Origin of the sequence: Pseudoalteromonas sp. PA2MD11, from assembly GCF_017808125.1 — a bacterium.
In the GTDB taxonomy this organism is placed as follows: domain Bacteria; phylum Pseudomonadota; class Gammaproteobacteria; order Enterobacterales; family Alteromonadaceae; genus Pseudoalteromonas; species Pseudoalteromonas simplex.
The window spans coordinates 331,356-389,026 of sequence record NZ_JADKNF010000001.1; the positions used below are offsets into that span (position 1 = coordinate 331,356).

General features: G+C 40.9%; 58 protein-coding genes and 1 tRNA gene (2 of these 59 cut by a window edge). 26 read left to right on the forward strand and 33 right to left on the reverse strand.

From position 1 onward, the window contains the following. Positions 1 to 582, reverse strand: the 5' portion of a protein-coding gene (ggt, locus tag ISP07_RS01420; RefSeq protein WP_138601590.1) for a gamma-glutamyltransferase. The gene continues 1,077 nt to the left of window position 1, outside the view; 582 of the gene's 1,659 nt are visible here — the first part of the coding sequence; its start codon is at positions 580 to 582; its stop codon lies off the left edge, out of view. Between the two features lie 76 nt (positions 583 to 658). Further along, positions 659 to 1,204, reverse strand: a complete 546-nt coding sequence (locus ISP07_RS01425; protein WP_138601588.1) for a GNAT family N-acetyltransferase — start codon at positions 1,202 to 1,204, stop codon at positions 659 to 661. A gap of 49 nt (positions 1,205 to 1,253) precedes the next feature. On the opposite strand from ISP07_RS01425, the gene ISP07_RS01430 reads away from it, so the two are divergent. Further along, positions 1,254 to 1,622, forward strand: a complete 369-nt coding sequence (locus tag ISP07_RS01430; RefSeq protein WP_138601586.1) for a hypothetical protein — start codon at positions 1,254 to 1,256, stop codon at positions 1,620 to 1,622. Between the two features lie 41 nt (positions 1,623 to 1,663). Here the strand turns inward: ISP07_RS01430 and ISP07_RS01435 are convergent, their stop codons facing one another. Continuing rightward, positions 1,664 to 3,886 carry a TonB-dependent receptor gene (locus ISP07_RS01435; protein WP_138601584.1) on the reverse strand — a complete coding sequence of 741 codons (2,223 nt, stop codon included), beginning with the start codon at positions 3,884 to 3,886 and terminating at the stop codon, positions 1,664 to 1,666. 387 nt (positions 3,887 to 4,273) lie between these two features. Here ISP07_RS01435 and ISP07_RS01440 point away from each other — a divergent pair, with 387 nt between their 5' ends. Continuing rightward, positions 4,274 to 5,116 carry a VOC family protein gene (locus ISP07_RS01440; RefSeq protein WP_228290473.1) on the forward strand — a complete coding sequence of 281 codons (843 nt, stop codon included), beginning with the start codon at positions 4,274 to 4,276 and terminating at the stop codon, positions 5,114 to 5,116. Then, positions 5,116 to 5,268 (forward strand): hypothetical protein, encoded by a 153-nt coding sequence (locus tag ISP07_RS01445; protein WP_171041491.1) that lies wholly within the window; start codon positions 5,116 to 5,118, stop codon positions 5,266 to 5,268. The genes ISP07_RS01440 and ISP07_RS01445 overlap by 1 nt, the downstream gene beginning before the upstream one ends. A gap of 42 nt (positions 5,269 to 5,310) precedes the next feature. On the opposite strand, the gene ISP07_RS01450 is transcribed toward ISP07_RS01445, so the two are convergent. The 8 genes from ISP07_RS01450 to rlmE all read right to left on the reverse strand — a co-directional run bounded on the left by ISP07_RS01450 (position 5,311) and on the right by rlmE (position 12,726). Beyond that, entirely contained in the window at positions 5,311 to 6,255 is a 945-nt protein-coding gene (locus tag ISP07_RS01450) for a general glycosylation pathway protein (RefSeq protein ID WP_138601582.1), read from the reverse strand. Between the two features lie 197 nt (positions 6,256 to 6,452). Continuing rightward, positions 6,453 to 6,537 (reverse strand) — tRNA-Leu (locus ISP07_RS01455). Between the two features lie 76 nt (positions 6,538 to 6,613). After that, positions 6,614 to 6,961 carry a preprotein translocase subunit SecG gene (gene secG, locus ISP07_RS01460; protein WP_054551698.1) on the reverse strand — a complete coding sequence of 116 codons (348 nt, stop codon included), beginning with the start codon at positions 6,959 to 6,961 and terminating at the stop codon, positions 6,614 to 6,616. 1 nt (position 6,962) lies between these two features. After that, positions 6,963 to 7,712, reverse strand: a complete 750-nt coding sequence (gene tpiA, locus ISP07_RS01465; RefSeq protein WP_054551699.1) for a triose-phosphate isomerase — start codon at positions 7,710 to 7,712, stop codon at positions 6,963 to 6,965. Between the two features lie 69 nt (positions 7,713 to 7,781). Continuing rightward, positions 7,782 to 9,137 (reverse strand): phosphoglucosamine mutase, encoded by a 1,356-nt coding sequence (gene glmM / locus ISP07_RS01470; RefSeq protein ID WP_138601580.1) that lies wholly within the window; start codon positions 9,135 to 9,137, stop codon positions 7,782 to 7,784. After that, positions 9,130 to 9,978 (reverse strand): dihydropteroate synthase, encoded by an 849-nt coding sequence (folP, locus tag ISP07_RS01475; protein ID WP_209326561.1) that lies wholly within the window; start codon positions 9,976 to 9,978, stop codon positions 9,130 to 9,132. The genes glmM and folP overlap by 8 nt, the downstream gene beginning before the upstream one ends. Positions 9,979 to 10,092: 114 nt before the next feature. Next, entirely contained in the window at positions 10,093 to 12,030 is a 1,938-nt protein-coding gene (ftsH, locus tag ISP07_RS01480) for an ATP-dependent zinc metalloprotease FtsH (protein ID WP_054551702.1), read from the reverse strand. 66 nt (positions 12,031 to 12,096) lie between these two features. Beyond that, positions 12,097 to 12,726 carry a 23S rRNA (uridine(2552)-2'-O)-methyltransferase RlmE gene (gene rlmE / locus ISP07_RS01485; protein ID WP_054551703.1) on the reverse strand — a complete coding sequence of 210 codons (630 nt, stop codon included), beginning with the start codon at positions 12,724 to 12,726 and terminating at the stop codon, positions 12,097 to 12,099. Positions 12,727 to 12,815: 89 nt separating this feature from the next. Here rlmE and yhbY point away from each other — a divergent pair, with 89 nt between their 5' ends. Further along, a complete protein-coding gene (gene yhbY / locus ISP07_RS01490) occupies positions 12,816 to 13,112 on the forward strand; it encodes a ribosome assembly RNA-binding protein YhbY (protein WP_054551950.1) in 297 nt (98 codons plus the stop codon). A 106-nt stretch (positions 13,113 to 13,218) separates the two neighbouring features. Here the strand turns inward: yhbY and ISP07_RS01495 are convergent, their stop codons facing one another. Then, a complete protein-coding gene (locus ISP07_RS01495; protein ID WP_209326562.1) occupies positions 13,219 to 14,367 on the reverse strand; it encodes a serine hydrolase domain-containing protein in 1,149 nt (382 codons plus the stop codon). A 115-nt stretch (positions 14,368 to 14,482) separates the two neighbouring features. Between ISP07_RS01495 and ISP07_RS01500 the strand changes: the two genes are divergently transcribed. The 6 genes from ISP07_RS01500 to ISP07_RS01525 all read left to right on the forward strand — a co-directional run bounded on the left by ISP07_RS01500 (position 14,483) and on the right by ISP07_RS01525 (position 20,220). Beyond that, positions 14,483 to 15,289, forward strand: coding sequence for a hypothetical protein (locus tag ISP07_RS01500; protein WP_209326563.1), 807 nt, complete (start codon positions 14,483 to 14,485; stop codon positions 15,287 to 15,289). 163 nt (positions 15,290 to 15,452) lie between these two features. Next, positions 15,453 to 16,292 carry a MipA/OmpV family protein gene (locus ISP07_RS01505; RefSeq protein WP_166338989.1) on the forward strand — a complete coding sequence of 280 codons (840 nt, stop codon included), beginning with the start codon at positions 15,453 to 15,455 and terminating at the stop codon, positions 16,290 to 16,292. Next, positions 16,282 to 16,671, forward strand: coding sequence for a DUF3019 domain-containing protein (locus ISP07_RS01510; protein WP_138601568.1), 390 nt, complete (start codon positions 16,282 to 16,284; stop codon positions 16,669 to 16,671). Before ISP07_RS01505 ends, ISP07_RS01510 begins: the two co-directional genes overlap by 11 nt. A 13-nt stretch (positions 16,672 to 16,684) precedes the next feature. After that, entirely contained in the window at positions 16,685 to 17,392 is a 708-nt protein-coding gene (locus tag ISP07_RS01515) for a response regulator transcription factor (protein ID WP_054551708.1), read from the forward strand. Between the two features lie 12 nt (positions 17,393 to 17,404). Further along, positions 17,405 to 18,694 (forward strand): ATP-binding protein, encoded by a 1,290-nt coding sequence (locus ISP07_RS01520; protein WP_209326564.1) that lies wholly within the window; start codon positions 17,405 to 17,407, stop codon positions 18,692 to 18,694. Between the two features lie 173 nt (positions 18,695 to 18,867). Continuing rightward, positions 18,868 to 20,220, forward strand: a complete 1,353-nt coding sequence (locus ISP07_RS01525; RefSeq protein ID WP_209326565.1) for a sodium-dependent transporter — start codon at positions 18,868 to 18,870, stop codon at positions 20,218 to 20,220. 31 nt (positions 20,221 to 20,251) lie between these two features. On the opposite strand, the gene ISP07_RS01530 is transcribed toward ISP07_RS01525, so the two are convergent. Both ISP07_RS01530 and ISP07_RS01535 read right to left on the reverse strand, forming a co-directional pair. Next, positions 20,252 to 20,689: a GNAT family N-acetyltransferase gene (locus ISP07_RS01530; protein ID WP_209326566.1), complete on the reverse strand. Its 438-nt coding sequence runs from the start codon at positions 20,687 to 20,689 to the stop codon at positions 20,252 to 20,254. A 65-nt stretch (positions 20,690 to 20,754) separates the two neighbouring features. Beyond that, positions 20,755 to 21,498 (reverse strand): sporulation protein, encoded by a 744-nt coding sequence (locus ISP07_RS01535; protein ID WP_054551711.1) that lies wholly within the window; start codon positions 21,496 to 21,498, stop codon positions 20,755 to 20,757. A 221-nt stretch (positions 21,499 to 21,719) separates the two neighbouring features. On the opposite strand from ISP07_RS01535, the gene ISP07_RS01540 reads away from it, so the two are divergent. The 3 genes from ISP07_RS01540 to ISP07_RS01550 all read left to right on the forward strand — a co-directional run bounded on the left by ISP07_RS01540 (position 21,720) and on the right by ISP07_RS01550 (position 24,199). Next, positions 21,720 to 23,291, forward strand: a complete 1,572-nt coding sequence (locus ISP07_RS01540) for a cation:proton antiporter family protein (RefSeq protein ID WP_054551712.1) — start codon at positions 21,720 to 21,722, stop codon at positions 23,289 to 23,291. A gap of 269 nt (positions 23,292 to 23,560) precedes the next feature. Next, on the forward strand, positions 23,561 to 23,842 hold the full coding sequence (locus ISP07_RS01545; protein WP_054551713.1) for a hypothetical protein: 282 nt from the start codon (positions 23,561 to 23,563) through the stop codon (positions 23,840 to 23,842). Between the two features lie 138 nt (positions 23,843 to 23,980). Beyond that, on the forward strand, positions 23,981 to 24,199 hold the full coding sequence (locus ISP07_RS01550) for a DUF3820 family protein (protein WP_054551714.1): 219 nt from the start codon (positions 23,981 to 23,983) through the stop codon (positions 24,197 to 24,199). Positions 24,200 to 24,307: 108 nt separating this feature from the next. Here the strand turns inward: ISP07_RS01550 and ISP07_RS01555 are convergent, their stop codons facing one another. The 6 genes from ISP07_RS01555 to ilvY form a co-directional block, all read right to left on the reverse strand. Then, a complete protein-coding gene (locus ISP07_RS01555; RefSeq protein ID WP_209326567.1) occupies positions 24,308 to 25,555 on the reverse strand; it encodes an ATP-binding protein in 1,248 nt (415 codons plus the stop codon). A 6-nt stretch (positions 25,556 to 25,561) separates the two neighbouring features. Beyond that, entirely contained in the window at positions 25,562 to 26,254 is a 693-nt protein-coding gene (locus tag ISP07_RS01560) for a response regulator (protein WP_054551952.1), read from the reverse strand. Positions 26,255 to 26,268: 14 nt separating this feature from the next. Further along, complete coding sequence (locus ISP07_RS01565) at positions 26,269 to 26,655, reverse strand: DUF3019 domain-containing protein (protein WP_054551716.1); 387 nt, start codon at positions 26,653 to 26,655, stop codon at positions 26,269 to 26,271. A 1-nt stretch (position 26,656) separates the two neighbouring features. Beyond that, complete coding sequence (locus tag ISP07_RS01570) at positions 26,657 to 27,436, reverse strand: MipA/OmpV family protein (protein ID WP_209326709.1); 780 nt, start codon at positions 27,434 to 27,436, stop codon at positions 26,657 to 26,659. 225 nt (positions 27,437 to 27,661) lie between these two features. Beyond that, positions 27,662 to 28,711 carry a GGDEF domain-containing protein gene (locus tag ISP07_RS01575; protein WP_209326568.1) on the reverse strand — a complete coding sequence of 350 codons (1,050 nt, stop codon included), beginning with the start codon at positions 28,709 to 28,711 and terminating at the stop codon, positions 27,662 to 27,664. A gap of 179 nt (positions 28,712 to 28,890) precedes the next feature. Continuing rightward, on the reverse strand, positions 28,891 to 29,793 hold the full coding sequence (gene ilvY, locus ISP07_RS01580) for an HTH-type transcriptional activator IlvY (RefSeq protein WP_054551718.1): 903 nt from the start codon (positions 29,791 to 29,793) through the stop codon (positions 28,891 to 28,893). 146 nt (positions 29,794 to 29,939) lie between these two features. On the opposite strand from ilvY, the gene ilvC reads away from it, so the two are divergent. The 4 genes from ilvC (at position 29,940) to ISP07_RS01600 (ending at position 35,592) form a co-directional block, all read left to right on the forward strand. Continuing rightward, positions 29,940 to 31,412 carry a ketol-acid reductoisomerase gene (gene ilvC, locus ISP07_RS01585; protein WP_209326569.1) on the forward strand — a complete coding sequence of 491 codons (1,473 nt, stop codon included), beginning with the start codon at positions 29,940 to 29,942 and terminating at the stop codon, positions 31,410 to 31,412. 144 nt (positions 31,413 to 31,556) lie between these two features. Next, entirely contained in the window at positions 31,557 to 33,470 is a 1,914-nt protein-coding gene (locus ISP07_RS01590; protein WP_166339001.1) for a methyl-accepting chemotaxis protein, read from the forward strand. Between the two features lie 84 nt (positions 33,471 to 33,554). After that, entirely contained in the window at positions 33,555 to 34,739 is a 1,185-nt protein-coding gene (locus ISP07_RS01595; RefSeq protein ID WP_209326570.1) for a tetratricopeptide repeat protein, read from the forward strand. After that, a complete protein-coding gene (locus tag ISP07_RS01600) occupies positions 34,726 to 35,592 on the forward strand; it encodes a M28 family peptidase (protein WP_209326571.1) in 867 nt (288 codons plus the stop codon). Before ISP07_RS01595 ends, ISP07_RS01600 begins: the two co-directional genes overlap by 14 nt. On the opposite strand, the gene ISP07_RS01605 is transcribed toward ISP07_RS01600, so the two are convergent. Then, entirely contained in the window at positions 35,593 to 35,910 is a 318-nt protein-coding gene (locus tag ISP07_RS01605; RefSeq protein ID WP_054551723.1) for a GIY-YIG nuclease family protein, read from the reverse strand. A 117-nt stretch (positions 35,911 to 36,027) separates the two neighbouring features. Here ISP07_RS01605 and ISP07_RS01610 point away from each other — a divergent pair, with 117 nt between their 5' ends. After that, a complete protein-coding gene (locus tag ISP07_RS01610) occupies positions 36,028 to 36,390 on the forward strand; it encodes an outer membrane protein assembly factor BamE (protein ID WP_054551724.1) in 363 nt (120 codons plus the stop codon). Between the two features lie 41 nt (positions 36,391 to 36,431). Here ISP07_RS01610 and ISP07_RS01615 read toward each other — a convergent pair whose 3' ends face one another. Together ISP07_RS01615 and ISP07_RS01620 are read right to left on the reverse strand one after the other, a co-directional pair. Next, the gene (locus ISP07_RS01615; RefSeq protein ID WP_138601550.1) at positions 36,432 to 36,758 is read right to left on the reverse strand and encodes an RnfH family protein; all 327 of its coding nucleotides are present in this window, start codon (positions 36,756 to 36,758) and stop codon (positions 36,432 to 36,434) included. After that, a complete protein-coding gene (locus ISP07_RS01620) occupies positions 36,755 to 37,195 on the reverse strand; it encodes a type II toxin-antitoxin system RatA family toxin (RefSeq protein ID WP_054551726.1) in 441 nt (146 codons plus the stop codon). The genes ISP07_RS01615 and ISP07_RS01620 overlap by 4 nt, the downstream gene beginning before the upstream one ends. Before the next feature lie 133 nt (positions 37,196 to 37,328). Here ISP07_RS01620 and smpB point away from each other — a divergent pair, with 133 nt between their 5' ends. Next, positions 37,329 to 37,808 (forward strand): SsrA-binding protein SmpB, encoded by a 480-nt coding sequence (smpB, locus tag ISP07_RS01625; RefSeq protein ID WP_054551727.1) that lies wholly within the window; start codon positions 37,329 to 37,331, stop codon positions 37,806 to 37,808. 265 nt (positions 37,809 to 38,073) lie between these two features. Next, positions 38,074 to 40,599 (forward strand): TonB-dependent receptor, encoded by a 2,526-nt coding sequence (locus tag ISP07_RS01630; RefSeq protein ID WP_228290492.1) that lies wholly within the window; start codon positions 38,074 to 38,076, stop codon positions 40,597 to 40,599. A gap of 68 nt (positions 40,600 to 40,667) precedes the next feature. Here ISP07_RS01630 and ISP07_RS01635 read toward each other — a convergent pair whose 3' ends face one another. Beyond that, positions 40,668 to 41,273, reverse strand: a complete 606-nt coding sequence (locus ISP07_RS01635; protein WP_054551729.1) for a peroxiredoxin C — start codon at positions 41,271 to 41,273, stop codon at positions 40,668 to 40,670. A 279-nt stretch (positions 41,274 to 41,552) separates the two neighbouring features. Here ISP07_RS01635 and ISP07_RS01640 point away from each other — a divergent pair, with 279 nt between their 5' ends. Beyond that, entirely contained in the window at positions 41,553 to 42,434 is an 882-nt protein-coding gene (locus ISP07_RS01640) for an NAD-dependent epimerase/dehydratase family protein (RefSeq protein WP_209326573.1), read from the forward strand. 54 nt (positions 42,435 to 42,488) lie between these two features. Here the strand turns inward: ISP07_RS01640 and fadR are convergent, their stop codons facing one another. Further along, entirely contained in the window at positions 42,489 to 43,202 is a 714-nt protein-coding gene (gene fadR / locus ISP07_RS01645) for a fatty acid metabolism transcriptional regulator FadR (RefSeq protein ID WP_054561887.1), read from the reverse strand. Positions 43,203 to 43,434: 232 nt separating this feature from the next. On the opposite strand from fadR, the gene nhaB reads away from it, so the two are divergent. Then, entirely contained in the window at positions 43,435 to 45,015 is a 1,581-nt protein-coding gene (gene nhaB / locus ISP07_RS01650) for a sodium/proton antiporter NhaB (RefSeq protein ID WP_209326574.1), read from the forward strand. Between the two features lie 89 nt (positions 45,016 to 45,104). Here nhaB and tyrA read toward each other — a convergent pair whose 3' ends face one another. The 6 genes from tyrA to ffh form a co-directional block, all read right to left on the reverse strand. After that, a complete protein-coding gene (tyrA, locus tag ISP07_RS01655) occupies positions 45,105 to 46,238 on the reverse strand; it encodes a bifunctional chorismate mutase/prephenate dehydrogenase (protein WP_138601546.1) in 1,134 nt (377 codons plus the stop codon). A gap of 268 nt (positions 46,239 to 46,506) precedes the next feature. Further along, on the reverse strand, positions 46,507 to 46,866 hold the full coding sequence (gene rplS, locus ISP07_RS01660; RefSeq protein WP_054551733.1) for a 50S ribosomal protein L19: 360 nt from the start codon (positions 46,864 to 46,866) through the stop codon (positions 46,507 to 46,509). A gap of 33 nt (positions 46,867 to 46,899) precedes the next feature. Then, positions 46,900 to 47,667, reverse strand: coding sequence for a tRNA (guanosine(37)-N1)-methyltransferase TrmD (gene trmD / locus ISP07_RS01665; RefSeq protein WP_054551734.1), 768 nt, complete (start codon positions 47,665 to 47,667; stop codon positions 46,900 to 46,902). Continuing rightward, a complete protein-coding gene (rimM, locus tag ISP07_RS01670) occupies positions 47,667 to 48,200 on the reverse strand; it encodes a ribosome maturation factor RimM (RefSeq protein WP_209326575.1) in 534 nt (177 codons plus the stop codon). The genes trmD and rimM overlap by 1 nt, the downstream gene beginning before the upstream one ends. A gap of 17 nt (positions 48,201 to 48,217) precedes the next feature. After that, complete coding sequence (gene rpsP, locus ISP07_RS01675) at positions 48,218 to 48,466, reverse strand: 30S ribosomal protein S16 (protein ID WP_054551736.1); 249 nt, start codon at positions 48,464 to 48,466, stop codon at positions 48,218 to 48,220. 240 nt (positions 48,467 to 48,706) lie between these two features. After that, positions 48,707 to 50,083 (reverse strand): signal recognition particle protein, encoded by a 1,377-nt coding sequence (ffh, locus tag ISP07_RS01680; protein WP_209326576.1) that lies wholly within the window; start codon positions 50,081 to 50,083, stop codon positions 48,707 to 48,709. A gap of 243 nt (positions 50,084 to 50,326) precedes the next feature. Between ffh and ISP07_RS01685 the strand changes: the two genes are divergently transcribed. The 3 genes from ISP07_RS01685 to ISP07_RS01695 all read left to right on the forward strand — a co-directional run bounded on the left by ISP07_RS01685 (position 50,327) and on the right by ISP07_RS01695 (position 53,464). Next, positions 50,327 to 51,130 (forward strand): cytochrome C assembly family protein, encoded by an 804-nt coding sequence (locus ISP07_RS01685; protein ID WP_054551738.1) that lies wholly within the window; start codon positions 50,327 to 50,329, stop codon positions 51,128 to 51,130. Positions 51,131 to 51,191: 61 nt separating this feature from the next. Next, entirely contained in the window at positions 51,192 to 52,460 is a 1,269-nt protein-coding gene (locus tag ISP07_RS01690) for an HlyC/CorC family transporter (protein ID WP_130051057.1), read from the forward strand. A gap of 164 nt (positions 52,461 to 52,624) precedes the next feature. Then, the gene (locus ISP07_RS01695; protein WP_138601540.1) at positions 52,625 to 53,464 is read left to right on the forward strand and encodes a mechanosensitive ion channel family protein; all 840 of its coding nucleotides are present in this window, start codon (positions 52,625 to 52,627) and stop codon (positions 53,462 to 53,464) included. A gap of 44 nt (positions 53,465 to 53,508) precedes the next feature. Here ISP07_RS01695 and ISP07_RS01700 read toward each other — a convergent pair whose 3' ends face one another. Both ISP07_RS01700 and gshA read right to left on the reverse strand, forming a co-directional pair. Further along, entirely contained in the window at positions 53,509 to 54,117 is a 609-nt protein-coding gene (locus tag ISP07_RS01700) for a hypothetical protein (protein ID WP_054551741.1), read from the reverse strand. Between the two features lie 136 nt (positions 54,118 to 54,253). Continuing rightward, positions 54,254 to 55,828 (reverse strand): glutamate--cysteine ligase, encoded by a 1,575-nt coding sequence (gene gshA, locus ISP07_RS01705; RefSeq protein ID WP_209326577.1) that lies wholly within the window; start codon positions 55,826 to 55,828, stop codon positions 54,254 to 54,256. A 386-nt stretch (positions 55,829 to 56,214) separates the two neighbouring features. Between gshA and ISP07_RS01710 the strand changes: the two genes are divergently transcribed. Next, positions 56,215 to 57,671, forward strand: partial view of a methyl-accepting chemotaxis protein gene (locus ISP07_RS01710; RefSeq protein ID WP_209326578.1) — the 5' portion only. Its footprint extends 91 nt past the window's final position; only the first 1,457 of its 1,548 coding nucleotides appear in the window; the start codon lies at positions 56,215 to 56,217; the stop codon falls past the right edge of the window.

A 57,671-nucleotide genomic window follows, 5' to 3' on the forward strand; every position in this document is an offset into this window, starting at 1 on the left:
TGCTTTGGCATCGGCAAAGTAATCAGCAAAGTTAATGTTCACCGACTTTTTGGCCATTCGCGCAATGTAACGCTCGATACTCGCAGCTAACTTAGGGTGCACAATAAAGCCCTGTTCAGCTAATTTAACTGCAGGTTCTAGCAGAGTCTTCCACTCTAAGCTGCCGTACTTTTGATGGGCAAGCCACATACCAGCAACACTGCCCGGAACACCACTTGCGTGAATACCATACACAGACATGTTATCAATAACATCGCCTTTATCATCAAGGTACATATCGCGATGAGCTGCAGCAGGGGCTGTTTCGCGGTAATCAATAAAATCACCTTTGCCATCTTTTTGGATCAGCATAAACCCGCCACCACCAATGTTACCGGCTTCAGGTAAAGTAACCGCTAATACAAACTGTGCCGCAATTGCCGCATCAACGGCGTTGCCGCCTTGCTCTAAAATAGCGCGCGCCGTATCACTGCTGTAACTATCTGGCATAGCGACGGCCGCTTGCTTTGCAAAGCTTGATGGGTGAAAGAATATCGCGGTAACGATAAATAGATGTGCCGCGTATTTGACTAAACTTGCCATGGTACTTCCTTTTTCTTGATGTTATTTTAACCATTTAGACATGTGAAACCCATAAGGTCAATTAGTTACGATTAACTTAGCTAAGCTGCTCTTTAGGACATGAATAAAGTACTGCAGGTAATTCACCTTGCTCATCTTGATGGGTATAGTTTTTTACAAACTTAAGGCCCAGCTTTTCCATCACCTTTATTGAGCCTAGGTTATCTTTAAGTGCTGTGGCACTGAGCGACTTTACTTCTTCTGGCTCGCTTACGGCTTTAGCAATGGCAAGTGCTGCCTCAGACGCATAGCCTTTGCCCCAGCTCATTCTTTTAAAGCGCCAGCCAATTTCTAAATCACTAAAATCAGGTTGTTCAAAAAAGCCCATGGGCCTGACTAATACCCAACCGATAAAGGTATTGCTCTCTATGATGTTTACTTGCCAAAGCCCCCAGCCTTTTTGCTCATTTCGATACGCATTCAAGCGCGGAATAAACACCTCTTTAATGCTCTGCATACTGGATACTTTGCCGCGAGTGAGATGTTTCATTACCTCAGGGTCGTTATCGAGCTCATAAAGTAGCTCGGCATCATTTTCATCCATTAACCGAAAACTTAATCGTGCTGTTCTAGCTATATTCATTTTTTATTGCTTATACTGCTTAATAGTTAATTAACCATTAGAGAAAAATATGAACAAATTAGCAAGCTTAGTTTTATTAGGCTGTATTGCCTTAACAGGTTGTGAAGATGCAGAGCAAGCCAAGAAAGATGCCAGCGAAGCAAAAGAGGAAGTAAAGCAAGCGCTAAATGATGCTTGGAGCGACGTAAAAGACGCCACCAATGAGTTTAACGACGACTCACTGCAAGAGTTACTCGAAGAAAGTAAAAAGATGGGCTTAAGCATGTATGATGACGGTAAAGAAATTGCCTTAGATGCATGGATTGAGAGTAAAGAAGCGGCTGGTGAGCTTTCTGAAAAAACCAAACAAAAAGCAAAAGAACTGGCTGAAGAATTAAGAGAAGCGCGCGAAAAACGCGAGCAAGAGAAAAATAATTAAAAAGAAAGGGCAAGTATTTACTTGCCCTTTTTTGTTAGTAATTAAAGCTCAAATTCTTTTTTGAATTTTAAGCCAAATTCACTGCGGTCGTTGCTGCGCATTACGCCAACAAAACCAGATTGTTGTAAACGACCCACATCGTATACTTCGTTTAACACGTTCTCACCGTAAAAAGTCACTTCAAAGTCACCGTTCGGGTTTAAGTAAGAGATGTTAAAGCCAACTAATTCACGAGAATCAATGTGTTCACTTTGGTTGTAAACTGATTGACCTTGCATATCGCTACGGTATGAGTAGTTAGCGTTTACTGCCACTGTGCCACCGTTACTTAAATCGATGAAATAAGAAGGTGCGACCATCACAGTCCAACGTGGTGTTAGTGCTGGTGAGTCGCCTTTACCAATACCTAATACACCGTCATCTACTTCTGTGATTTCTGAATCTAGGTAACCAATTGCGCTACGAAGCGTAAAGTCATCTGTAAATGCAATTGTTGTTTCAAGCTCGATACCTTGTGCTTTAGACTCACCCGCATTTTCTACGATAGTAACGAAACCGCCACCTGCAGTTGGATCTGAGAATGGTAATGCTAGGTCTGTGTAGTCAGTAACAAACACCGCAAGCATCATAGATACGTCTTCATGTACTTGACCTTTAAGGCCTAGCTCGTAGTTAATTGCTTTTGTTTCATCGAAAGAAACAAATTGATCAGGACCACCAAATGGACGCGGTGGGAAACCTCCTGTTTGATAACCTTTTTGGATTTGGCCATACACGTTCATGTTATTGCTAAGCTGGTAAGACGCATTTAAATCCCATGTTACTGCATCAAAATCAGCACTTACGTATTTGCGTGTTGCAAACGTTGGGAATAAGGCATCGGCTTCTTTTTTATCTTTCGAATAACGCAGACCACCGCCCACTGTTAAATCGTCGCTTAGGTCATAGCTTGCATTGATATAAGCTGCGTATGAGTTAGTCTCTTGGTTGATATCAAAGTAACCATAATCACCAAAAGACGCAGTAGTACCGTCGTTCAAAAGGCCATCTGGTGTGTTGAATGGGCTAAATACAAACGGACCAGAACTTGTGAAGCCATCTTCATTAAAGAAGTATAAGCCAGACACAAAGTCCATATTATCGAAGCTACCATTTAACTGGATTTCGAATGAATATTGATCTGCACCGCCTTCTTCAGGGAACTCTGATAAGTTAAGGGCAACAGCGTCATCATCAAGACCCCCTTCGTATTCTGAGCTACGGTAGCTTGTGATAAACTTAGCTGTATAGGTGTTATTGATATCCCAATCAGCTGTTAATGAAGTACCCCAGCCTGAGTAAGCCGTCGACTCAATACCCGCTACCGTCGTTGCTAAATCATCAGGATCGCTCGGTAACATGTCTTCTGTAAGTAATGGGAAATCACCATTGAATGGGTCATTCGGGTCAAGTGGCGCCGTTAGCTCAATTGTGTATGGTGATTGGCCTGATTCGTTATCAACACCATCAATTGAGAACACAAAAGATAAGTCGCTGTTTGCTTGCCATTTAAGCGCCATACGACCACTTAACTCTTGCTCTTCACCAATTTCTTTCTCTGGGTTAGCAAGGTTAATCGCTTCACCTACACCATCGCGTTGTTTATAAGACACGCTTGCCGACATGCTTACAGTGTCTGTAAGGCTGTTATTAAAGTAAACGTCACCGGCTAAACGACCACGGCTACCTACTTTTGCATTTGTAGTCACAATGCCTTCATCACCCGGTTGCTTAGTAATAATATTTACTGCACCACCTAATGTGTTGCGACCGTACAAAGTACCTTGTGGACCACGTAATACCTCTACACGCTCAACATTTGGTAATGATAAGTTAGAGCCCATTTGGCGACCAAGGTAAACGCCATCTAAGTAAACACCTACACCCGGATCAGTTGTGATCACATGGTCTTGTAAACCAATACCACGAATGAATACAGATGCATGTGCCGCATTACCTACACCGTAACGAGTGATGTTTAGGTTAGGTACGTATTTGCCAATGTCTTCTAGGTTACTCATGTTCGCTTTATCAATCAGGTTTTCACCGATTGATGTCACTGCTGTTGGCGACTCAAAAATGCTTTCTGTACGCTTACGCGCTGTTACTTCGATTTTTTCGAAAGCATCTTGTTTAGCAGTGGTTTTTTCTTGCTCAGCAAAGGCTGAAGTAGATAATGCAGCAACAATAGCTACAGTTAACTGTGAGAGGTGACGTAATTTCAATTAAAACTCCAAAGGATACCGTGTGTGTATTTTTACCCGTAAATTTCAGGCATAAAAAAAGACGCTTAGGTGTAAGCATCTTTCCTCTGGAGGGGTATTATATGTCAGTTTTGTGAAAATATGTATAATTTTTTTAATTTAATGCTGATTATATTAATTTAAACAATTAAATGTATGACAATTTGAATAATCTCTTCAATTAAATGACTATTGCAATTAAAATTATTGCGCAAATTCAAAGAGTAACATAACAGCAGTATAAATTTATCCTATTCCCACGCATTTAGTAGTAGTTAGATTATTCTATCGTAACACTTCAATTTGATTGAATTTCAAACAAGTAATAGTCTATGCTTTTATTTGATCCCATTTTGCAAGGAGCAAATTTTGAAATTACTCACCCCCTTACGTGCTGCAATTTTAATGGCAGTCGCTGCGGTCTCATTGACCGGTTGCCAGCTTTCTTCAAGCGAACTACCCGCAATCAGTGATTCAGGAACAAAGAACTCAGGTCACGTAGTGTGGCATGATTTGATCACACCTAATTTGGCACAATCTCAAGCATTTTATGCCAGCGTGTTTGGATGGCAATTTCAAGCCGTTAACGACAGCTACACGCTGGCATCATTAGATGGAAAATTAATTGCTGGTATGGCAGAGCTTGATAATAAACAAAATGCCAGCCATTGGCTGAGCCTTATCAGTAGTAAAGACATCGCTGGCGTTAGTGAAAAAACTATCAAAGCCGGAGGTAAAGTCTTAGTAAGCAGTACCGAAATTAAAGGCCGTGGCACTATTGCTGTATTAGAAGACCCCCAAGGGGCTGTTTTTTCACTGATCAATACAGTTAGTGGTGACCCTGAAACTCAGCAAACTGATAACAGCTGGATTTGGCAAGAAGTATGGAGTGATAACCCAGAGCAAAGTAAAGCCTTTTACCAATCACTTGGTAATTATTCAGCACAAAGTAAACCGCTTAATAATGCCAATTACAGTTACTTAGCCTTAAATGGCAAACCTGCGATTGGCTTTGTAAAAAAACCAGATGCCGAGATTGGTAATACATGGGTGAATTACATTAAAGTAGCCGATATTGATGCAACCCCATTAAAAGTAACCTCGGCAGGCGGCATCGTATTGATGGCACCAAGTGACAAAGTACGAAGTGGCAGTGTCGCAATTATTCGTGATCCAGCCGGTGCTGGTATTGTTATTCAGGAGCAAATGTAATGAATAAAAAAATAGTTCGCCTAGCTGCTCTTGCAGCTGCAATATTAACTTTAAATGCCTGCACCCCCTATGCAAGCCTAGATATTAATGCGCCATTTAAAGTAGGTCCTGTGTACGTTAACCCAAGTATTGGCATTGGCGGTACACTTTAATCAATTTCAGGGCGCTGCGTTTTAAACAAAGCGCCCTATTCATTAGTGTTTTACTTTTAAGCGTTGCACTTGGGTCAGTACATCTTCAGCCTTGGCGCCTAGGTAAACGTAAATTGCCAGTGCAATCAACAGACCTACCACAGCAAACATCATCAATACAGCAGGTATAACATTCTCAGTTTGCCCGAGTGCTGCTTTAAACATGGTTAGTAAGGCTTCTATCGATACTGCAATCAAAATTGTTGAGATAAAGCGTGTGATCGTACGTCTTGTTGAGCTGTGGCGAAAAATATCCTTATGCATGAGGATTTCTTCTTCTAGAATTGTTTTACCTAAATCAAAAATAGCCAACGCTAAAGTAACAAAGATAATAATAGTAAATGGTTTAAGCGGGTCTGACTGGGTGTCTTCGCTAATCACTAAGTCCACCATTCCAGCAAACACTTTATATAACAGATAGAACACCAAGCAAAACAAACAAGTGACAATCAAGCCATAACCTACCTTAAAGTAAGGTGTCATTCTGGCTCGTTTGGTGTCTCCCATAATAAATTCAATCAGTTCTGTTAAACACACATCGATGACTAAGAACTGCTGCAAATTATTACCTGCAGGAATTGTTTTAATAACAGAAATACACAAGTGCTTTGTCGCCGTGGAAATATACGGCGATGTAAAGTGCGGCTCCGGCGTAGCAGAAGCGAGTAAAAAATAAGGCCGAGCACTTAAGTCCTGCCCTGCTCCAATATGACCCAGTTTCTTGCTGTATTGACGCTTAAAGCAGACATTATCACCTTGCTGAATGCCTTGTTCATTCAAGCAATATTGCAATTCTAGAAATGGATATTGATTGACGAGCTGTTGATAGGCTTGCTTGTTAGTCAACGATGCCTGAACACTGGCAAGTATAGAAAGAAGCAGTTCATGAATAAGCTGTTGTTGCTCTTCATATCGTTCTATAGCACTTAAATAACTCATTCTGGCCATCTTGCTTCCTCAAAGTAATGATATCAACTCTAGTTAAGCAAGGAAGACTCCAATTTTTATTTCTATTAATAATCAATTAGTTAATTTCGTGCACGGGAATGACATTAGAATAAAAGCACTATAAAGGTGCGCATTTTGTTTTATGAAGCACTAAAACGAAAAAAGCTGTAACTCAGTGAGTTACAGCTTTTTAATTTTGGTGCGGATGGGGGGACTTGAACCCCCACGGCCGAAGCCACCACCCCCTCAAGATGGCGTGTCTACCAATTCCACCACATCCGCATACAATTCTGTATGTTGTTAAGCTTTAAGTTTACTTGAGGAATGAAAACTGCTTAACGCTAATTAGCAAAGCTAATTAGTTAGGTACGTCAGACGTTTTATCTTCTGTCGCAGGCACATCAGATTGTGCTGGCGTTACAGTTTCAACAGCTGGCGCAGCTTCTAGGTTTTCCCACTCATCAGTCTTTTTGATTTGACCTGCAGTAAGGTTACCTAGAACAATACTTAGTACGAAGAAGATCGTTGCTAAGATTGTTGTTGTTTTAGTCATGAAGTTACCAGCACCTGATGAGCCAAACACGGTACCAGAAGCGCCAGCACCAAATGATGAACCCATATCTGCGCCTTTACCTTGTTGGATTAAAACCATACCAACTAATGCTAAAGCAACAATTAAATAAACTACTAATAAAATTTCGTACATCTTATACGGTCCCTTTTGCACTTTCACAGATAGCAGTAAATGAATCTGCTTTAAGACTCGCACCTCCAATAAGGCCGCCGTCTATATCTGGTTGTGCAAATAATAATTCGCTATTTTTTTCATTTACGCTACCACCATATAAGATGGTTAACTGCTGTGCTACATCGCTATCCGAAGAAGCAATCTTCTCACGGATAAATTTGTGCACGGCTTGCGCTTGCTCAGGAGAGGCAGTCTTACCTGTGCCAATGGCCCAAACGGGCTCGTATGCTACCACAGAATTCTTCAGTGCTGCTACACCTAATTTGCTAATTACAGCATCAATTTGAGCTGCAACCACTAATTCAGTTTCGTTTGCTTCACGTTGCTGCTCGCTTTCACCCACACATAGGATAGGAGTTAAGCCAACTTGCTGCGCTCGCGCAAACTTATCTGCAACAACGTCATCTGACTCACCGTAAATGCTACGACGTTCAGAATGGCCAACTAACGTATAAGCTGCGCCTAGGTCTTTGACTAGCTGAGCATCTACTTCACCCGTAAATGCACCTGCTTGATTTTCAGAGACTGTTTGCGAACCAAACGTGACATTTTGTTGCTGCAAAGAACTCAACAATGGGAATGGTGGAAACACCACTATATCCAGTTCATCCGTTTGAACATTTTTAATAGCAGTTGATAACTGTTCAACAAGCTCTAAAGAGCCGTTCATTTTCCAATTACCTGCGACCATCGGCTTACGTGTTGCCATTATTCCACTCCACATTTGAAAGCGGGCAAGATACTAACTCGACTTGCCCGAAGTTACAAGAGGTTATTGTTATGCCTCGGTTTGTTTGCTCACAGTTTCGACAACTTCAGCTATTTTGCGAGCACTATCAAGTACAACTTTTTCTTGCTCAGCTTCAACCATTACTCGAACAACAGGCTCTGTACCTGATTTTCGAAGTAATACTCGGCCTGTATCACCTAATTGCTCTTCAACATGCGCTACCATCTCAACTACAGCTTGATCTTGCGTTGGATCGGTACCTTGTGGGTAACGAACATTGATCATTTTCATTGGGTACTTTGTAAAACCTGCCCCTAAGTCTTGCAACGTTTTATTCTGTGCAACCATTGCCGCTAACACTTGCAAGCTTGAGATAATGCCGTCACCCGTACTGATTAAATCAAGATTTAATACATGGCCTGAGCTCTCACCACCGATTTTCCAGCCATTCTCTTGAAGCAGCTCCATCACGTAGCGGTCGCCTACTTTACTACGAGCAAAGCCAATACCGCGCGCTTTTAATGCATTTTCAAGGCCCATGTTAGACATAACAGTGCCAACAACACCCCCACCTAAAATATCGTCATTTGCAGCTTGACAAGCAATGATATAAACAATGTCATCACCATCAAATACACGACCATTGTGGTCAACCATCATTACTCGGTCACCATCACCATCGTAGGCAATACCAACATCAGCATTGTGTTCTAATACTTTGCGTTTAAGCGTTTCAACATGGGTTGCACCACACTCTAGGTTGATATTTACCCCATTTGGCTCACAAGCATGACAGATTACTTCAGCGCCTAACTCACGCATTACTGACGGTGCAATGTGGTATGTAGCACCATTTGCGCAATCGAGAACAATTTTTAAACCTTCAAGCGATAAGCCTTGTGGGAATTGGCTTTTGCAAAACTCAATGTAGCGACCATCCGCTGTTTCTAAACGACGCGCTTTACCAAGCTTGTCAGAGGCAACGCAGGTCATTGGCTCATCCATCATAGCTTCAATTTCAAGCTCAACATCATCTGGTAATTTTAAGCCTCTGCTTGAAAAGAATTTAATTCCGTTATCATGGTAAGGGTTATGAGATGCACTAATTACAATACCCGCTTCAGCACGGAACGTTTGCGTTAAATAAGCAACCGCCGGCGTTGGCATTGGGCCTAACAAAACAACATCGATACCAGCGGCGATTAAGCCAGCTTCAAGTGATGTTTCAAGCATATAGCCAGAAATACGTGTGTCTTTACCAATAATGACTTTTTTGGTACCAATTTTTGATAAAACGCGACCTGCAGCCCAACCAAGCTTAAGCGCAAACTCTGGAGTGATTGGGAATTCACCCACCATGCCACGTACACCGTCCGTGCCAAAATATTTTCTTGTTTTACTCATTTGTAATTCCTTTAGTACATGCTTGCCAAACGCTAAGCACATCAACTGTTTCTTGTACGTCATGAACGCGAATGATTTTTGCACCGTTTTGTGCTGCTATCAGCGCGCCTGCAAGGCTTCCCGCTAAGCGTTCATTGGTATCTCTATTTAATAAGTTACCGATCATTGATTTACGAGATAATCCCGCAAGAACCGGTAATTTGAATTGGTTAAATACATCAAACTTATTTAAGATTTGGTAATTATGAGCCAGTGTTTTACCAAAGCCAAAACCTGGATCTAAAATAATACGTTCAGACTGAATGCCCGCTTGCTCACACGCGGTTAAACGCTCTGCAAAGAATTCGTTAATATCAGCAAATAAATCATCATAATGTGGGTTACTTTGCATCGTACGAGGCTGACCTTGCATATGCATTAAACAAATTGCCACCTCTGGGTATTGTGCTAATACCTCTATTGCCCCTGGCTCTTGCAAAGCTCTGACATCATTAATGATATCAGCCCCTGCAATTATTGCTTGGCGCATTACTTCGCTTTTGCTGGTATCAATGGAGATAATACAATCGCTGGATGCTCTTAGCGCTTTAACTAAAGGAATAACGCGATCAAGCTCATCCTCAAGAGATACATCAGGTGCCCCAGGGCGGGTTGACTCACCACCTATATCAATTATTTTTGCGCCTTGATTTAATAACGTTTTAGCTTGTTTGACAGCGCTGTCGAGTTGGCAATAACTACCACCATCAGAGAATGAATCAGGAGTGACATTTAAAATCCCCATAACAACAGGGGAATCGAGGCGTAAAATGCGACCTCGCGGTAATTTAAGAGCGGTCATTTTTACTTAAACTTCCATGCATTTGCTTCACTGGACTCCACTGGAATAGTGAGCCAATTTTATGCTACAAAAAAGCCCCGGCATCCGGGGCTTTTGCTTTTTATATTCTAGCGATTATTCAGCTTTGTCATCAAGGCTTGTTTCATCCTTTTTTACTGAATCATCAGATTTAGTTTCATTAACTACAGGCTCAGCTTTCGCACTCGGCTTTTTATCGTCTGAACGGCGGTCATGAACATCACGTGGCTCACGTACAGGCTGACGTGCCATTAAGTCATCAATTTGACCCGCATCGATCGTCTCATACTTCATGAGTGCATCTTTCATCGCATGTAAGATATCAATGTTATCTTTAAGGATTTGCTCTGCACGTTGATAGTTACGGTCTGAGAATAAACGAACTTCGCTGTCGATAACTTTTGCTGTTTCATCAGACATGCTCATAGCACGGCTACCGCCGCCACCCATGTACATTTCGTTTTGATCTTCAGCGTAAAGTAACGGACCAAGTTTTTCACTTAGACCCCATTGGGTAACCATTTTACGAGCAATATCTGTTGCACGTTCAATATCGTTACTTGCACCAGTTGTCACTTTATCTTCACCGTAGATAAGTGCTTCAGCGATACGACCACCGTAAAGACTCGAGATCATTGACTCTAATAGCTCTTTTGAATGGCTTACACGATCTTGCTCAGGCAGGTACATAGTGACACCTAAAGCACGACCACGAGGAATGATAGACACTTTATACACTGGATCATGTTCAGGCACCATGCGACCAACAATCGCGTGACCCGCTTCATGGTAAGCAGTCATTTCTTTTTCCTGCTCACTCATCACCATGGTCTTGCGCTCTGCACCCATCATGATTTTATCTTTTGCAGCGTCAAATTCTGCCATGCTTACAACGCGTTTGTTACCACGAGCTGCATATAAAGCGGCTTCGTTAACTAAGTTTGCAAGGTCAGCACCAGAGAAACCAGGTGTACCACGTGCAATTACCGCAGCTTCAACGTTGTCACCTAATGGCACTTTACGCATGTGAACTTTAAGGATTTGTTCACGGCCTCGAATATCAGGAAGACCAACAACAACTTGACGGTCAAAACGGCCAGGACGTAATAACGCAGGGTCTAATACATCAGGGCGGTTCGTTGCAGCGATAACGATAATACCTTCATTACCTTCAAAGCCGTCCATTTCTACAAGCATCTGGTTTAGCGTTTGCTCACGCTCATCGTGACCACCACCCATGCCAGCGCCACGTTTACGGCCTACTGCATCGATTTCATCAATAAAGATGATACAAGGTGCTGCTTTTTTAGCTTGCTCGAACATGTCACGTACACGTGATGCACCAACACCAACAAACATTTCTACGAAATCAGAACCTGAAATTGTGAAAAACGGCACTTTAGCTTCACCAGCTACTGCTTTAGCTAGTAACGTTTTACCTGTACCAGGAGGACCAACCATCAACACACCTTTCGGGATGCTACCACCTAGCTTTTGGAATTTTGATGGGTCACGTAAGAAGTCTACAAGTTCAGTTACATCTTCTTTCGCTTCGTCACAACCAGCAACATCAGCAAACGTTGTTTTAACTTGGTCTTCACTCATCAGGCGCGCTTTACTCTTACCGAAAGACATCGCGCCTTTACCGCCACCGCCTTGCATTTGACGCATGAAGAAAATCCACACACCAATAAGCAGTAACATCGGGAACCAAGAGATTAAAATGCTGGCGAGGAATGACTGCTCTTCTGGCTTAACGCCTTTTACATTAACGTTGCTTTTTAAAAGATCATTCAAGATGTCTTTATCATACATAGGCATGATGGTTTGAAAGCGCTCACCATTTGTTTTAGTACCAGTAATCGTACCTGTGGTGCTTTCAATTGAGACTTCTTGGATAGCGCCACTGCGAGCGTCGCTAACAAATTGAGTGTAACTTGTTTGGCGATCTGCCTGATCACCACCATTAAAGCTCTGGAACACTGACATTAGCACTACTGCAATGACCAGCCAGAGTATTAGATTTTTCGCCATATCGCTCAAGGAGTTAACCTCTTGTATCCAATTAATTTAAATTCAACTTAACGCAGCACAACTGTACTACAGTTTGTAACCTGTCGCCACTATATATACTTCCCGAGAGCGGGCACGTGACGCATCGGGCTTTCTAATTTTCACTGCTTTAAAGCTATTACGTACTTCTTGTAAGTATTGATCAAATCCTTCACCTTGGAAGACTTTGACACAAAACGCACCATTTTTCTTTAAAACTTGGTGGCACATATCTAATGCTAATTCGACTAAATACATACTACCCGCTTGGTCCACTGATGTATTACCACTCATATTGGGTGCCATATCAGAAAAAACTACATCAACATTTTTTCCGTCAATACGTGTTAATAGTGCATCAAGTACCGCTTCTTCACGAAAGTCACCTTGCAAGAAATCAACACCTGCTAAGGAATCCATAGGCAAGATATCACAAGCAATAACCTGACCTTTATCACCAACCTTTTCAGCTAAATACTGTGACCAACTTCCTGGCGCAGCACCTAAATCAACCACCGTCATCGATGGTTTGATTAATTTATCTTTGTTTTGAATTTCGTCTAATTTGAATACCGCACGAGAGCGCCAACCTTTCTTTTGCGCTTCGTGAACATAAGGATCGTCGAAATGTTCCTTCAGCCAACGCTTAGAACTGGCTGAATGTTTTTTATTTGCCATAAAATTAATACGTAACTAATTAGTAATATTCTCTAGATGGCGTTAGAATACCCTTAATTCAAGCCATATTCAGCAAAATTTGTAACATGATGAAATTATCGAACAAACAAAAGCAGTTTTTAAAAGGCCAAGCGCACAGTTTAAAACCTGTTGTATTACTTGGTGCAAACGGATTAACCGAAGGCGTTTTAGTTGAAATTGAAAGCGCTCTAGAAATTCATGAACTAATCAAAGTTAAAGTTCCTACAGATGAACGTGAAACTAAAACATTGATTTTTGATGCAATTGTTCGCGAGACAGGCGCAACAAAACTACAAACAATTGGTCATACAATTGTACTGTATCGTCAAAGCGAAGAGAAAAAGATTCAATTACCGCGCGGTTAATCCTGCCTTGTGGAGTTTCGAATCAGAAAAAGCCAGCAGATTTGCTGGCTTTTTTGTAGGCAAAAATAATTTTCCATTAATTTGTAACTAAACTTTTTTACCTAAGCTATTTTTGCTCTCGCGTGAATTTAAGAACCCGATTGATAAACTCGGTAGTAAGCTCGTTAATTAACCCAGTTTCGGCATTAAGAACTAAGCTAAACCCGATGTTTAGATGCGGAAATATAACAATATCGCTGCGATAACCTTGTACCCAACCGCTATGGTAGTAAAGCACTTCATCATCATAATCATAAACACGCCAACCTAATCCATAATAAGCATCTTTTACATGTTCACGCCAAACCCTACGACGAGTTTCTTTTTTAGTATGTGTGTAAGGGCGGGTTTGTTTGATCAATGCCTCGAGTGGTAATACGTCAGGGTATTGCCCTAACTGTGCATTCAACCAAATCGCCATGTCATTTGCGCTGGCGTTCACTCCTGCAGCCGCAGGCACTTTATAATAGTTTTTCTTCAAGCGTGATGTATACCATCGTTTTCTGCCGCGCACATGAGGGTGAGCATAATTATCATCTTTTACCATCCCCTCAAAACCAACACTCGCATCCGCCATTTTTAATGGTGCAAAAATATACTCCGAAATCCAGTGTGAGTAATCCATCTGTGTTGATTGATAAATCACAGAATCAATCAAGCTAAACATCACATTTTGATAACCGTAACATTCACTTGGTTTGCAGATAGGCTCAACAGTCAATAGCCGCTCGACAATATCCGGGTAGCTCATACGCGACTCAATTAGGTTATCGTATGCGTTAGGTACCAAGCCACTAGAGTGACTCAAAATGTGATAAATTTTTAAGTCATCCTTATAAGCAGTATTAGCAAAAGCAGGAATAAACTTACTAATAGGGTCATCAATATTAAACTCCCCTTGTGCTGCCAGTTTTGCGGTTAATGAACCCGCAAAGGTTTTTGAGACGGATGCCAATCGAAAGCGGGTATGTTTATCGACTCTGCGGCCTTTTTCTATTTTTGTTCGACCAATACCGTTAATAAAATCATCATGACCAATATTTACAATTGCCAATGAGCCACCTGGGATCCCTTTACTTTTTAGTTTTCGGGTGAGGTGTTTATTATAATCAGCAACGAATGTTTGCCATTGCTTATCACTCGAAGCAGCTTCACCACTAACAAAAAGCAGTGTTAAAGGAAAAAGAAAGGAAATTAAAAATAAGCTGTACTTCATTATTTATTTTTTTAAGTCTGTTTAGGAAGTTTCTTATAACATAATATCATGAACTTTTGCCTCGACTAACGTACAATACGCTTAATCTTAATTATTTATGGGTAGATTATTTTTTATGCGCTTATTCGTGCTTTTATTTTTTGTTTTAATTTCAGTCGGTTGCGCCCTTAAGCCAGAGCCAGCGCCGTTACTTACAATGCCAAAAAAACCGAGCTTACAGAGCCAGCGTTTTCAAGTTGAGTATCAAACAGAGCATGCATCACCTAAAGTAAAATCGGTACAGCTACCAGCTCATACAGTAAGTAAAAATCAAACCGTCATGATAGTTGCCGACAAAACCAGTGTCACAGATACACTGTACTCTCAACTAACTGAGGCACTTACAGCTAAGCAGTTAAAAGTCGTAGCCGAAGGCGCACAAGCAGATTATACCCTATCTATCCATCAGCTTGATCTTGAGCTTATTGAAGAAACAGAATACCAATTGGTGAAACCCAAAAAGCCACTTTCCTTATTCGATGAAGTCGCCAAGCAATACCCTGTTCAACAATGTGCGACTATTTTAGGCCAAGTAAGTATGCGCCTAACTCATAAAAAAACAGGTGACGTTGTCTGGTTTGCAAAATCGTCTATTGATAGCGCAAGCTTTCACCGCGAGCCGCTAATCTACAGCTTTGAGCAACAACAACTAATAAAGAATGAACTTGAAGTAGCCAGTTTTGTGCATGAGCAAAATTCAGAGCAAGCACGTATGGCACGTGTGAATAAAGACGTGAGGATACCTGAGTATCAGACCATTACACGCATGGACATGTTAAAAAAAGAACAAGGCCCGTGTACCCGTACTGAAGTTAGTGCTCTTACGCCTATGATGCAATACTATCTTAGCAGTATCTTAATCGATAAAATCAAAGTTCAATAAGTAACTTTCGCTGTTTGTCTGCCCATAGGCAAACAGCGCCCTTCACTATCTCCTCAACATCATTTCATTCGTCTGTTGCTACATTTTTTTACAGATTACAGGAACTCATTAACAATATACTATATGCTATTACCCTTTCTTACAGACAGACAAGGAAGCCACGTTGCGAGCTCAAAGTACCCTATTTTTAATATGTTTAACCTTGCTAAGTACCCCAAGCCTAGCAAGTAATCGCTATTATGCCGACAATACACTAGAGCCTAGCCAAGGGTTCGCGTGGGACTGGGGTATAGGCGCTGGGTATTACATTGAAGACTCGTATCTAATAGGCATGGACTCTTACAATGATGGCTTTGAACCAGATATTCACCTTGCCGTTACTTACAACAATTTTTACCTTGATTATGATCAAAGCCAACTTAGTGGTGGCTTGACTCTGGGTTATAGTGTTATCGACAAATTTGAATGGGGCTTAGACCTAGTAGGCACAAATGTTCAATCTGGTTTTGATGATACAGGCTTAACTTTTTACGGTGACGAAGTCATCGCAGAACTCGAAGGTATAAAAAGCCGTAATTATGATTTTGATGTTGGCCTTCGCCTATCACGCCGTTTCGAAAACTCACAAATCTCATTTGAGTATTTACATGATGTTTCTGGTACCCACAACGGCTGGGTGATGAATTCATTTTTTAGTCAGATTATCCCTTGGCGAAATTGGGAGTTCCGCTCTGGTGTTGGCTTAAGTGCTTACTCTAATGATTTTACTGACTATTACTTTGGAATTTCACCATCAGAATCTTTATTAACACGCCCTGTCTATGATCCTGATACCTCGTACAGTTTAATTTTTGAATTCCATGCTGAATACCCTATAAATAGGCATTGGGTGTTTCTAACTGGCTGGCTTTCAACCTGGTTTTCTAAAGACATTCATCAAAGCCCAATTATTTCGCAAGAGTATCAGCATAAAGCCAAGGTAGGCGTGCGTTATGTTTTTTAAGTATTGTGTAACGTTAACAATATTATTTGCAAAACCCGTGTTTGCCCAAGATCAAGCAAATACAGATAATGCGTTAGTTGCATTGCCTGATACATGCGTAGCCTTACGTGAAGGTAGAAATTGCTTTGCCGAGGTGGATATAACCTGGCAACAACATAATACTGGCAATTACTGCTTACGCAACGCTCAAAGTAAACACATCATGCAATGCTGGTTAATGCAACAAAAAGGGCTATTTAGATACCAGTTTGATTCTGCTGAAAGTGTTGGTTTCGAGCTAATAAATAGTAATAACGGTAAAGTTGTCGCAAGCACCGAAATACAATTGCAATGGGTCTATAAAAATCGTCAGAAGAAACGACGTTGGCGATTGTTTTAACTAGGAGTGAATAATGGAACATTATGGGACCATCTTATTGGTTGAAGATGATATATCTCTTGCCAACTGGGTTGCAGAATATTTAATCGAACAAGGCTACCAAACAACACTATGTCAACGCGGTGACCAAGTTGTTGAGCAAGTACGTAAAACAAACCCAGACTTGGTTTTGTTAGATATTATGCTACCAGGGCAAGACGGTATTAGTGTGTGCCGTGACTTAAGGCAGTTTTATCAAGCCCCAATTATTATGCTAACCGCTCGTGATGATGAAATGGATGAAGTGATTGGCCTTGAAGTGGGTGCAAGCGATTATATGATGAAGCCCGTTCGTCCCCGTGCATTATTAGCACGTATTAAAGCGGCACTGCGCTCTAAAACTGATACGCAAGAGTCAACAGCCAACTCTGAACTAATAAATGTGGGTAAGTTATCAATTAATACTGAATCACGTACCGTTTACTTGGCAGATGAAGAAGTTCATATATCAAGTGCTGAATACCTTCTACTCCACTACTTAGCAAGTAATGCAGGCCAAGTTGTATCCCGCGACTCTGTGTTTAAAGCGACGAAAGGTCGAGAGTATGATGGCTTAGACAGAAGTGTGGATGTGCTCATTTCATCGTTACGTAAAAAATTTAATGATGACCCACAACACCCTGAAAAAATTAAAACCATCTGGGGCAAAGGCTATTTACTTGTTGCCACGGCATGGCAATAGCATTGAGCGCCTGTGAAAAAGTTTTATCTTTCGCTACTTGGTAGTGCTTTACTTTCAATCATTGTTTTGGGTTGGCTAATTGATGCTTTCAGTCAGCAAACCCAAGCTCCTCAAGATGTGTTTTCTAGCGAAACACAAATGATTAAAGGTTTTGCAAAACAAATCGCCAAGCTTGACGCTAAACAGCGCGAGCAAGCTATCACGGATATTAATCAAGACTTTGCAGTGCAACTTGAGTATCGCCCGACGCAATCGCTTGCACTTCCCCATTCTCTATTATCACAAATAACCCAACCTAGCGGTCTGATCCTCGAAGATCAACAAGGCTACTATTTACTTTATAGTGAAGCCGCTTTAGGCACGCACCACTTAAAAATGCGCCTAGATAAAGACTTAACACACGAGCAAGGCAACGATGTATTACTCACCTTGTTGTTCTACGCTGGGTTATGCGTATTTATGGGATTTATCATTGCGCCACTGGCCAAGCGTTTAACCGTTTTGAATGAAGCAGCAAAGCGCTTTGCCAAAGGTGATTTAAAAAGTCGTATTCACTTATCGCACTTTACTTATATCAAAGATGTTGAGCTGACATTTAACCGTATGGCGAGTCAAATTGAAAAGCTGCTTGATGAGAATAAGTTGATGGCATCGAGTTTATCTCACGATATTCGCACACCTATAGCCTGTTTACGGTTTGGCCTAGAAGCAGCGCAAGATTGTAGCAATGACGAAAAGCGCCTTGAGTATCTTGCTCGAATGGAAAACGACTTAGATCAAATGGAGTCAATGCTAAAAAGTTACTTGGCATTTGCAACCCTTGAGCAAAAAGCGAATCAGCTGACCTTTAATCATTCTGATCTAGAAACCTATATTCTGACTTTAATCCATCAAATTGAGCCTAAGCTTGAACAACAAGGCTTGCGAATTAATCACCTCATTGAAGGCGATGATATTTGTGCTGATTTGCACTGGTTAGCTCGGGCCATTGTTAATTTATTAAGTAATGCTTGCGACTTTGCTGAATCTGAAGTTTTACTCAGTGCAACCAGTACCAGTGAACTCGTTACCATAAAGATTGAAGATGACGGCCCGGGTGTCAGCGAACAAAACTGGCAAAAAGTATTTAGTCCATTTTTCCAAGAACAAACACATCGAAATCGGGATGGAGAAAGCTACGGGCTAGGTTTAGCCATTGTCGCTAAAGTTGCTGACTGGCACCACGGCACCGTCAGCGTTACAAAGAGCGAACAGCTCGGAGGCGCGTGTTTTACTCTTTCAATTCAAAATAAAAGCCTTTAAACATGTTTCAATTACGTTAATTGTCTCGTATTGTAGAGAACAATTGCACGAAATGTACGCTGACTTCAAAGATAACAATATATAGAACGAATTTGACCTAGATTAACTCTTTTTATTTAGTGTTAATTCAAGTAGATTGTCAGCGCCGTCACAAATAGAGAAGTAACAATAATATGAGCGCATCACGTGGGGAGTTCAGCTCCCGCTTTGGATTTATTATGGCAGCAGCAGGCTCTGCTGTTGGCTTAGGAAATATTTGGGGTTTCCCAACACAAACTGCAAGTAATGGCGGTGCCGCATTTTTAGTGGCTTATTTAGTATTAGCATTTTGTCTTGCTTATCCTGCTTTAATGGCTGAGTTAGTGATTGGTCGTCATGGTCAAGCAAATGCTGTCACTTCACTTCGAAAAGTAACAAATCAAGCATGGCAAAAAAAGTTTGCCTTCATAGTTGGCTTTGGCGGTATTATTTGTGCGGGCCTAATCCTAAGCTTCTATGCGATAGTGGCTGGCTGGATGCTGAGCGCTACACTTGAACCCGCAGCACAATTAGTGGGGCAAGAGCAAGCTAGCACTTGGCTTAGTGAGCAGTCACTATCAAGAAACCTTATATTTACTGCTACATTTATTATTTTAACCGTTGCGATTATCTCTAAAGGCGTCGAAAACGGCATTGAAAAATGGTCGAAGCGCTTAATGCCTGCCCTGTTAGGTATTTTGTTTATGCTGATCATCTATGTAATGACTCAAGATGGCGCAATGGCAGGCCTAAAAGCGTATTTAGTGCCAGACTTTTCATCGATTTTAAACCCTGAGTTATTAGTGAATGCGTTAGGGCAAGCATTTTTCTCACTATCGCTTGGTACTAGTGTGATGATCATCTACGGTTCATACATCAGCAAAAAAGAGAACTTAGTATCGTTAGGCGCTTATGTAACTTTAATCGATGTGTTCATTGCATTTGTTGCCGGTTTACTCATTATTCCTGCGATGTATGTAGCACAGGCACAAGGTGTTGAGATTTTCTCTGCAGAAGGTGCACTACTTTCAGAAGATACCTTAGTATTCCAAGTGCTACCGGCGCTTTTCACCAGCATGGGTGATGTGGGTATTTTTGTTGGTTTTGCTTTTTTCGCGTTAATGAGTATTGCAGCATTAACGTCATCAATTTCGATGCTAGAGGCACCTGTTTCTTATGCTGTTGAACGTTTTGCGCTAAAGCGAGTGCAAGCGACTTGGATCATTGGCGGTATTATTGCCCTTATCAGTTTTATAATTGTCTTTAACCTAGGCACCTTGTTTGGCTTTGTGATCACCTTAACAACTAAGATTGGGCAACCTATTCTAGGCTTAATGTGTTGTATTTTTGTTGGTTGGATTTGGCATCGCGGGTCGTTACTAAAAGAAATTCAACAAGGGTGCCCAGAAGCTGCTAGTAGTTTCTTTTGGAAAGTATGGCCATGGTATATCAAGTTTATTTGCCCACTCGCCATTGCACTCGTATTCGCGAACTCTTTGTTAAGCTAGCAAGCATTTATGTTTGAAGTGGCCTCATAGGCTACTTCAAACACATATCCTGATGTGGAATGCCATCTTCTAAGTAATCATTCCCCACATTTTCAAAACCAAATTGCTGATAAAACCCTGTTAGGTAACACTGAGCACCAATCATAATCGCTTTATCAGGCCAATGCCTCTTACATGTATCTATCGCAGTTTGCGCCAGCTTACTTGCCAAACCTTCACCACGAAATTGCTCTGCTACCAGCACACGACCAAATGCGCTAAATTGCTCATTCTTATTATAGCAGCGTGCATAAGCTGCTACTTGCTGACCTTTAAACAAGAACACGTGTTGGGTCAGCGCATTGTTATCCACTTCGTCAATTTCTGGGTAAGGGCAAGTTTGCTCTACCACAAATACATCAACCCGCACTCGTAAAATGGCAAATAACTCATCTTTACTGAGTTCGTTATAACTTTTAATAGAAAACATAACGCTCCTTTTTGAAGACAAAAAACCCAGCCGTAGCTGGGTTTCTAGCTTTTTAATACATGAGTTTAAGCAAATAATCGTTCTAACTGATCACACAACTGCGATAGGTTTACATGATCATGCTCAATCGTTAAATCGACATAACCATCCCCTCTAAAGGCACGATCAAGCTCAATGAGTACATGAGTTTTATGCGCTTCAGGCACAAACGACAACTCAATCTCTTGTAAGCCAAATAGGCTTCGGCTATTTGGGCGATATTCAAGTTCTTGATAACAGCCTGAATGCGATTGAAAAGTAGGCGCTTTTAAATAACCCTTTTCTACATCTGCTTTCACTAAGCTAAAACCAAGTCTATCCATCGCTTCCATTAACGTGCTTACAGCGTCATTAGGATAAATGTGTAATGCATCACGGTCAGTTGGATCAAGGGCTAGATCAATGTCTAAGCCTGTTTCAAGCCAAACATGCGATTGGTTATAACCAGCGTTAATTTCAGTGATCGGGGTTTCAGAATGTAGGCGTGCTTCAAATGGGATATGCTTTTCAGCGCCCGCTGCAATCATGCCAATATCTGTAATTCGCCATTTTTCTATCACATGGTTTGTAAAATACTCACCGTCATCACTTTCAACTTTCACACGGGTCATAAGTGCTAGGTCTAAACCCGAAATTTCCTGATCAACATCACCACCTTTGATGACTATCACGGCATTAAATTTTTGACCAGGTTGTAAATGCTCTGTCTCAAGTACAGTGTCAACTTTTGCTGCACCAATACCTACTGATGCAAGGATTTTCTTAAACATCTATTCTCCTTAAGCCAGCTTCTTAGTTATGGCTTAAATTCCTTTGTTAATGCATCTTAACCACAATTAAAAGCTATTGTCAGCGAAAAAATGTTGCTTTTGGCGGATTAATCAATAAATCATGGATAAGTGCTTATTTTTTGAACTCTTCTTGCTCGATATTGTTTTCCAATAACGAATATTTCGCTACACTGCTAGCAAATGAAGCTAAAAGAACAATTATGGAACTTATCTACTTTGCTACCGCTTTCGTGTTTGGCTTTGCCATTTATCAATTAAAGCTACCTCCTCTCATCGGCTTTTTATTAGCAGGCTTTGCGCTTAATCTTTATGGCTATAAAACAACCGAACTACTAAATACATTAGCAAACCTCGGTGTAACACTATTACTTTTTAGCATAGGTCTAAAACTTAAAGTGTCTAATTTAATGAAACCGCAAGTGTGGGCGCCTGCCTCAATGCACATTGTTCTGAGCAGCACGCTGTTTAGTGGTTTTATGTTACTGCTAGGTGCCCTTGCACTGCCTTTATTTAGTGAACTTACTTGGCAAAGTGCATTGTTAGTCGGCTTTGCTTTTAGCTTTTCAAGTACCGTATTTGCCGTAAAAGTATTGGAAGAACGCGGTGAGATGGCAAGCCTGCATGGTAAAATCGCCATTGGCATTCTAGTTATGCAAGATATCTTCGCTGTTATCTTCTTAGCCATCAGTACAGGTAAAGCACCGAACATGTGGGCACTGGCATTATTAGTGGGATTGCCTATTTTACGTCCAGTGATGTTTTGGGTATTAAATCGCTCAAAACACGGTGAACTATTACCTTTATTCGGGTTTTTCTTTGCACTAGTTTTAGGTTACCAAGCATTTGAATTTGCAGGTCTTAAAGGTGATTTAGGTGCGTTGATTATCGGTATGATGTTCGCATCACACAAAAAAGCAGGTGAGTTATCAAAGTCATTACTGAATTTAAAAGATGTGTTACTGGTTGGCTTTTTCTTAAATATTGGTTTGAATGCCGAACTGACAAGTCACGCAGTGATTGTTGCACTTATCATTATACTCGTCTTGCCACTAAAAGTTGCACTTTATTATGTACTGACAAACGCATTTAAGTTACGTGCTCGTACTTCGTTATTAAGTGCATTTAGCTTAGCCAATTACAGTGAGTTTGGCCTAATCGTTTGCGCAGTTGCAGCTACCAGCAATTTAATTACTTCTGAATGGCTGGCAGTTATGGCTATTGCAGTTTCAATCACATTTGTTTTAGCCTCGCCTCTTAACAAACGATCTAATGAGATTTATGTCAAAATCGAACATTGGCTACTTAAGTTTGAAAGTGACAGCCGTCTTGCTGAGGAACTACCTGTTAATTTAAATGATACTAAAATCGTGATATTTGGCATGGGCCGTATTGGCACGGGTGCTTATGAAACGATTAGCCAAACCCATCCAAATCTTGTCGCGGGTATTGATATCAAACCTGATGTAGTAGAAAAGCACATCAAACGTGGTCGTCGGGTATTACTCGCTGATGCAACAGACCCTGATTTTTGGCAACGTGTAAATCATTCACATGTAGGTATGGTAATGCTCGCTATGCCTAAACATATGCAGAATATTTTTGCTTTGGAGCAACTACGAGCCTCAGGTTATCAAGGACAAGTTACTGCAATTGCCAATTATCCAGATCAGCAAAAAGAACTAGAAGATATGGGCGTTGACTCTACTTATAACTTTTATTTAGAGGCAGGAAGTGGTTTTGCAGAGCATGTAAAGCAAAAACTTTTTTCTTAGCACCTAAAATAATTATTGGTACTTAAGGATGACACCAATAATTATCTCTAAAATTTTCAGCAAGTTGCATAGTCAGGTTAAAATCACCTGTTTTTTAGTTCCCTTTATTAGGTCAACTCTATTTACAAAGCTTTACATGTAGATTAGCAATCACCAATAAAAAAAGAGTAGAATCCTAAGAGTACTAATAGCTTAGTATCTATTTTTAACACAAAGAAGTGACACAGTATAAGCATATGCGTAACTGTAAACTGATTAGGGTTGTTTCAATGAAGAATAAGTTTACCAACGAAGTTTTGGCAGACACGGATGATGCGCGTTCTGGGAAACTTTCAGACATTCAGCAGCAGCTTGATGAATTACAACAAAATGGCATGACCCCAATGGATATAAGGGCGGTGCTTTTTAACAAGATGCTCGATATCTATCAGGTACCTAATGATCACTTTCTGAGAGATGCAGAAACACCAGAAAGAATTGATGATCCGTCTATTGCATTGCAATTGCAACAGCTCGGTTTTTCAAAAAAACCTCGATATCAATTACACTAACTACTAGGCATTACTCTAGTAGTATCTATTCTGAGGGCCTACCTCCCTCACTAAATAGGCTGTTTCTTGCCCGTCACAGCCTATTTTCTCTCTTATTTTTACCGTATCATCTAGCTTTAAAATTTTTTTGAGATAAAGATGGATACAGCTGAACTCAAACGTGCCATAAATACTAAGATGCCATTTGGAAAGTATGCTGGCCGCCCTTTATTGTTACTCCCTGAGCCTTATTTAGTTTGGTTTAAACAGCAAGGATTTCCAGACTCTAAATTAGGAGCACAACTGGCGATGATGTATGAAGTGAAGCTAAATGGCCTAGAAAAAATGCTCATGCCATTATTAAATGAAAATAATTAAACTTTTTACGAACTTTTATAAATTGGTGCGGTCTATTACTTTGCTACTTGTTTATTTTTGGTTTTAATCTTTAAAAAGCGCCCTAGGCGCTTTTTTTATGCCTGCAATTTAAAGCGAGTTACTTTTAAATAAATGAATAGTAAATTTAGCTCCACCTAATGGTGAATCACACACCTCAGACTGCCCTTGATGCCAACTAACAATTTTAGCAACAATCGCAAGGCCTAAGCCAAAGCCGCCGGTTTTCTTGTCACGGCTTTTATCTAGACGAGTAAATGGCTTAAAAATACTTTGCCACTCAGACTTAGCTATCCCTGGGCCGTCGTCTTCAACACTTATTTGTATTGAATCACCCAACTCTTCAAGGCTGACATGAATTTTATGGTTTGCGTATTTTTGTGCATTGCCTAATAAATTTTGAATACAACGCGCCATAAAATGCTCGTCACACTCATAGTAAAGCTGCCTAGGCGCACTCACTGCTACATCGATATCAGTAGCAAATTCGAGCTTATTCACGACACTGTTAATAAGCACTGTAAGGTCACACGAACGTGGCTTTAAGCTTGGTTGATGCGAATCAAGTCGTGCGTATTCAAGCATCTCAGACACTAGCGCTTCAAGCTCAGCAATATCAGCCTGCATATTATCTATATAACTATAAGATTTCTCATTTTCAATTTGCTCTTCAAGCATAGCAACGGCAAACTTTAAACGCGCCAACGGCGTTCTAAACTCATGAGAAACAGAAGAAGTCAGTTCTTGCTGCGCAGCTAGTAGGTACTGAATACGCTCTTGCATAGCATTAAGCGTGCCTGTGATTGGCAAAAAAAATGATTTAGATGCATCACGCAATTCGAAATCTTGCGAGCCGCCTACCGCCTCACAAGCTAAAGTGAGTTTGTTAAAGTCTCGCCAAAGTAACAGGCTCCAAAGACCAATAGGAAGACCAATAATGGCTAGTAATAAAAAATAGGGCCAAACAGAGCTAAAGTTAGGATTTGATATTGAGAGTGGACCAACTTGTAATAGCTGAGTCTCATTAATAGTAATGTACCAAATTACCTTCTGCTGCTGATTAAAAAGATACAGATAGTGATCATTTTGTAATTGTGTTTTGAGGTTTGTTGGTAGAGCGAGATCAGTTAAATCAATTAGCTCGCTATTAAACTCTTGCTGTAATTTAGCTAAGCCATTGTCAGTTTGACTTAATAGCCATAATGATTTACCAAACTCTTGATCTAGAGCGATTTGTTGCTGTGTGTCTTCATAGGGCCATAACTGCTCTATGACCCCACTAACAAGAAACAGAGAAACTATTATGTAAAGATATAAGCTAGCAAACAGTTTCCCCATTAATGATTACATATCCCATGCATCAGAAACGAACAGGTAACCTTGCCCCCAAACTGTTTTAATTCGGTATGGCTTATCACTGTTATCACCTAATTTCTTACGGATACGCGATACACGTACGTCAACGGTTCGGTCTAAACCATCATATTGACGACCAATCATATGTTGATGAACATGCTCACGACTTAACACTTCACCTGCATTTGAAGCAAGCAACCAAAGCAGCTCAAATTCATGAGAAGTCAGTGTAATTTCACTGCCTTTAAGTGTAACAATGCGGCTAGTTTTATCAATGGTTAAATCGCCAAAGCTAAGCTCTTCTGGTGCTTTGTTTGTAGCTTGACCACGGCGTAACAATGCGTTGATGCGCGCTAATAATACGCGTGGTTCTGCAGGCTTAATAACATAATCGTCTGCACCTAGTTCAAGCCCAATTACTTGATCAAAGTCTTCACCTTTTGCTGTAAGCATTAGAATTGGTAAGTTGAATTTATCGCGTACCTGACGGCAAACACTAAAGCCATCTTTACCCGGTAACATGACATCTAAAATCATTAAATCAACTGGATTGTTCTCAAGGTATTCGAAAACTTCATCGCCGCGTTCAAGGACCGCAACATCCAATCCATTATGCTGAAGGTAATCGCGTGTTAACTGCTGTAAGCCGAGATCATCTTCAACAAGTAAAATCTTTGCCATTGGTTGCTCCTGATTTAAAAAAAGCTCCACGGTGAACGTAACCTACGCCTCGTTGTTTTTGCTTCAGTGCTTTGCACTTCGACTTTTGTGGTCGCAACTTTGCTCCCCGTGTGCGGATTGACTAAGGAGTATATTGTTTCAACCTGAACCCGCGCTTTATGGCTATAAAGCCCATTATTACTATCAGTCCAGCATTGAATTTGCTGGTTATTTTGGTATAAACACAGATCTTGAGGTTGAGCAGTTTTCCAGCTAATTTTTAACTCAAGATCACAAAATTCGTGCTGTTGTAATACAACACACACTTTTGGTGTGATATCAAACTGAGTCGCTTGTGCATAGCTTGGGGGAGCCCAAATAACAGCAACAAACACACACAGACTAAAAACAAAATACTTCATATTAAAAAATATGATTGAATCCTATAAAAGCAGTCATCGAATACGTGTGTTCAAAAAGCGGACTGTCATCCACGGCTGAGTAGTCATAATATGCTAAATGAAAACGAAGAGAGTTAGTCTCACCTAGAGGCCAACGGGCGTCGATTTTAGCATAAGGTTGCCAGCTACTGCCAACCTCTATTTCTCCGTATGATGATTCTTCGGCCGATAAACCATAAAAATAATCATTTAATTCGTTCGATTTATACCAAACACCTAAGCTCGGTGCGATACTTAAACGACCTAACTGATGGTGAGATTGCCATTGTAAGGCACTGCGAGCCCCTTTATAAACCCCGGAGACATCAGCTAGAATCTGAACAGAGAATACATGATTACTGCGGATATAGTGATAACTCAAGCCCGCATCTAAAGCCCAGCGTCTTTTTTTTACGTCATTTGTTGTGACAACAGACTTTTCAACTAATTCATCACTACTCGTTGATTCAACAACGAAGCTATTTGACGTTTGCAAGGCAAATACATTACTAGGATGAAAATCTATAAAAAAACGGGTCTCGGGGTTAAATTCAGTGACAATGTTAACAACATGTGTGTCGCTTTCATGAAGGGAATAGCCTAAGCGACCATTATCAAAAAACCATTGTTCACCATAAAAAGCAACCTCTGGTAGCAGTATTAAAGGTAAATTGTCACCTCCATGCAATGGGTTTGTAATTACCCCAGCCCCAGTATTAACACTTAAGTGCCACTGCTCAGTATCAATTTGTTGATTTGCCATACGGCTTTCACGTTCAGTGCGAGTAGAATCATCAGCATACGCTTGACCCACACATACTAGCGCCAAAGCATAGAAAACTACGCAGAACCTGATCGTTAGAAACTTCATTATTATTTTACGACCAAAGAAAATTTTGCAATGTCAGCATAATATCAAGATGTGAACAAACTGTCCTCAGTAGGTTACAAGTATTCACAAATTTGATACATATTTCGATTAAGTTTGTTACTCCTCGACAATCTCTATGCGATTGCGACCATGTTCTTTAGCTAAGTAAAGCGCCTTATCAGCTTTAGCAATGAGCTGTTCAGGGTTACTATTTTTAGCTTTTATCGCAATACCAAAACTAGCCGTTACTTGACTCAACACCTTATCAGAATTTGGCTTCTTGATTTGTAATTTAGCGATAGTTTGGCGAAGTAGCTGTGTGAAATTCGTCATATCACTAATACTTGCAAACTGGGCCGTAAAGCAAAACTCTTCACCACCGTAACGATAGGCTTGGCCAATACTGGAAACATGCTTTAATAGCTTAGCAGACACTGCTCGTAAAACTTGGTCCCCTTTTTGATGTCCAAAGTTATCATTAAATGATTTGAAATGATCAATATCTATCATGGTTAATACTGATACTTGAGCTAATTCATTGTTTTTACAAAAACGCTTTATATCCTCATCAAACTTGCCACGATTCAATAACCCTGTTAATGGATCTCTTTGCGCTTTATCTTTCGATCTAATCAACTCTTGTTTTAAGTCGGTAATTTCTGCATAAGCTTGTGCTAATTGATTTTGAAAGTCCTGTGCCCTACTTTGTAAGGTCGCTGACTCATCACTTAGGCGTTCTACACAATCAAGTACATCATCAAAGCCTGTTTCTTGGCTGATATCTGCATTTTTTAGTTTCAAATGGCATTCTTGAAGCGTTTGGTTAAACTCTGTTGAGTAATTTATTGCTTCATTGATGTCTTGATGTACCTTTCCAACAACATCATTAAAACCACCTGATAACTGATAAAACAATGCTAAATCATCACTAGATAAAAACTGGTTGAACAGCGCTTTAGCATGCTCGTGGCTGCACGTTTTAAATTCATCAATGATTTTATCTAAAGCATCATTAAGCTCGGGGGTTTTATTGCTGACATACGCATACCAAATCGCATAATTTAGCGGTGTTATTGGCATCTTGTACTTAACCATGAGAGGAATAGCTTGTTTCAAACAGTGACTTGAATAACTTAGTGAATGCTCGGCTTGCGCAGAAAGTATCATGATTCTAGGCCATGAAAATTTTATTATTTTAAATTACGTTAACAACACCTTGAAAAAAAGCAATAAAAATGGATTTTATCCATTTAAAACCAGTAAAAAACACGAAAAATAAACACAAAAACCAATACTAAATAACTATCAAAAATTAAACCTTTTATACCAACATCAAATCGTTAACGCTAAATAGCTTGCTGAGTAAGTGATTGAGCAATGCTCCAGATAGCATTGAGCGCAGGATCATGGCGCTCTTTATTCAAAACAGCTAAACCAATTTCGAAACCAGCAACAGTCTGCTCAGCATCACTTACGATTTGCACTTTATCTTTAAGCGGACTGTTGTCCAAAACTATCTTTGGCACCATGGCAATACCTAAACCTAAGCTCACCATAGACACCATCGCTTCATGGCCTGCAACCTGTGCGTAAATTCGGCCGTGAATATTCTTTTTACGCCACCACTGCTCAAGACGTTGCCTTGATAATCCTTGCTCAGCAACAATAAACTCTAAATCTGACCAATCAATTTGTTCACTGGCAGAAAGCTTTTCGCTGATCGGGCAGGCTATTTTTGGTGCTATCAATACTAATGGTGAGTACCCGACACTGGTAAAGGCAATTTGCCCAGGTAGCTTTAAAGGTTTTGCGGCAATTGCCATATCTTCATGGCCATCTAAAACACGGTTTATTGCAAGAGCGGGATCACCGGTATTAAGGGTAATTTCAATATATGGATGTTGCATTCGCAATTGCTCGAGTATTTGATGTAAAAAACTATATGAGGCAGTTACAGAACAATAAATACTGACATTGCCATAAACATGCTGTTGCGGCTCTTGCACATTAGCCTTAAAACGATGCCAGTTAGCCAGCGTCGCATTTGCGTACTCAATGAATGACTCACCTTCGCGAGTTAATTTGACAGTGCGATTATCCCGATTAAACAGTACCACCCCAACCTCTTCTTCGAGCTGTTTAATATTACGGCTCAAGGTTGGTGCACTGATATGGCAAAGCTCACTCGCTCTGGCAAAGTGTAGCGTCTTGGCTAACGCTAAAAAGTAATTAAGATGTTTGTGATCCATATCGCCACCATTTCATTTTATGAAATACTTTAATTCAAATATATCATTTTACGCAAGGTAAAAAATTGCATAGTGTTAATACATACAAAGAACACCACGTCGGTTCTTTGATTTTCTAACAAAATTGTATTTATAGGACACTAACAATGGCGAATTATTTTAATACTCTTCCTTTGAGAGAGCAGTTAGCGCAATTAGCGCAGTGTGAATTTATGGACCCAGCAGAGTTTGCTGATGGTGTAGACGCTTTAAAAGGGAAAAAACTCGTTATTGTCGGTTGTGGCGCACAAGGCCTTAACCAAGGTTTAAATTTACGTGACTCAGGCTTAGATGTTTCTTATACATTACGTGAATCAGCAATTACTGAGCGTCGTCAATCTTTCTTAAACGCATCTGAAAACGGTTTTACTGTAGGCACGTATGAAGAGCTTATTCCAACTGCAGATGTAGTTTTAAACTTAACACCTGATAAACAACATACGGCTGTTGTTAATGCCATCATGCCATTAATGAAACAAGGTGCAACACTTGCTTATTCACACGGCTTCAACATTGTTGAAGAAGGCATGCAAATCCGTGAAGATCTAACTGTTATTATGGTTGCACCTAAGTGCCCTGGTTCAGAAGTACGTGAAGAGTACAAACGAGGCTTTGGCGTACCAACATTAATCGCGGTTCACCCAGAAAACGACCCTCAAGGCCATGGTTTAGCGCAAGCTAAAGCGTATGCAGCAGGTACCGGTGGTCATCGTGCGGGTGTACTAAAATCATCATTCATTGCAGAAGTTAAATCTGACTTAATGGGTGAGCAAACGATTCTATGTGGCATGTTACAAACTGGTTCACTACTTTGCTTCGATAAAATGGTCGAAAAAGGCATTGATGCAAGTTACGCGTCAAAACTAATCCAATATGGTTGGGAAGTGATCACTGAAGCACTTAAGTATGGTGGTGTAACTAACATGCTTGACCGTTTATCAAACCCAGCAAAAGTGAAAGCATTTGAATTAAGTGAAGAGCTTAAAACAATCATGCGCCCACTTTATAACAAGCATATGGACGATATCATCAGCGGCGAATTCTCACGCGGTATGATGGCTGATTGGGCTGAAGATGACGCAAAATTACTCGCATGGCGCGCAGAAACGGCTGAAACTGCATTCGAAAAGCAACAAAATACCGACCAAGAAATCAGCGAGCAAGCATTCTTCGACCAAGGTATTTTAATGGTTGCAATGGTTAAAGCAGGTGTTGAGCTTGCCTTCGAAACCATGACTGCAGCAGGTATCATCGCAGAATCTGCTTACTATGAATCACTACACGAAACGCCGCTTATCGCAAACACTATTGCTCGTAAGAAGCTTTTCGAAATGAACCGAACTATTTCAGATACTGCAGAGTATGGCTGTTACTTATACAACCACGCGTGTTTACCACTTTTACAAGACTTTATGAAAGACATCGATACAGATGTGATTGGTAAAGGTCTTGATAGTGCAAGCAACCAAGTCGATAACCAAACCTTGATTGCCGTGAATAAAGCACTACGCGAGCACCCGGTTGAAATCATTGGTAGCAAACTACGTGGTTACATGTCAGCAATGAAGAAAATTGTTTAACCCTGGAAAGTAAGTTTCGCTTGTTAGAAACCAAGCCCAATTGCTTATATGCTTTGGGCTTTTTTTTTGTCCCTACATTGATTCGTCATCTGTAAAGTGTATGCTAAAATTACTGACTTAAATGTTGTAAACTAAGACACTTTCATGGCGTTAAATCAATTCACCATCACTAAAAAAATTACCCTACTTGGCAGTTCTATCGCCCTCATTGTTGCTGCGTTAATCGGCGCAACAGCGATATACAGTGCAAAACAAATCATTGAACAGCGAATGATTGAATCGGAACTACCGAGCAAACTACAAGCAATTGATAATTATATTACTCACGATATAAATCAAATGATCAGTGCGGCTGAGCAACTCTCCAGTAACGAGTTTGTATTAGAGTGGGCTAACTCTGGCAATACAGATGATAAAACACTGCTAAAAGAGCTTAACCGCCTTGTTACCCAGTACGATCTAGCAACGGCTTCTTGGGCTAACCGTGAAACAGCACAATATTGGAACCAAGACGGTTTCTTGCGCGTTTTAACTAAAGAGCAAGATGGTTGGTTTTTCGCGTTTACTAACACCGCACAACCCTTTTCGATCAGTATCTATCAAGAGTCACCGACTGATGTAAAAATGTTTGTGAACCACCAGCAAACTAATGGCATTGGTTTAGCAGGCCTTGCAAAAAGTATCGACGATATGCAGGGCATGCTTAAACGCTTTCAAATAGAAGAAACCGGTTTTGTATTTGTTGCAGATAAAAACGGCCTAATTCAGCTGCATAAAGACGAAAACAAAGTCGCTAAAGCTAAGTTGGATGACGTTTACAAAACGGACATCACACGGGCTCTACTAACGCAAAGTGACTTCAATTTACAAGAAATCAACCTTAATGGTGAAGCAACCTTAGTGGCGGCAAGCCCAATTAAAAACACTGATTTGTTTGTTATTGCCCAAGTGCCAAAGCACGAAGTGTTTTCGAGCATTCAAGTTTTACAATGGCAAATCATCAGCTTTGCGATTGTGATTGCGTTGATTGCAAGCTTTGCAGGTTTAGTCCTGGCACGTACGCTTTCATCGCCGCTGTCGAAAATGGCTGAGTTGTTCACCCGTTTAGGCTCTGGTGATGCTAATTTAGCGTATAGACTTCCTGACTCTGAGCAACCTGAACTTGCAAACTTATCAGCGGGCTTTAACCAATTTATCTCTAAGATTGAAACTGCAATTAGCCAAGTAGCTCAAGAAAGTAGTGAAATTAGACAAAGCGCCGATCATGTGTTTCAGCAAGCACAAAAGAACTCCGTAGCGCTTGATAATCAAAAAGAGCAAACTATCTCGGTTGCTGCGGCGATTAATGAAATGGGTGCAACAGTGCAAGAAATTGCCTCAAGCGCAGCGAACACGGCTAAGCTCACTGAGAATAGCAAGCAGAACACTGAACAAAGCCATACTCAGGTAACGCAAAGTAAAGAAGCAATAATTGAATTGGCATGTGATATCGATAATATCACCGAGCAAGTAAACGAGCTGGCAAATAAAACGCAAGCGATTGCCAGTATTGTCGACTCTATCAGAGGGATTTCGGAGCAAACCAACTTGTTAGCGCTCAACGCAGCGATTGAATCTGCTCGTGCGGGTGAGCACGGCCGAGGCTTTGCTGTTGTAGCTGATGAAGTTAGAGCGCTTGCAAATCGCACGTCGCAATCAACAACTGAAATTCAAACCATGATCAGTGAACTAACAAATACGTCTGATTTAGTGGTTAATCATATTAATCACTCAAAATCACAAGCTCAATTAAGCGTTGATGCAATGCAGAGTTCTGTTGAATTACTTAATGCCATTAACGATGCTGCCAATGAAATAAACGATATGGCAACCTTAATCGCAACTGCAACTGAAGAGCAAAGTAATGTAGTGGCAGATGTCGGTCGTAACATTGAGCAAATAAGTGACATTAGTGATAACGTCATGCGTGAACAAATTGATAGTGAACAAGCAATCAAAGACTTAGCAAACAGTGCGCAAACCCTTGATGACCTTGTTGCAACATTTGATAAACGCTGACACGTTTTGTAACAGTTAACCCTGACCCTTTTTCATTCACGGCCTATACTTTAATGGTATTAGGCCAAGAATTAAGAGGGTCAAATGAAATTACCTAGCATTGTTTTCGCCTCAAGCTTTTGCTTATTAACAGCGTGTAGTAGTACAGAAAATAACACCGCCCCACCACCACTTGCTTTGGTGAAAAGTAATACGTTTACCCAAACCTCAGTTGAAACCCAACAAGAAATTTTTGCATTAAGCAAACATGTCAAACAACAACTTGACAGTACTTTTCCCAAAGATGGTCGATCATTGCAAAGTACTAAAGGCTTACTCAGGTTTCTATTACAAAATGGCGATGCGTCTTTATCTTATCAATCTGGTGCGACCTTAACGGCCAATCAAGCCTACGAAAATTTAAATGCTAACTGTTTATCGTTATCGATTTTAGCCTACAGCCTCGCTGACTATCTTGGCCTCGAAGGGCAATTTCAAAAAGTGCATATCCCAGAGTATTGGGCGCTGGATAATGGTTTTAACTTACTCACAGGGCATATCAATTTGAAAGTGAGTGAATCAACAAAACAAGTGTTAAATCGTAAAGTTATATACCCTCAAGAGCGCTCTTTGGTGATAGACTTTGACCCTAACAGTCGCCAAGAGGCGTTTAAAACCAGCAACATCAACAAAGCCCGCATCACAGCGATGTTTTATAACAATAAGGGCGCAGCTGCGATGTTAAAACATGATTACGACACTGCTTTTAGCTATTACAAAGCAGCAGTTGATATTGATAGCAACTACTCAGGTGCATGGGGCAACCTTGGGGTATTATTCAGATTAACGAGTGACTATCAAAGTGCTGAAACAGCCTACCAATATGCGATTAGTTTAGATCCTGACAACAACACCGCGCTTGGCAATTTAGCAAGACTCTATAACCTGACCGATCGTAAAGAGCAAGGCCAAGCTATATTAGCTATGCTTGACAAGAAACGCCAAGCAAACCCTTATTACCATATTTCTTTAGGTAATGATGCCTATACGACCAGCCGTTACCAAGATGCCATAAAACACTACAAAAAAGCCCGTGACTTAAATTCAACCCTACATGATACTGATTTTGGTTTAGCCAGAACCTATTATCAATTGGGTGACTTAAAACTGGCTAAAAAGTATTTAACTATGGCAAACAATAAAGCTGACTTTGATCATGATAAACAGCGTTACGAAAGTAAATTACAAGCGCTTCGCTCGCATACTGCAAAACTTATTGATTACCGCTAGTGCTGCCCTGATAAGCACAGGGCACGCTTTTGCCAATACAAACTTAGTACAAGACGTTATAACGCTAACATCGCCTCAATTTGCTGGGCGAAAAACGAATACCGAGGGCGCTAAATTAGCCGCCGATTTCATAGCAGAGCGCTTTGTCGCTCTTGGCTATTCAGTAAATGAACAAATTTTTACTTATCAATCAGGTTTCTTTAGTGAGGCGGTTGGGAGAAACATTGTTGCGATAAAAAATAGCCCTTGTGAAAAGTGTAAAAAAATTATTTTTACAGCCCATTACGACCACCTTGGGCAACAAGGCAGTCGGCTTTACCCGGGTGCCAATGATAACGCCAGCGGCGTTGCAGCTTTACTTTATTTAGCTGACCACTTTGCACAAAGCCCTCAACGCTATCAGTTAATGTTTGTTGCAACCGATGCCGAAGAAAATGGCCTACATGGTAGCGATTACTTGGTATCGACACTTAATACAGACAAAATAAAACTTAACATTAATTTAGATATGCTTGTTGTGAATCCACGAAAACCGCGTATCTATGCGTTTTTAGATAAGCAATCATTAGCGCACTATAAAGATGACATTAAAGCTTTGTCTGATGAGCAGCTAACCTTTATGGCAACTAGTTCATCAGCGAGGCTAAATCGGTTATTTGACCTCAATGTTGATTGGCGAAAAGCAAGCGACCACTATTCGTTTGCTAAAGCGGGGATCCCTTATATTTACTTTGGCATCGGACACGATAAACATCATCATCAGAGCACCGACACAGCTGCGCACATCGACTTTACATTGTTCGAATATGCCATGGCGAAAATAGCCCTATTTATTGAAAAGCTTGCAAGTTAGCTACTTTGGTAGCTCAGACGTTAAAACAAACTGCCTTTTTTGCGCTTTACTTAGCTTTTTTACGCTTATTTCAAGTTTAGTTGCTTCACTACGGTTACCCACTTGCTGTTGATAGATAAGTGTTAAAGGCCCCTTGCCTTTGAGGTTTTTAGCCCCTTTTCCCGCTTGATGCTGCATAAATCGCTTTTCAACATTGGTGGTGATCCCCGTATACCAATGACCCAAACGTGTTTGCACTATGTACAAATGCCACAGACTCTCTGAATTATCATTGTTTTTTATAGGCTGCTGTAAACTTTCTGGGTTTGCTGTGGTCAAATTTGTGCCTCTTGATTGTTAATCGCATTTGTGTAAAAACAATTACTGAAAAGGGTTTTACCTTCAGTGACTAATCGGTATCATGCAGTGTATAAAAAATAAGGATTCAAACAAATAATGCAGTCGTTTAAAACTTTTTCTTTTTGGTTAGTACTTACCCTTACTTTAAGTGCTACAGCAGGGTGTTCAAGCTGGGTTTACCGAATCAACATTCCTCAAGGTAATTTCTTAGAGCAATCAGATGTAGATAAGCTACGTGTTAATATGACGCGCGAGCAAGTACTGTATGTACTAGGCAAGCCAGTCGCTGAAGACTCATTTGATAAAAATACCTGGCACTACCTGTACGTATTCAATCTTGGTCGTAGCAACGAGCAACGTAAATCACTCACTATTAACTTCGAAAACGATAAGCTTGTTTCGTTATCGGGTGACTATGAACAACCTAGCGAATTTAATACGCCGCTTGAACAAGAGTAATAGCAGCGCAAATTATTAAGGGTAGCCTAGGCTACCCTTTTTTATGCCTTATTAAGCGGACGCCCGCCTGTAATTTTATTTGCTCGGCCCTCTTCTTTGGCTTTTTCAGCACGGCGCCTGCGTGCATCCTTTGGATCAGCAATAAGAGGTCGATAAATCTCAATACGATCGCCATCTTTTACTTCTTGATTCAGTTTGCAAGTACGATTCCAAATCCCAAGCGTCAAATTATTTGCGTCTATTTCTGGGCACTTCTCGATAATGCCCGACTTAATCACCGCTTGCTCAGCGGTAGTACCTACAGGCACTTCGACCAGTAAACTGGTTGCTGTTGTTGGTAAGGCGAAAACCACTTCAACAGTGATCATGGGCGAACTCCATATACAGTTTTAGCGCGTTGAGTAAATGCATTAACCATATTCTTAGCGACTTCGTTAAATACTTTTCCGAAAGCCAGCTCAATAAGCTTACTAGCAAATTCAAACTCAAGATGCAGTTGCACTTTACAAGCTTTATCGTCCAGCGGTAAAAAGTGCCATTTGCCTTGCAGCTTTTTAAATGGGCCATCGACTAAGCGTAGTGCAACAGTTTGCTCATCTATGAAGGTATTTTCGGTAGTGAACCACTTTTTTAAACCTGCTTTCGATATTTCTAGACTAGCTGTCATACCACTGGCTTGTTGTGTAATGATTTTAGCATCAGAGCAATGTGGTAAAAACTCTGGATATGCATCTACATCATTCACTAAATCAAACATTTCTTTGCTGCTGTACATTACCAGCGCACTTTTTTCTATTTGCGGCATATTCACTCCCAACTTTGTCGGCGAATTTTAGCAAGCTTTGACTATTTACCCAAATATTAGTGACGCGAAAATTTCTGCAAAGCCTTAAAAAAGCGATGTAAAAACGCTGTTTTTACGTATAATATGAGCCACTATGGCTAAGAAAAAATCATCTAAATCGACAAGTAATACCATCGCGCTAAACAAAAAAGCGCGTCATGAGTATTTTTTACACGATAAGTTCGAAGCAGGGGTTGAACTACAGGGCTGGGAAGTAAAAAGTATCCGAGCTGGTAAAGTAAACATCTCTGAGACTTATATTCACATTAAAAACGGCGAAGCATTTTTACTTGGCAGTCAAATTCAGCCTCTCAACAGTGCTTCTACTCACGTAATTTGCGATCCTTTAAGGTATCGTAAGTTACTTTTAAATAAGCGCGAAATCGATCGTCTTATCGGTGCTACAGAACGCGAAGGTTTTTCATTAATCGCAACTGCAATGTACTGGAAAAAATGCTGGGTGAAGTTGGAGTTCCACCTTGCTAAAGGTAAAAAGATGCACGACAAACGTGAAGACGGAAAAAATAAAGACTGGGCGCGTGAAAAAGAACGCCTGATGAAACATAAAGCTTAATTTATGAAATGAGCCTAACATTTTTGTTAGGCTCGTACCCCCTACCAGTCCTGACTCTTACCACTTAAGAACCTTAATACCTTAATAAACCCATACTTTTTTGCTATTTCATTCACCGCCATTTACATGGTATCAATCTTTGTCGTGATTAATTCACAACACTTTCACAATTATACAAGGATTGAAATATATGAAGAACACCCATCGCTTTATACAACGACCTCTCTACGCATTTACAGTTGCCGCATTAGCAGGCACCAGTTTTATGTCTGCTGCTGCAGAGTCAGACGGAGCTGAAAAGGTCGAGCGTATTGAAGTTACAGGTTCTCGCATCAAGCGCTCGGACATTGAGGGGCCATCACCGGTTCAATCAATCAGTCGTGCAGACATCGATAACATGGGCTACGACAACCTACAACAACTATTAGAGCGTATGCCTGTTGCCGGTAATGGTACTTTTTCTACTCGCGGTAATAACCAAGACTCTACAGCCAATGGTGCTGCAGCAGTCAGTCTTCGTGGCTTAGGCTCAGACGCTACATTGGTACTTATTAATGGCCGTCGTGTATCTATTAGCGCTTTTGCTGAGAGCATTACCAATTCATTCGTTGATATCAACTCAATTCCTGTCTCTGCGATTGAGCGTATCGATATTTTAAAGGATGGCGCATCAGCTATTTATGGTTCTGATGCAGTTGCTGGTGTAGTTAATATTATCTTAAAGAAAGATATTAACGGCCTAGAGGTAAACCTTGGATATGGCGGCACTGATGGTCCTAACTACGAAGAAAAAACAGCAAGTTTAGTATGGGGTACCAGTACAGAGAAAAGCAGCGCATCAATTATTATTGATTACTTTAACAACACAGCACTCTCATCTGATGAAATGGGCCGCCTAGGCACAGCCAACCAAGAACCATACGGTGGTATGGATTTTCGCTCATCGCGTGGCTTCCCGGGCTACTTCTATGTAGATGGTGAAAAAACCATTGATCCAGCCTGCCCAGCAGAAAATGCAACCGCAAGTGGCAGCTGCTTATTTGACTACGGCCCGTATGGTTACGTAACCCCAGCATCTGAGCGTGTCGGTGCTATCTCACAATTTGAATATAACTTCGACAATGGTATTTCAGCTTTCTTAGAGGTTGCAGTACAACATAATACGTCGCAAGCAGCAGGTGCACCGACCCCGCTTGATGAAGATGCAGGCCTTACAGTACCTGCAAGCCATCCTAACAACCCATTTGGCCAAGATATCGAAATTGGTCGCTACAGAACCGTAGATGCCGGCCCTCGCCAATGGGATATTGAATCTGATACGCTTCGCTTTGTTGCCGGTCTAAAAGGTGAGATCAGTGACTGGAGCTGGGAAGCTGCTGTTCAAAAAGGTCGCAGTGAATCAATGCAAACAGGTAATAGAAGCCAAGGTTGGGTGCGCACTGATTTCCTACAACAAGAAATCGATGCAGGTAACTATAATCCATTTGGTGGCACCTATAATGACCAGGCAGTGATTGACCGTATCACGACAAGCTTAGTGCGCCGTGGTGAGTCTCATATGACCTCATTTGATGCAAATATTAGTGGTGAAGCATTCAGCTTTGGCGATGATGTAGTAATGATGGCTGCAGGTATTGAATACCGTGAAGAAGATGTGAGCGATATTCCAGACGACCAATTCCAGCGTGGTTTAATTTTTGGTACTGAGTCTGTATCAGCCGCTGCTGAACGCGACCAATACGCAGCTTACATTGAGTTTTCAATTCCGCTGGCTGATAACCTAGAACTGCAACTAGCTGGTCGATACGATGACTACAGCGATTTTGGCTCAACTACAAACCCTAAAGTAGCTGTTCGCTGGGCACCAACTGATTCAATCACTGTTCGTGGTTCGTGGGCTCAAGGTTTCCGCGCGCCTTCACTAGCACAAATTGGTTTAGGTCCGTCGGAAGAAAGTCAATTCTTTGTAGATACTTACCGCTGTCAGGCAACAGGGCTTGACTGTAACGCTCTAGATTACAATATCCAATTTGCAGGTAACCCAAACCTTGAAGCTGAGGAGTCAGAGTCATGGAATGTTGGCTTTATCTGGGCACCAACCGCTGAATTTGGTTTTGGAATCGATGTATGGAGCATTACACAAGATAATAAGATAGATGAGCAAGAGTTCGGCCCTATCTATGATGAAAACTGTAATGATCAAAACAGCACTGTCTGCGTGCGTTTAGCACCACAAAATGGTCAAAGCTTAGGTGTAATCCAAAAAGTTTATAGCACCTTTGAAAACGTCTCATCACAAGAAGTATCAGGTGTCGATGTATCGGCTAACTACACACATGCGATGAACGATTACGGCTTCTTAAAATTCAATTTAGAATGGGCTTACCAAAACGAATTTAAGAAAGATGGCCGCGATTACACTGGCGAATATCGTTATCCTGAAAACCGTTGGATTTTCTCAACAAATTGGGAAATGGGTGACTTCAACACCAATGTGAACGTTAGTTACACGGGCGAGTTTGAAGATACGCCAGATATCGACTTTGACGGTAATTTAGACTTTGATAGCAACACATCACGTATGGTTGATTCACAAACGCTGGTTGATTTACAAACAGCGTATAACTTCTCAGAGAAAATCAAACTTTCTGTGGGTGTGAATAACGTGTTTGATGAAGATCCTCCGTTTGCAATCGGTGATGGCGATGGCGACTTATATGGCTATGTATCAAGCGTACATAACCCTCGTGGTCGTTATTTCTATACTAAACTAACGATGCGTTTTAATTAATCTTGTTGTGCTTAAAAACAAAAACCCGCCAATTGGCGGGTTTTTTAATTCTTTAACTAAGGCCTAAATTATAGGTCGCCTTCGTTTTCAGAAAGGAACTTAGCAACACCTTCAGGGCTTGCGTCCATACCTTTTTTGCCTTCAGTCCAACCAGCTGGACATACTTCACCGTGCTCGCTGTGGAACGCTAGCGCGTCAACCATGCGGATCATTTCGTCGATGTTACGGCCTAGAGGAAGGTCGTTAACTACTTGGTGACGTACGTTACCTTCTTCGTCGATAAGGAAAGAACCACGGAAAGCAACACCTGCTTCTGGGTGCTCAACATCGTATGCTTGACAGATTTCGTGTTTAACGTCTGCAACTAGTGCATATTTAACTTGACCAATACCACCGTCAGCAACGGCAGTGTTACGCCATGCATTGTGTGAGAATTGTGAATCGATAGAAACACCAATTACTTCAACGCCACGCTTTTGGAACTCTTCAAAACGCTTGTCGAAAGCGATTAACTCTGAAGGACAAACGAAAGTGAAGTCTAACGGGTAAAAGAAGATAACTGCTTTTTTACCTTTGATAGTTTCTTTTAGGTTGAAGTTTTCAACGATTTCACCGTTACCAAGAACAGCTGCTGCAGTAAAGTCTGGTGCCTGACGGCCAACTAATACACCCATTTTTATCTCCAAATATTTGAGTTTATTTCCAATTGCCTAAGCAATACTCACATAGATATGGTTACTAAAACGCAAAAACCAAGTGTAAGTATTGATAAATTGCAAGATAGTGTAATGAGGTTACAGACAAATGAACAATCGAAAAAAGCGATATGCCTAATCGGAAAAATTGATTTATTAAAATATTACGTAACTCTTGAAACAAACAATCGCAAAGAGCTGCAAAATCAGCAGCTAAAATCTGATAAAATATGCTGAGCTAAGCAACTAGGTAGAAAAATGAAAGTTTTGATCACAGGTTCAGCAGGTCGGGTTGGCCGTGCAATTTATATTAAGTTAATGAGCAATTATAATGTCGTTGGGATGGATAAAACGCCCTGCTCTACAGCTGACTTTGTGGGAGATATCCGTGATCAATGTTTAATTAAACAAGCTCTTCAAGGCGTAGATGTAATAATTCATACAGCCGCTTTACATGCCCCTCATGTTGGTCTGCACTCTGACGACGATTTTTACACTATAAATGTGGAGGCGACAGAACAACTGGCACTGTTAGGTATAGAAGCAGGCGTAAAACAGTTTATTTTTACCAGCACCACAGCGCTCTATGGTTCAGCTTCAACGCCATTAGGTCAAGCGGGTTGGGTAAACGAGGATATTATTCCAAAGCCAAAATCCATTTACCATAAAACTAAAATTGCCGCTGAAGCCAAGCTTGAAGCTATTTCAATAAAGCACAAATTACCAATCACAGTATTACAGATGTCTCGCTGTTTTCCTGAACCTGCAGATACGATGGCGCTATTTCGTAATAGCCGTGGCATCGACGCTCGCGATGTTGCCAATGCTCATTTATGTGCAATCGAGAAAAAACTAAGTGGTTTTAATCGCTTTATTATTTCAGGCGTTACGCCTTATTCAAAAAAAGATTGCCGGCCGCTTTATAAGCAAGCAGATAAAGTCATTATTGAAAAAATCCCAGCATTAGCAGATGCATTCAAGGAGCGGGGCTGGCTATTACCAACGAGTTTAGACCGAGTATACGATTCAACTAGAGCGCAGCAGCAACTTGGCTGGCATCCCAAACATGATTTTAATAGTGTTTTAGCAATGCTTGATGATGAAAGCGCTGAAGTACTCCCTGTGCTTAAAAGTAACTAACAAAAAACCCAGCTTTTAGCTGGGTTTTCAAAATAGAATATTAATTACGGTCGCTTAGTCCATGATATCTTCTGGCATATCACCACGAATTTGTTGCCAAATTTCACCTGTTTGATGACCATATTTACGCATCATTGAAATCGCACCGTCGTGTTCACGACGCTCTGCCAGTTCTGTTAAATCTTTATAAAATTGACGCGCTAATTCACGAGTTCGAGAATCAGAGAAGTAGTGGCAGCCAATTTTTGAGTAGAAACCTTTAAAGCCATTTAGGATAAGAACGTAAATGCGGTTATTACCCGCAACTGCTAATTCATGGTGGACTTTATAATCGTAATCAGCAAATGCTTGCGCACTGTCTTCTAGCTCTTCACTTTGCGATAAAATTTCAATTACACGCTCAGGAGCAAGCTTAATAGCCGCACGGGTATAAATTGCGCTGATATTAGTGCGAGCAGAAAGTAATTGATCTGTAAGCTCTGGCATTTTGTCTTCATCTAGTCGCGCTAGCGTTTCTAAAATGTTCAGGCCCGAGGTTTCCCAGAAGTTATTTACACGGGTAGGTTTACCGTGCTGAATCGTTAGCCAGCCATCACGGGCTAGACGCTGAAGTACTTCACGTAAGGTTGTACGTGTAACACCTATCAGCTCAGATAATTCACGCTCAGCTGGAAGAATTGAGCCAGGCGGAAAGTCACCATTCCAAATAGATTCAACAATGTATTCTTCAGCAAAACCTGCTGGGCTTTTCGCTTTAAAAATTCTCATTCACTTTCCACTTGAGTTAGCAACTACTTTTACCGCATTTGGTGTTCAACTCACTGATTGTACCAGATGATAAGCAACTAACAAGTAAACTAACTCGGCAGTACATAAAAATCTATAAGATCTAGTTAAATAAATGGCCTTTTGGATTAAAAGTACATCAAATAACAATACTATCGATATAATCAATTTCTATTTATTAACAATAATAACCAGCACTGATATAGGTATGGCCATGCAGCAGCGCGTTTTACCAGCTCTATTTAAAAATTTTTTAGGAACTTCACCAAAGTGGTATAAATACACCATTATTGCGTTTTTACTAATCAACCCGGTGTTATTTCAACTTAATCCTTATCTGGCAGGATGGGTATTAGTGTTAGAGTTTATTTTTACACTCGCCATGGCACTTAAATGTTACCCGCTACAACCGGGTGGTTTACTGGCAATTGAAGCCTTGTTTATCGGCATGACAACAGCAGGTCAAGTTGAACATGAGATAGTACAGAATATCGATGTGATCCTGTTACTTATCTTTATGGTTGCTGGTATCTATTTTATGAAAGACTTACTTTTATATATCTTTACAAAGCTGGTTGTTTCAGTACGAAGTAAAACCGTATTATCCCTGTCGTTTACGATAGCTGCCGCATTTTTATCTGCTTTTTTAGATGCGTTAACGGTGATGGCCGTTGTTATTGCCGTCGCGATGGGCTTTTACAGTATTTACCACAAGGTAGCATCAGGCAAAGACTCCAGCAGTGAGCATGATATAAATGACGATAACCAAGTTCGCCCTGTCAATCGTCAAGAGCTTGAAGAGTTTCGTGCTTTTCTTCGTAATTTATTAATGCATGCATCCATAGGTACTGCCTTAGGCGGTGTTTGTACTATGGTAGGCGAGCCACAGAACTTGATCATTGCAGAGCGTGCAGGCTGGTTATTTGGCGAATTTTTCTTCCGAATGTTGCCTATTACTTTACCCGTTATGATTGCAGGTATTGCCACTACTTTCTTACTCGAAAAAACCAAAACCTTTGGTTACGGCGCAAAACTCCCTGCCCCCATCCACACGATTTTATCGGATCATGCTAAAAAGCTAGAGAAAAAACGCACTACACGCGACAAAGTTAACCTAGCGATTCAAGCTTTCATTGCTGTTTGGTTGATCATAGGTTTAGCCCTTCACTTAGCCACTGTTGGTTTAATTGGTTTGTCTGTTATTATTTTTGCCACGGCCAGTGCAGGTATTATTGAAGAGCACCAATTAGGTAAAGCATTTGAAGAAGCCCTACCATTCACAGCGTTACTTTGCGTATTCTTCTCAATTGTTGCAGTTATTATCGATCAGCATTTATTTACACCTGTGATCGCATGGGTACTTACTTTCGAAGGTCAGCTGCAACTGGTGATGTTCTTCATTGCCAACGGTATTCTGTCGATGGTCAGCGATAACGTGTTCGTGGGTACTGTGTATATCAATGAAGTGGCTGCTGCGTTACAGGCAGGTCAAATTACCCGTGATCAATTTGACCTATTAGCTGTGGCAATTAACACAGGTACTAATTTACCAAGTGTTGCTACGCCTAATGGACAAGCTGCCTTCTTATTCTTGCTTACATCAACATTAGCCCCTGTGTTAAGACTATCTTATGGACGCATGGTATACATGGCGCTACCTTATACCATAGTGTTGACGGTTGTTGGCTTGAGCATGACCTTATTCAGCCTTTCAGATATGACTGACTTGCTGTATCAATGGGGCTTAATCAATCACCATAGTGGTGCGTTACCTGGCTCATTAGGTGGTCATTAAAACGATTATTTAAAACAAAACATTTGCAACTAAAAAGCCCGCTTGATGCGGGCTTTTTTGCTAGAGCTCTTTTTTGCTAGATTAGCTGTTTAGTCAAGCACTTTCGCGTCGTTTGCTTTGTTGAGTAAGCTGCGGCTTTGCGTTAAGAAATGTGCAGTTGCATCAGAGAAGTATTCTTTTGCATCAGCAAATGCGGCAATCAATGATGCTTTATCCCCTGCTTTTAGCTTTTCTAGCGTGTCTGCAAAAGTATCTTGGTAGTTGGCAAGCAGTGCTTCTACATCGTCGAATTGTGCTAACATGATGTCAGAGTATAGCTCTGGCGATTGGGCAAATAAGCGCCCGACCATCATTAACTCTAACTGATAAATGGGTGATGAGCAGCTGCGAAGCTCTGCAAGTGTATGGCTTTGCTTGGCAAGAAACTGGCCATATACAAAAGTTGTTAAGTGGCGCATAACCTGAATGATCTGCATTGCTTCATCGTGTTTTTTAGCATCCATTTCAACTACTTGGCAGCCCCAAACTTGTAGTTGTGCCATTAACCCTTTAGCTACTTCATGATCTCGCCCCTCACACACGACCACCGTTTGTTTTACCCAGTGTGAAATATCTGGACCAAACATCGGGTGTAAGCCAACAACCGGGCCGCTATGAGCCGCCATAAGTGCTTTTAAAGGTTTTTGCTTAACAGAGGTAATATCAACCAGCAAACAGTCATCATCAAGTGTCGGTAGCGCTGCGACGACTTGCTCAAGCGCATTAATTGGCACACTGACAAGAACCAATTTTGCCCCTTTTAATATCGTTTCACTTTGTGCTTGCTGTGCTTTATCTAAAATACGAACTTCATAACCTGAACGAGTAAATTGTTGAGCAAATAGCTGGCCCATGGCACCTTCACCACCCACAATTACAATGGGTGATAATTGGGGTGCAACACAGGCAAGGCTACCTTGTTGGTTTTGATACGCTTCACGCATCATACGACGCAATATATCTTCAACTAACTCAGGGTTAACCCCTTGTGCGACAGCTTCTTGACGACGAGCTGCAAGTAACTCAGCCTCGCGATCTGGGGCATGTAATGGTGCACCGATTTGTTGCTTAATTGCGCCTATTTTTTCTGTAATCCCATTACGCTTTGCCAGTAATGCCACCAATTGCGCATCACATTCATCTATTCCTGCTCTTAAATCAGCTAGATCATTCACTGTTACCACGTTACCACACCTCAAACCCTATAAACGTAAATATTTATATACAAAAAAGTAAAGCTTTTAATACAAATTATAGTAACAGGATAACAGCCAAAGCACAAAGCCCCAACGTTCTTGTAGCATAGCTTATAAAGGGATAAATAGGAGTAAGTAGATAGGTTAGAAGGGAGTATTTCTCAGAGAGGTAAATTATTTTTGTAGTATAAAAACCAAAACGGGTTGCAACCTAAGGCTGCAACCCGTTTTATTTTGCGTTGTAAAACAGCGCGTATTAGTTAAGTTTTTCTCTAATACGTGCAGATTTACCAGAACGCTCACGTAGATAGTAAAGTTTCGCACGGCGAACTGCACCGCGACGTTTAACTGAGATACTATCGATAAGAGGGCTGTGCGTTTGGAATACACGCTCAACACCTTCACCGCTCGAGATTTTACGAACTGTGAATGCTGAGTGAAGACCACGATTACGCTTAGCGATTACAACACCTTCAAAGGCCTGTAGACGCTCTTTGTTACCTTCTTTTACACGTACCTGTACAACTACTGTATCACCAGCGCCGAATGCTGGTACGTCTGTTTTAAGCTGCTCTTCTTCAAGCGCTTTAATAATATTTTGGTTTACTTTTGCCATTATATTTCTCACTTTCCTAGGTGTAACTGTCTTCTAGCCACAAGCTTGTTGGTACTCTTGCTGAAATTCAGCAAGGAGTGCCGCTTGCTCCTCAGTCAGAGCTAGGTTATGCAACAAGTCAGGACGACGAAGCCAAGTTCTACCAAGTGATTGCTTTGTGCGCCACTTAGCGATTTCTTGGTGGTTTCCGCTGAGTAATACAGCAGGCACCTGTTTATCATCCAATGTCTCTGGCCGTGTATAGTGAGGACAATCAAGCAAGCCATTCGAAAATGAATCCTGCTCAGCTGACTGGTTATGACCTAACACCCCTGGTACTAATCGTGCTACTGCATCAATTAGCGTCATCGCGGGTAGCTCACCACCACTTAAAATAAAATCACCAATTGACCATTCTTCGTCAACGTATGATTCTATGATTCGCTCATCTATACCTTCATAGCGACCTGCAATTAAAATCAGCTTTTCTGATTGTGCAAGCTCGCTTGCACCTTGCTGATCTAATTTGCGCCCTTGCGGGGACATATAAATTACTTTTGCACCATCACCTGCCGCTTTTTTGGCGTCAAGGATAGCTTGTTTCAATGGTTCAACCATCATTAACATGCCAGGACCGCCCCCGTAAGGACGATCATCCACAGTTCTATGCTTATCAGTAGCATAGTCACGTGGGTTCCAACAGTTAAAGTCGATTAGACCATTTTTAACTGCGCGACCTGTTACCCCTTGGGTGGTAATCGCATCAAACATGTCCGGGAAAAGGCTTATCACCCCTACCCATAGCGAACTCGTTTGTGACATTAAAACCCTGGGTCCCAGTCTACGGTAATTTCTCTTGCATCATGTTTAACTTCTTTAATAACAGAATCTGTTAAGAAAGGAATTAAACGCTCTGCTTGGCCAAATGCATCTTTTTTGTTTGCTTTCACAACCAAAACGTCATTTGACCCTGTCTCCATTAGGTCATCAACAGTGCCTAAGTTATAACCTTTATCAGTTATAACAGACATGCCGATCAGATCTCGCCAATAGAATTCACCTTGCGGTAATTCTGGTAGCTGCGCTGCATCCACTGAGATTTCTACATTGGTTAAAGCCATTGCTTCGTCTCGGTCGTTTACTTGCGCAACTTTAGCGATAAAGCCTTTGTTGTGGCGACGCCAGTCGACCACTTCTAAGGTCTGCCATTTACCTTGTTGCCCTATCAACCATGGGCTGAAATCGAAGATCCCTTCGGGATCATCAGTAAATGAATGCACCTTAAGCCAGCCCTTTATACCATACGGGGCACCGAGCTTTCCTACTGTAATATACGAGGTGTTCTCTTGACTCATGGTTACTCTTACGCCTATTAAGCCGCTTTACGAGCGTCTTTAACTAACTTAGCTACGCGATCTGAAAGAGATGCGCCTTGACCTACCCAGTGATCAACACGAGATAAATCTAAACGTACTTTTTCTTCCTGACCAGAAGCGATTGGGTTAAAGAAACCTACTTTCTCGATGAAGCGACCGTCACGCGAGAAACGGCTATCCGCAACCACAATTTGATAGAAAGGGCGTTTTTTAGCGCCACCACGTTGCAAACGAATAGTTACCATACCGTCCTCTACATTAGATTGACTGTTTTCATTAATAAGATTTACTCCCCAATACGGGAAGCTGGGGAATTGTACGAGTTTTTTGCAACATTGCAAGTAAGAACTGCTGCAAATTGTAAGTTTAGTTGATTAAACACTGATCTGGGCTTTAAATCTTACATGCAGCTAACAACTACGCATAAATTATCTACAAAAAAAGGAGCTATATGCTCCTTTTTATACACTTAATAAACAGCACTATTAAAATTTAGGGCCGCCACCCATCATCCCTGGTGGTAACATGCCTTTCATGCCGCGCATCATTTTCTTCATGCCACCTTTGCCTTTCATCTTCTTCATCATCTTCTGCATTTGCGTAAATTGCTTAAGCAGTTTATTGATTTCTTGCACCTGAGTGCCAGAACCTGCAGCAATACGTTTTTTACGTGAGCCTTTGATGATTTCTGGGCGAGCACGCTCTTTTGGCGTCATAGAGTTGATGATAGCTTCCATTTGTACGAAAGTTTTATCACCCATCTGGCCTTTTACAGCGTCTGGTAGGTTTTGCATGCCTGGCAGCTTATCTAGCATCGACATCATACCGCCCATGTTCTTCATCTGACGAAGTTGCTCAGCAAAGTCATCTAATGTGAAACCATCACCTTTAAATACTTTTTCGGCAACTTTAGCGGCTTTCTCTTTATCTACTTTCATTTCGACTTCTTCGATTAATGAAAGTACATCACCCATACCTAGGATACGAGAAGCAATACGGTCAGGGTGGAATGGTTCAAGAGCATCAGTGCGCTCACCTACACCCATAAACTTAATTGGCTTACCGGTAATATGACGAATCGATAATGCAGCACCACCACGAGCATCACCATCCGTCTTGGTTAAGATCACACCACTTAGAGGAAGCGCTTCATCAAATGCTTTTGCAGTGTTTGCCGCATCTTGACCTGTCATCGCATCAACAACGAATAAGGTTTCGATTGGGTTAATCGCATTGTGAAGTGCTTTGATCTCGTCCATCATGTCGTTATCGACGTGTAAACGACCTGCAGTATCAACTAATACCACATCAATGAATTTTTTCTTCGCGTGAGAAATCGCGTTGTTTGCGATATCAACCGGCTTTTGTGAAATGTCACTTGGGAAGAACTCAACACCCACTTCATCAGCCAGTGTTTCAAGCTGTTTGATTGCTGCCGGACGATAAACGTCGGCACTCACAACTAATACAGACTTCTTTTTACGCTCTTTTAAGAATTTAGCTAGTTTACCAACACTGGTCGTTTTACCAGCACCTTGTAAACCCGCCATCATCACGACCGCTGGCGGCTGTGCATTAAGGCTTAGCTCTTCGTTAGCTTCACCCATGGCTTTTTCAAGTTCTTCACGAACGATCTTAATAAAGACTTGGCCAGGGCTTAAGCTTTTTGTTACCTCAACACCTACGGCGCGTTCTTTAACTTGCTTAACGAATTCACGAACAACAGGTAATGCAACGTCCGCTTCCAAAAATGCCATGCGGACTTCGCGTAATGTATCTTTTATATTGTCTTCAGTTAGGCGTCCGCGGCCACTGATATTTTTTAAGGTTTTACCTAAGCGTTCTTGGAGATTCTCAAACATGTAAAGGTTCCGATAAAACGTGTTGCACCTGCAATGTACATAAATCAAACAAGTTTGGTGACAATACAGGCAATATTAAAATTTAATTCCTAGCAGTATACCGTAAATGGTGGTCGACAATACAGTGTTCAAGTGTGCAGTTTGAGTTTCTTTTTACAAACTCTATGCTTTTGCCTTGCTATAAAATACAATGGCATCAAAGAAACAAGGATTTATCGATATAAATTAAGTGGCCAAAACACGATGATTATTAGTTTAACTATTATTGCTAGTTTGTTTTATGTGTTAGCAACGTCACATGTGCTATCACGCCTTTTCCACAAACAAGGTCCAAGCCAAAAACTCACAGTGATTCTTAGCACTGTGGCTATCCTTGCTCATATGCTATTACTGGTTAATTCAGTTTTTCGTGCTGACGGTCAAGATTTAAGTATCGTCAACGTTGCTTTATTAACCTGTTGGGTCATTGTGGTGTCGGTGACTGCTGTGTCTCTCAAATTCCCTGCAACTTTATTGTTGCCAGTTGTGTATGGTTTTGCTGCCTTACTGACTCTTGCCAGCTTATTTATCCCGCATCATGTGATTTTGCAATCAATCGATGTTGAACTTGGTTTAGTTACTCACATATCCTTATCACTGCTAGCCTACTGTGTTTTGATAATTTCAACACTTTATGCAGTACAGTTTTACTTTATTGATAAACGCCTAAAGCGCAAAGACTTGGCAATTGTTCACAGCCATCTTCCGCCTTTAATGGTTGTTGAGCGTCAGCTATATCAATTACTCACGCTGGGTACTATCTTACTGACTTTTGCTCTCCTTTCTGGGTTTATCTTCTTAGAAGGAATGTTTGCCAGTGAGTTTATCCACAAAACAGTCTTATCATTAATTGCTTGGCTCATTTTCACCGTGGTCACTGTAGGTCATTTACGCCAAGGCTGGCGTGGAAAGCCTGTGGTGTTTTCGATCATGATAGCCGCTTTTATCTTGTCACTTGCTTATTTTGGCAGCCGTTTCATCCAAGAAGTGGTTCTAAATAAGTTTTAACTTGACTCAGCAAGCTGTCTCTAGCTTAATATGCACTGATTTATAAAAAAAGGATCCATCCTTGGACGACATATCGACTAGTACCCTGTTTATTATATTGGGATTATTGATACTTATTTCTGCTTATTTTTCTGGTTCTGAAACTGGAATTATGTCAATCAACCGTATTCGCCTGCGTCATCTTGCTAAAGAAGATCACCGTGCAGCGAAGCGTGTCAGCAAACTATTAAGTCGCCCTGACAGACTCATTGGTCTGATCTTAATTGGTAATAACCTTGTAAATATCGCTGCAGCACAGGTTGCAACGATTATTGGTATTCGTTTGTATGGTGATCTCGGTATCGCTATTGCAACCGGCGCGCTAACGCTGGTTGTTTTAATCTTTGCCGAAGTAACGCCAAAAACACTTGCTGCGCTCTACCCAGAGAAGGTTGCTTTTCCAAGTTCAATTGTACTTAAAGGCCTTTTGAAAATCCTTTTCCCATTTGTGGTTATTGTAAACTGGATGACCAACGGCATGTTACGCTTGTTTGGTATTACTACAGCACAAATTGAAGAGCACAGCTTAAGTAAAGAAGAACTAAAAACTGTGGTGAACGAATCAGGTGCACTATTACCTGCTCGCCACCAAAGCATGCTGACTTCAATTTTAGATTTAGAGCAAGTCACTGTTGAAGATATCATGATCCCACGCAACGAAATTGTTGCTATCGATATCAATGATGACTGGAAGCTTATCAGCCGCCAACTTACTCATGCACAGCACACTCGCGTTTTGTTGTATCGTGACCAAATTGATGATGCTGTTGGCTTTATTCACTCACGTGATGCACTGCGCCTATTAACTAAAGAGCAGTTTGATAAACCATCACTACTGCGTGCGGTACGTGAAATTTACTTTATTCCTGAAGGCACATCACTGAACACGCAACTACTTAAGTTCCAGCAATCAAAAGAGCGTATTGGCTTAGTCGTTGATGAGTATGGTGATATTCAAGGTCTAGTAACACTTGAAGATATTCTTGAAGAAGTTGTGGGTGATTTCACTACAACGCAAACGCGTACACCGAGTGAAGAAGTAACAGAGCAAGATGATGGCTCAGTACTTGTTGATGGCGGTGCTAATATTCGTGATTTAAATAAAGAAATGGGTTGGGAGCTACCGATTGATGGCCCGAAAACGCTAAGTGGTTTAATTGTTGAATACTTAGAGGACATCCCAGACTCAAACCTAAGCTTGCGTATTGCCGGCTACCCTATTGAAGTTATTGAGATAAAAGAAAATATGGTGAAGTTAGTTAAAGTTATTCCAAGTAAACGCACTGAATAGCTTTCAACTTAACCTAAACAAAAGGAGTAGCTTGCTACTCCTTTTTGCTACTTATAGCTTAATTACCTCTGAAGATTCACATTTTAAAAGCTAACCCGCACAACCAAACACAAATTCCTCTACTATTATTTTCTTTTGCATATATTGATATAAAAGGGAAAATAATGGACGAAATATCGATCGAGAAAATCTATAACCAAGCCATTGAATTACTGATGCTTTACGGGCCGAAGTTTATTCTGGCAATTTTGGTTCTAATCATAGGTTGGTGGCTAATTGGTCGTATTGCCAATATGGCTGAAAAATCAATGAATAAGGTCAAATTCGAAGTTGGCCTTACGCACTTTTTAGTCTCTTTTATCTCAGTCATTCTAAAAATACTATTACTGATCTCTGTTGCTTCGATGATTGGTATAGAAACCACGTCATTTATTGCAATGCTAGGTGCTGCTGGCCTTGCGGTGGGCATGGCACTACAAGGTAGCCTTGCTAACTTTGCAGGTGGCGTGCTTATTTTATTCTTTAAACCTTTTAAAGTGGGTGATGTAATCGAAGCACAAGGCTATATGGGGAAAGTTGTTGAAATACAAATTTTTGTCACCGTTTTACTCACCTACGACAACGAAAAAATCATTATCCCTAATGGCACGCTATCAAACGGCTGCGTTAAGAATAAGTTCGCAGAACCTCTACACCGTGTTGCAATCGAATTTGGTATTAGTTACGGAGATGATGTTCATAAAGCACGTGATGTGCTTATGAGCGTGCTTGATGATTATGATTTGGTATTAAAAGACATTGAAGATAAGAAACCATCTGTTCATGTTAGCCAGCACGGTGAAAGCCATATTGGCATGTTGGTATGGGCGTGGGTAGAGTCTGATAACTACTGGCCAGTGTATTTTGGCTTGTACGAGCGAGTTAAAATTGCCTTCGACGCTGCTGATATTACTATTCCATTCCCGCAAAGGGATGTTCATATTCACCAGTTTCCTGGTAAATAAAGAAAAAGAAGCCCGCTAATTGATGCGGGCTTTTTATTTATGTATTAACTAAATAAACGCTCAAACCAGTTCTTATCTAAATCTGCTTCACATTTTTTAAGTTGAGCGCCATAGCGGCTTGCTCGATGTTTAACTTTATTTGCAACACTCATTAGCCACTTCTTACTTTTGTATGTGCCTCGCTTATAGCCGCCCCACCCTTCGTGATAATTAAGGTACTGCGCATAGGCATCCCACTTTGATATACCATTTACTTTATGGGTTTTGTAAACGAACCAAGCCATAAAATCGATTGCATCGTCAAAATCATCTCTGTCTGCACCGCTATTACCTGTTTCGCGAATGTAATCAGACCATGTTGGGGTTTTTGCTTGTGAGTAGCCATATGCCGAGCTGGCACGGCCGATTGGAATTACCCACAAGAAGTACTCCATTGGCGGCGCTGCATCATGACGAAATGAACTTTCTTGATACATCATGCTCATCAGTACATGTTTTGGCGAGCCCCATTTTTCTTGTGCATCACGGGCATCGTAATACCAATCGGGTTTTTCTTCAAAAATTTTACAAATATCATGAGGTTGCTCAGGAGGAGCCGTTGCACAACCAGCCAATGATGCGGCCAGCGATAAAATAATTATACTTTTTTTCATTTTTTTATGGATCTCGCTGAACTTTTTCTCATCAGGTCAGTCTGAACTTATGAATGCAGCAGTATAGCATTGTTTCATCCCTGAAGAATCTTTGACGCAGCCTCCCTAGGCTGCGTTTTTTTATGCCTACAACATACTAAGCTTTAGAAAAATAGTCATCTAAAAATGCAGTGAAAGATACACTGTCTGCCGCTTTAACTTCACGCTCTTTAAGCACCGAGTCAGCCGCTTGTTCTGCCAAAAATGTTTGATCATAAAATTGGTAATCTGCATCAAGGTGACTTTGCTTGTACTGCTGTGCAAGTGCTAAAGCGAAATGATCATTATCCTGGTTTTCATTTGCAAGTGCTGCTACATATCTACCAGAAAAGGTTTTACTAGGATCCTCGACCCAGGTTACCATTTCTTTTATAGTTTCAGAGTAATAGCTCACACCGTAAGCTTTATCCATGTACTGTGCTACTGGGTGTAATTTATCAAAAATAGCATGCGCCCACTCAGTTAAGCTAGTCGCCCGCCCCTCTTTTGTTAACATTAACTCTGGATCACGACCATCATTAACGACCGCATCTAAATTTGCAGTACTTAATTTTTGCTCTTGCCAATCCATTTCTGGAGATTCGCTTAATAGGCAATAGGTTAAGAAAACATCTAAGAAGCGGATTTGCTGTAGATCAATTCCAGTTTCACTAAACGGATTAACATCCAATGCACGTACTTCTATATATTCTATACCGCCACGTAACAACGCATCAGTCGGTGTTTCACCCGAAGCTGCATTACGCTTAGGACGAATTGGCGAGTAAAACTCGTTTTCGATTTGCAGTATGTTTTTGTTTAACTGCTTTGGTTCAGCACTTTTATAATCATCAAGATGACCATACAAATCCGAAGATAAGTGGATTGCTTCTTTTAACCCAGCCACATATTCTTCTAATGAGTTATACATAACACGTAAAGACGATTGTGCACTATTTGTGTAGCCAAGATTTCCCAGACGTAGTGCTGTACCGACTTCTAAATAAAGCGTGCCTTTACCTAATTTTTTAAAGGGTAAATCTGTTTCACGCCCTTGTAGAAACGAATTACACAAAGCCGGTGAAGCACCAAACAAATAACTGATAAGCCAAAGCTCACGCTTAAAATTGCGGATCAGACCTAAATAACCTTGTGATATAAAGTCCGACAAGCTTACTTTACTTTCATTTAGCTGATATAAGCTCTGCCATAAGGTTTCAGGAAATGAAATATTAAAGTGAACACCAGCAATCGCTTGCATCATACTGCCATAACGATTTTTAAGGCCTTCACGATAAAGTGTTTTCATACGCCCTATATTTGAATCACCAAACTGCGCCAATACAATGTCGTCTTGATGCTCAATAAAACATGGCATACTAATCGGCCATAGAAGTTCATCATTCATATGTGACAATGTGAACTTTTGTAAGTCTTTTAGCTGGGCTAGGGTTTGCTCAGCTGATGTGCTCACTGGAGTGATAAATTCTAGCAAAGATTCAGAAAAGTCAGTCGTGATATGCTCATTAGTTAGCGCACTCCCCACGCCTTTTGGATGCCCCAGCTTTGATATGTGACCACTTGGTTTGATCCTTAAAGCTTCTCGCTCGATACCACGTTTAATCCCATTAATTGCGTTAGGAAATTGAGCTGTTAACGCTGCTAGCGTTTTATTTAAATCATGTTTTATCAAAAATGCTTCCTCGAGCCAGGTGGCTTTAATCCTAAGTGTATGGGGGCTAAAAATAATTACTCAAGAGCCAATTATAAGTTTCTGAAAAGTCCTTACACTGAAAGTTAATCTTGCCACTGTAAGTCATATTATACAATTGCTTTAGTGACCGCTGTGACGAGTATAAATTTTATTAGTGCAAACAAAGACCGAAACAAGATAACAATTCTTTCATCCAATACTAAAGAACTAGAGCAACCATATTTTTTCTGCTTCGTTATTGTTCTAGATCAATTCTCTTAAACAATTTTTAAAAGTTTAACAAAGATCAATCCTCAAGCTCTTCCCTTACATTTTTCTGAGTTTATAATCCGCGCACCATAAAAAAGTATATTTCAAGGACTCATATGCGTCGTGGGCAAGAAATCATTAATCAGGAAGTAACATACTCTGACAATCAAGAGCTTGTCTCTACCACTGACTTACGTGGTGTTATCACATACGTAAATAAGGAATTTTGTGCTATTGCTGGTTACAGCGAAGAAGAACTTCTCGGAAAAAACCATAACATAGTTCGCCACCCAGATATGCCCAAAGCGGCATTTAAAGAGATGTGGGAAAAACTAAAACAAGGTCACTCTTGGCGTGGCATGGTGAAGAACCGCTGCAAAGATGGTCGCTACTATTGGGTCGATGCGTTCGTAACGCCAATTTACGAACATGGGCAGTTAGTTGGCTATCAATCTGTACGTACCAAACCAACTGAGCAATTAAAGAGTCGTGCAAAAGCGCTCTACACTAAAATTAATGATGGTAAATCAATCGCATCATTGCGTGAGAATATTTCACTAAGACAAATAGTGTCTGCGATTTTATTGGTTGCAGGTATTGTTGGTTTAGCTGTGGCCGCGTCATGGTTGGTTGCTTTAGCCGCATGTGCGCTTATAGCGCTACTTTTTGCTCTAAATTATGACGAACTGGTAGTTACGCCTAGCCATTTAAAGCAGCAACGTGCAGAATTTGATTCTGTCTCACGTTACGTCTATTGCGGTTCACACCCTTTTAGTATTGCTGCCTACAATCAGCAAATGCTGTTTGCAAAGCTCAGAACGGTGCTCGGTCGTGTTAAAGACTCTACGTACTCGTTTAAAGATATCGCCACTAACTTAGACAAGCAATCGTCACTAACTGAGCAAGGCATTGCGGCACAAGGACAACGCTTAAGTGACATTGCTACGGCAATGACACAAATGAGTGCAACTATTGGTGAGATTTCTGCAAATACACATCACACTGCTGATAAGGTTAAAACGACTTACCAAAGCTGTAACGATATCAAACTGCATATTGAAGATAACAGCAGTATGGTGTCTGATCTGGCTAACCAGGTTGAACAAGCAGCAAGCACCGCTAACTCTCTAGCTAGTGAAGCAGACAAAATTGGCCAAGTGATGAGTGAGATTGAAGGCATTGCCGAACAAACAAACTTATTAGCACTGAATGCCGCCATTGAAGCAGCACGCGCAGGTGAACATGGTAGAGGTTTTGCGGTTGTAGCAGATGAAGTCCGTGCACTTTCTTCACGCACTCAAAATGCGACAGCGCAAATTCATAGCTCGATTAAAGAGATTCAAGATACATTATTTAGCTGGTCTAAAGTGATGCAATCAACAAAAGAGCAAGCAGACTCGTGTGTTGATACCACCGCCCATACACAAACTGAGCTTGCGAGCATTTTTGCACAGATCAATGAAATATCAGGTCTTGCCACTGAGATCTCAACAGCTGCTGAGGAACAACAAGTTGTCAGCGCCGATATTCGTGAAAATGTTGAAAGTATCAGAGGTCATAGCGAAGAAAACTT

Coding starts and splice junctions, on each gene's coding strand:
- folP (WP_209326561.1), bottom strand. CDS start 9,978: ATGACCGCTCTTAAATTACCGCGAGGTCGCATTTTACGCCTCGATTCC.
- ISP07_RS01515 (WP_054551708.1), top strand. CDS start 16,685: ATGGAACATTATGGGACCATCTTATTGGTTGAAGATGATATATCTCTT.
- tpiA (WP_054551699.1), bottom strand. CDS start 7,712: ATGGCAACACGTAAGCCGATGGTCGCAGGTAATTGGAAAATGAACGGC.
- ISP07_RS01495 (WP_209326562.1), bottom strand. CDS start 14,367: ATGAAGTACAGCTTATTTTTAATTTCCTTTCTTTTTCCTTTAACACTG.
- ISP07_RS01430 (WP_138601586.1), top strand. CDS start 1,254: ATGAACAAATTAGCAAGCTTAGTTTTATTAGGCTGTATTGCCTTAACA.
- ISP07_RS01630 (WP_228290492.1), top strand. CDS start 38,074: ATGTCTGCTGCTGCAGAGTCAGACGGAGCTGAAAAGGTCGAGCGTATT.
- yhbY (WP_054551950.1), top strand. CDS start 12,816: ATGAAATTATCGAACAAACAAAAGCAGTTTTTAAAAGGCCAAGCGCAC.
- ISP07_RS01590 (WP_166339001.1), top strand. CDS start 31,557: ATGGCGTTAAATCAATTCACCATCACTAAAAAAATTACCCTACTTGGC.
- ISP07_RS01510 (WP_138601568.1), top strand. CDS start 16,282: ATGTTTTTTAAGTATTGTGTAACGTTAACAATATTATTTGCAAAACCC.
- ISP07_RS01445 (WP_171041491.1), top strand. CDS start 5,116: ATGAATAAAAAAATAGTTCGCCTAGCTGCTCTTGCAGCTGCAATATTA.
- ISP07_RS01695 (WP_138601540.1), top strand. CDS start 52,625: ATGGACGAAATATCGATCGAGAAAATCTATAACCAAGCCATTGAATTA.
- ISP07_RS01550 (WP_054551714.1), top strand. CDS start 23,981: ATGGATACAGCTGAACTCAAACGTGCCATAAATACTAAGATGCCATTT.
- ISP07_RS01595 (WP_209326570.1), top strand. CDS start 33,555: ATGAAATTACCTAGCATTGTTTTCGCCTCAAGCTTTTGCTTATTAACA.
- ISP07_RS01535 (WP_054551711.1), bottom strand. CDS start 21,498: ATGTTTAAGAAAATCCTTGCATCAGTAGGTATTGGTGCAGCAAAAGTT.
- ISP07_RS01545 (WP_054551713.1), top strand. CDS start 23,561: ATGAAGAATAAGTTTACCAACGAAGTTTTGGCAGACACGGATGATGCG.
- ilvC (WP_209326569.1), top strand. CDS start 29,940: ATGGCGAATTATTTTAATACTCTTCCTTTGAGAGAGCAGTTAGCGCAA.
- rlmE (WP_054551703.1), bottom strand. CDS start 12,726: ATGGCAAATAAAAAACATTCAGCCAGTTCTAAGCGTTGGCTGAAGGAA.
- ISP07_RS01640 (WP_209326573.1), top strand. CDS start 41,553: ATGAAAGTTTTGATCACAGGTTCAGCAGGTCGGGTTGGCCGTGCAATT.
- glmM (WP_138601580.1), bottom strand. CDS start 9,137: ATGAGTAAAACAAGAAAATATTTTGGCACGGACGGTGTACGTGGCATG.
- ISP07_RS01565 (WP_054551716.1), bottom strand. CDS start 26,655: ATGAAGTATTTTGTTTTTAGTCTGTGTGTGTTTGTTGCTGTTATTTGG.
- secG (WP_054551698.1), bottom strand. CDS start 6,961: ATGTACGAAATTTTATTAGTAGTTTATTTAATTGTTGCTTTAGCATTA.
- ffh (WP_209326576.1), bottom strand. CDS start 50,083: ATGTTTGAGAATCTCCAAGAACGCTTAGGTAAAACCTTAAAAAATATC.
- rplS (WP_054551733.1), bottom strand. CDS start 46,866: ATGGCAAAAGTAAACCAAAATATTATTAAAGCGCTTGAAGAAGAGCAG.
- trmD (WP_054551734.1), bottom strand. CDS start 47,667: ATGTCACAAACGAGTTCGCTATGGGTAGGGGTGATAAGCCTTTTCCCG.
- rpsP (WP_054551736.1), bottom strand. CDS start 48,466: ATGGTAACTATTCGTTTGCAACGTGGTGGCGCTAAAAAACGCCCTTTC.
- ISP07_RS01540 (WP_054551712.1), top strand. CDS start 21,720: ATGGAACTTATCTACTTTGCTACCGCTTTCGTGTTTGGCTTTGCCATT.
- ISP07_RS01450 (WP_138601582.1), bottom strand. CDS start 6,255: ATGGCCAGAATGAGTTATTTAAGTGCTATAGAACGATATGAAGAGCAA.
- smpB (WP_054551727.1), top strand. CDS start 37,329: ATGGCTAAGAAAAAATCATCTAAATCGACAAGTAATACCATCGCGCTA.
- ISP07_RS01620 (WP_054551726.1), bottom strand. CDS start 37,195: ATGCCGCAAATAGAAAAAAGTGCGCTGGTAATGTACAGCAGCAAAGAA.
- ISP07_RS01615 (WP_138601550.1), bottom strand. CDS start 36,758: ATGATCACTGTTGAAGTGGTTTTCGCCTTACCAACAACAGCAACCAGT.
- ISP07_RS01575 (WP_209326568.1), bottom strand. CDS start 28,711: ATGATACTTTCTGCGCAAGCCGAGCATTCACTAAGTTATTCAAGTCAC.
- ISP07_RS01530 (WP_209326566.1), bottom strand. CDS start 20,689: ATGTTTTCTATTAAAAGTTATAACGAACTCAGTAAAGATGAGTTATTT.
- ilvY (WP_054551718.1), bottom strand. CDS start 29,793: ATGGATCACAAACATCTTAATTACTTTTTAGCGTTAGCCAAGACGCTA.
- ISP07_RS01570 (WP_209326709.1), bottom strand. CDS start 27,436: ATGGCAAATCAACAAATTGATACTGAGCAGTGGCACTTAAGTGTTAAT.
- rimM (WP_209326575.1), bottom strand. CDS start 48,200: ATGAGTCAAGAGAACACCTCGTATATTACAGTAGGAAAGCTCGGTGCC.
- ISP07_RS01635 (WP_054551729.1), bottom strand. CDS start 41,273: ATGGGTGTATTAGTTGGCCGTCAGGCACCAGACTTTACTGCAGCAGCT.
- ISP07_RS01560 (WP_054551952.1), bottom strand. CDS start 26,254: ATGGCAAAGATTTTACTTGTTGAAGATGATCTCGGCTTACAGCAGTTA.
- ISP07_RS01700 (WP_054551741.1), bottom strand. CDS start 54,117: ATGAAAAAAAGTATAATTATTTTATCGCTGGCCGCATCATTGGCTGGT.
- nhaB (WP_209326574.1), top strand. CDS start 43,435: ATGCAGCAGCGCGTTTTACCAGCTCTATTTAAAAATTTTTTAGGAACT.
- ISP07_RS01555 (WP_209326567.1), bottom strand. CDS start 25,555: ATGGGGAAACTGTTTGCTAGCTTATATCTTTACATAATAGTTTCTCTG.
- ISP07_RS01685 (WP_054551738.1), top strand. CDS start 50,327: ATGATTATTAGTTTAACTATTATTGCTAGTTTGTTTTATGTGTTAGCA.
- ISP07_RS01425 (WP_138601588.1), bottom strand. CDS start 1,204: ATGAATATAGCTAGAACAGCACGATTAAGTTTTCGGTTAATGGATGAA.
- ISP07_RS01610 (WP_054551724.1), top strand. CDS start 36,028: ATGCAGTCGTTTAAAACTTTTTCTTTTTGGTTAGTACTTACCCTTACT.
- fadR (WP_054561887.1), bottom strand. CDS start 43,202: ATGAGAATTTTTAAAGCGAAAAGCCCAGCAGGTTTTGCTGAAGAATAC.
- ftsH (WP_054551702.1), bottom strand. CDS start 12,030: ATGGCGAAAAATCTAATACTCTGGCTGGTCATTGCAGTAGTGCTAATG.
- ISP07_RS01500 (WP_209326563.1), top strand. CDS start 14,483: ATGCGCTTATTCGTGCTTTTATTTTTTGTTTTAATTTCAGTCGGTTGC.
- ISP07_RS01525 (WP_209326565.1), top strand. CDS start 18,868: ATGAGCGCATCACGTGGGGAGTTCAGCTCCCGCTTTGGATTTATTATG.